At 62.3% G+C, this 55,040-nt stretch carries 56 protein-coding genes (1 of these 56 running past the window's edge); 33 read left to right on the top strand and 23 right to left on the bottom strand.

Annotated elements, in window-relative coordinates; all coding sequences use genetic code 11:
• The 4 genes in view from AC07O2_RS17190 to AC07O2_RS17175 are tightly spaced (at most 3 nt apart) and all read left to right on the top strand, a layout consistent with a single transcriptional unit that may run on beyond the window.
• Nucleotides 1–640, top strand: partial view of a glutamine synthetase family protein gene (locus AC07O2_RS17190; protein ID WP_495076966.1) — the 3' portion only. The gene continues 743 nt to the left of window position 1, outside the view; only the last 640 of its 1,383 coding nucleotides appear in the window; the start codon falls outside the window, past its left edge; it ends in the stop codon at nt 638–640.
• 3 nt (nt 641–643) lie between these two features.
• On the top strand, nt 644–1,777 hold the full coding sequence (locus tag AC07O2_RS17185; protein WP_495076965.1) for an iron-containing alcohol dehydrogenase: 1,134 nt from the start codon (nt 644–646) through the stop codon (nt 1,775–1,777).
• Nucleotides 1,777–2,589: a gamma-glutamyl-gamma-aminobutyrate hydrolase family protein gene (locus AC07O2_RS17180; protein ID WP_495076964.1), complete on the top strand. Its 813-nt coding sequence runs from the start codon at nt 1,777–1,779 to the stop codon at nt 2,587–2,589. Before AC07O2_RS17185 ends, AC07O2_RS17180 begins: the two co-directional genes overlap by 1 nt.
• Nucleotides 2,586–3,953: an aldehyde dehydrogenase family protein gene (locus AC07O2_RS17175; RefSeq protein ID WP_495076963.1), complete on the top strand. Its 1,368-nt coding sequence runs from the start codon at nt 2,586–2,588 to the stop codon at nt 3,951–3,953. Before AC07O2_RS17180 ends, AC07O2_RS17175 begins: the two co-directional genes overlap by 4 nt.
• Here AC07O2_RS17175 and AC07O2_RS17170 read toward each other — a convergent pair.
• The 3 genes from AC07O2_RS17170 to AC07O2_RS17160 are packed head-to-tail and all read right to left on the bottom strand — an operon-like array spanning nt 3,939 to nt 7,824.
• Entirely contained in the window at nt 3,939–6,299 is a 2,361-nt protein-coding gene (locus tag AC07O2_RS17170; RefSeq protein WP_495076962.1) for a bifunctional diguanylate cyclase/phosphodiesterase, read from the bottom strand. The genes AC07O2_RS17175 and AC07O2_RS17170 overlap by 15 nt on opposite strands.
• Before the next feature lie 35 nt (nt 6,300–6,334).
• The gene (locus tag AC07O2_RS17165; protein ID WP_495076961.1) at nt 6,335–7,570 is read right to left on the bottom strand and encodes a tetratricopeptide repeat protein; all 1,236 of its coding nucleotides are present in this window, start codon (nt 7,568–7,570) and stop codon (nt 6,335–6,337) included.
• Entirely contained in the window at nt 7,570–7,824 is a 255-nt protein-coding gene (locus AC07O2_RS17160; RefSeq protein WP_495076960.1) for a hypothetical protein, read from the bottom strand. Before AC07O2_RS17160 ends, AC07O2_RS17165 begins: the two co-directional genes overlap by 1 nt.
• A 68-nt stretch (nt 7,825–7,892) precedes the next feature.
• Here AC07O2_RS17160 and AC07O2_RS17155 point away from each other — a divergent pair, with 68 nt between their 5' ends.
• Both AC07O2_RS17155 and eutC read left to right on the top strand, forming a co-directional pair.
• Nucleotides 7,893–9,284, top strand: coding sequence for an ethanolamine ammonia-lyase subunit EutB (locus AC07O2_RS17155; protein WP_495076959.1), 1,392 nt, complete (start codon nt 7,893–7,895; stop codon nt 9,282–9,284).
• Entirely contained in the window at nt 9,281–10,078 is a 798-nt protein-coding gene (gene eutC / locus AC07O2_RS17150) for an ethanolamine ammonia-lyase subunit EutC (protein WP_495076958.1), read from the top strand. Before AC07O2_RS17155 ends, eutC begins: the two co-directional genes overlap by 4 nt.
• Nucleotides 10,079–10,085: 7 nt before the next feature.
• Here eutC and AC07O2_RS17145 read toward each other — a convergent pair whose 3' ends face one another.
• Complete coding sequence (locus AC07O2_RS17145; protein ID WP_495076957.1) at nt 10,086–10,670, bottom strand: hypothetical protein; 585 nt, start codon at nt 10,668–10,670, stop codon at nt 10,086–10,088.
• A 103-nt stretch (nt 10,671–10,773) separates the two neighbouring features.
• The gene (locus AC07O2_RS17140; protein ID WP_495076956.1) at nt 10,774–11,397 is read right to left on the bottom strand and encodes an FMN-binding negative transcriptional regulator; all 624 of its coding nucleotides are present in this window, start codon (nt 11,395–11,397) and stop codon (nt 10,774–10,776) included.
• An 81-nt stretch (nt 11,398–11,478) separates the two neighbouring features.
• Between AC07O2_RS17140 and pdxR the strand changes: the two genes are divergently transcribed.
• Nucleotides 11,479–12,972: a MocR-like pyridoxine biosynthesis transcription factor PdxR gene (pdxR, locus tag AC07O2_RS17135; protein WP_495076955.1), complete on the top strand. Its 1,494-nt coding sequence runs from the start codon at nt 11,479–11,481 to the stop codon at nt 12,970–12,972.
• Between the two features lie 87 nt (nt 12,973–13,059).
• Here pdxR and AC07O2_RS17130 read toward each other — a convergent pair whose 3' ends face one another.
• On the bottom strand, nt 13,060–13,506 hold the full coding sequence (locus AC07O2_RS17130; protein ID WP_495076954.1) for an SRPBCC family protein: 447 nt from the start codon (nt 13,504–13,506) through the stop codon (nt 13,060–13,062).
• 97 nt (nt 13,507–13,603) lie between these two features.
• Nucleotides 13,604–14,296, bottom strand: coding sequence for an acid phosphatase (locus tag AC07O2_RS17125; protein ID WP_495076953.1), 693 nt, complete (start codon nt 14,294–14,296; stop codon nt 13,604–13,606).
• A 155-nt stretch (nt 14,297–14,451) separates the two neighbouring features.
• Here AC07O2_RS17125 and AC07O2_RS17120 point away from each other — a divergent pair, with 155 nt between their 5' ends.
• A complete protein-coding gene (locus tag AC07O2_RS17120) occupies nt 14,452–14,805 on the top strand; it encodes a RidA family protein (RefSeq protein ID WP_495076952.1) in 354 nt (117 codons plus the stop codon).
• Nucleotides 14,806–14,882: 77 nt separating this feature from the next.
• On the top strand, nt 14,883–15,524 hold the full coding sequence (locus tag AC07O2_RS17115) for an HD domain-containing protein (protein WP_495076951.1): 642 nt from the start codon (nt 14,883–14,885) through the stop codon (nt 15,522–15,524).
• On the opposite strand, the gene AC07O2_RS17110 is transcribed toward AC07O2_RS17115, so the two are convergent.
• On the bottom strand, nt 15,521–15,976 hold the full coding sequence (locus tag AC07O2_RS17110; RefSeq protein ID WP_495076950.1) for a MarR family winged helix-turn-helix transcriptional regulator: 456 nt from the start codon (nt 15,974–15,976) through the stop codon (nt 15,521–15,523). The two genes, AC07O2_RS17115 and AC07O2_RS17110, sit on opposite strands and share 4 nt — an antisense overlap.
• 160 nt (nt 15,977–16,136) lie before the next feature.
• Between AC07O2_RS17110 and AC07O2_RS17105 the strand changes: the two genes are divergently transcribed.
• Entirely contained in the window at nt 16,137–17,405 is a 1,269-nt protein-coding gene (locus tag AC07O2_RS17105; protein ID WP_495076949.1) for an MFS transporter, read from the top strand.
• A gap of 90 nt (nt 17,406–17,495) precedes the next feature.
• Here AC07O2_RS17105 and AC07O2_RS17100 read toward each other — a convergent pair whose 3' ends face one another.
• Both AC07O2_RS17100 and AC07O2_RS17095 read right to left on the bottom strand, forming a co-directional pair.
• The gene (locus AC07O2_RS17100) at nt 17,496–18,050 is read right to left on the bottom strand and encodes a hypothetical protein (RefSeq protein ID WP_495076948.1); all 555 of its coding nucleotides are present in this window, start codon (nt 18,048–18,050) and stop codon (nt 17,496–17,498) included.
• Between the two features lie 121 nt (nt 18,051–18,171).
• Entirely contained in the window at nt 18,172–18,912 is a 741-nt protein-coding gene (locus AC07O2_RS17095) for a GntR family transcriptional regulator (RefSeq protein ID WP_495076947.1), read from the bottom strand.
• Nucleotides 18,913–19,070: 158 nt separating this feature from the next.
• On the opposite strand from AC07O2_RS17095, the gene AC07O2_RS17090 reads away from it, so the two are divergent.
• A complete protein-coding gene (locus AC07O2_RS17090; protein ID WP_495076946.1) occupies nt 19,071–20,312 on the top strand; it encodes an MFS transporter in 1,242 nt (413 codons plus the stop codon).
• Nucleotides 20,309–21,205, top strand: a complete 897-nt coding sequence (locus AC07O2_RS17085) for an amidohydrolase family protein (RefSeq protein ID WP_495076945.1) — start codon at nt 20,309–20,311, stop codon at nt 21,203–21,205. The genes AC07O2_RS17090 and AC07O2_RS17085 overlap by 4 nt, the downstream gene beginning before the upstream one ends.
• Before the next feature lie 95 nt (nt 21,206–21,300).
• On the opposite strand, the gene AC07O2_RS17080 is transcribed toward AC07O2_RS17085, so the two are convergent.
• Nucleotides 21,301–24,243, bottom strand: coding sequence for a DNA topoisomerase III (locus AC07O2_RS17080; RefSeq protein WP_495076944.1), 2,943 nt, complete (start codon nt 24,241–24,243; stop codon nt 21,301–21,303).
• Between the two features lie 146 nt (nt 24,244–24,389).
• Here AC07O2_RS17080 and AC07O2_RS17075 point away from each other — a divergent pair, with 146 nt between their 5' ends.
• From AC07O2_RS17075 to AC07O2_RS17055, 5 genes are read left to right on the top strand one after another with little or no spacing between them, the layout of a single operon-like run.
• Nucleotides 24,390–24,893, top strand: a complete 504-nt coding sequence (locus tag AC07O2_RS17075; protein ID WP_495076943.1) for an SET domain-containing protein — start codon at nt 24,390–24,392, stop codon at nt 24,891–24,893.
• Entirely contained in the window at nt 24,893–25,669 is a 777-nt protein-coding gene (locus AC07O2_RS17070) for a biotin--[acetyl-CoA-carboxylase] ligase (protein ID WP_495076942.1), read from the top strand. Before AC07O2_RS17075 ends, AC07O2_RS17070 begins: the two co-directional genes overlap by 1 nt.
• Nucleotides 25,670–25,671: 2 nt before the next feature.
• A complete protein-coding gene (locus AC07O2_RS17065; RefSeq protein ID WP_495076941.1) occupies nt 25,672–26,379 on the top strand; it encodes an SPOR domain-containing protein in 708 nt (235 codons plus the stop codon).
• Nucleotides 26,380–26,387: 8 nt separating this feature from the next.
• Nucleotides 26,388–27,704 carry a voltage-gated chloride channel family protein gene (locus AC07O2_RS17060; protein ID WP_495076940.1) on the top strand — a complete coding sequence of 439 codons (1,317 nt, stop codon included), beginning with the start codon at nt 26,388–26,390 and terminating at the stop codon, nt 27,702–27,704.
• A 10-nt stretch (nt 27,705–27,714) separates the two neighbouring features.
• Entirely contained in the window at nt 27,715–28,467 is a 753-nt protein-coding gene (locus AC07O2_RS17055) for a dienelactone hydrolase family protein (RefSeq protein ID WP_495076939.1), read from the top strand.
• Between the two features lie 3 nt (nt 28,468–28,470).
• Here AC07O2_RS17055 and AC07O2_RS17050 read toward each other — a convergent pair whose 3' ends face one another.
• Nucleotides 28,471–29,667 (bottom strand): methyltransferase, encoded by a 1,197-nt coding sequence (locus AC07O2_RS17050; RefSeq protein WP_495076938.1) that lies wholly within the window; start codon nt 29,665–29,667, stop codon nt 28,471–28,473.
• A 278-nt stretch (nt 29,668–29,945) separates the two neighbouring features.
• On the opposite strand from AC07O2_RS17050, the gene AC07O2_RS17045 reads away from it, so the two are divergent.
• The 5 genes from AC07O2_RS17045 to AC07O2_RS17025 all read left to right on the top strand — a co-directional run bounded on the left by AC07O2_RS17045 (nt 29,946) and on the right by AC07O2_RS17025 (nt 33,089).
• Nucleotides 29,946–30,392 carry a MarR family winged helix-turn-helix transcriptional regulator gene (locus AC07O2_RS17045; protein WP_495076937.1) on the top strand — a complete coding sequence of 149 codons (447 nt, stop codon included), beginning with the start codon at nt 29,946–29,948 and terminating at the stop codon, nt 30,390–30,392.
• Nucleotides 30,385–31,308, top strand: coding sequence for an alpha/beta hydrolase family protein (locus AC07O2_RS17040; RefSeq protein ID WP_495076936.1), 924 nt, complete (start codon nt 30,385–30,387; stop codon nt 31,306–31,308). The genes AC07O2_RS17045 and AC07O2_RS17040 overlap by 8 nt, the downstream gene beginning before the upstream one ends.
• A gap of 52 nt (nt 31,309–31,360) precedes the next feature.
• Nucleotides 31,361–31,870: a GNAT family N-acetyltransferase gene (locus tag AC07O2_RS17035; protein ID WP_495076935.1), complete on the top strand. Its 510-nt coding sequence runs from the start codon at nt 31,361–31,363 to the stop codon at nt 31,868–31,870.
• Nucleotides 31,871–32,186: 316 nt separating this feature from the next.
• Nucleotides 32,187–32,582, top strand: a complete 396-nt coding sequence (locus AC07O2_RS17030) for a DUF6869 domain-containing protein (RefSeq protein WP_495076934.1) — start codon at nt 32,187–32,189, stop codon at nt 32,580–32,582.
• A gap of 129 nt (nt 32,583–32,711) precedes the next feature.
• Nucleotides 32,712–33,089: a hypothetical protein gene (locus AC07O2_RS17025; RefSeq protein ID WP_495076933.1), complete on the top strand. Its 378-nt coding sequence runs from the start codon at nt 32,712–32,714 to the stop codon at nt 33,087–33,089.
• Nucleotides 33,090–33,368: 279 nt separating this feature from the next.
• Here the strand turns inward: AC07O2_RS17025 and AC07O2_RS17020 are convergent, their stop codons facing one another.
• The 7 genes from AC07O2_RS17020 to AC07O2_RS16990 all read right to left on the bottom strand — a co-directional run bounded on the left by AC07O2_RS17020 (nt 33,369) and on the right by AC07O2_RS16990 (nt 40,005).
• Entirely contained in the window at nt 33,369–33,992 is a 624-nt protein-coding gene (locus tag AC07O2_RS17020; protein ID WP_495076932.1) for an SLATT domain-containing protein, read from the bottom strand.
• A 154-nt stretch (nt 33,993–34,146) separates the two neighbouring features.
• The gene (locus AC07O2_RS17015; RefSeq protein WP_495076931.1) at nt 34,147–35,085 is read right to left on the bottom strand and encodes a hypothetical protein; all 939 of its coding nucleotides are present in this window, start codon (nt 35,083–35,085) and stop codon (nt 34,147–34,149) included.
• A gap of 513 nt (nt 35,086–35,598) precedes the next feature.
• On the bottom strand, nt 35,599–36,282 hold the full coding sequence (locus AC07O2_RS17010) for a DUF4405 domain-containing protein (RefSeq protein WP_495076930.1): 684 nt from the start codon (nt 36,280–36,282) through the stop codon (nt 35,599–35,601).
• 25 nt (nt 36,283–36,307) lie between these two features.
• Nucleotides 36,308–36,802, bottom strand: coding sequence for a cytochrome P460 family protein (locus tag AC07O2_RS17005; protein WP_495076929.1), 495 nt, complete (start codon nt 36,800–36,802; stop codon nt 36,308–36,310).
• The gene (locus AC07O2_RS17000; protein WP_495076928.1) at nt 36,799–37,854 is read right to left on the bottom strand and encodes an alpha/beta hydrolase; all 1,056 of its coding nucleotides are present in this window, start codon (nt 37,852–37,854) and stop codon (nt 36,799–36,801) included. The genes AC07O2_RS17005 and AC07O2_RS17000 overlap by 4 nt, the downstream gene beginning before the upstream one ends.
• 38 nt (nt 37,855–37,892) lie before the next feature.
• Nucleotides 37,893–39,092, bottom strand: coding sequence for an aldo/keto reductase (locus AC07O2_RS16995; RefSeq protein ID WP_495076927.1), 1,200 nt, complete (start codon nt 39,090–39,092; stop codon nt 37,893–37,895).
• A 61-nt stretch (nt 39,093–39,153) separates the two neighbouring features.
• Nucleotides 39,154–40,005, bottom strand: a complete 852-nt coding sequence (locus AC07O2_RS16990; protein ID WP_495076926.1) for an aldo/keto reductase — start codon at nt 40,003–40,005, stop codon at nt 39,154–39,156.
• A gap of 123 nt (nt 40,006–40,128) precedes the next feature.
• On the opposite strand from AC07O2_RS16990, the gene AC07O2_RS16985 reads away from it, so the two are divergent.
• The 6 genes from AC07O2_RS16985 to AC07O2_RS16960 all read left to right on the top strand — a co-directional run bounded on the left by AC07O2_RS16985 (nt 40,129) and on the right by AC07O2_RS16960 (nt 46,398).
• Nucleotides 40,129–41,115 carry a LysR family transcriptional regulator gene (locus AC07O2_RS16985; protein ID WP_495076925.1) on the top strand — a complete coding sequence of 329 codons (987 nt, stop codon included), beginning with the start codon at nt 40,129–40,131 and terminating at the stop codon, nt 41,113–41,115.
• A gap of 88 nt (nt 41,116–41,203) precedes the next feature.
• Nucleotides 41,204–42,367, top strand: coding sequence for an ABC transporter substrate-binding protein (locus tag AC07O2_RS16980; protein ID WP_495076924.1), 1,164 nt, complete (start codon nt 41,204–41,206; stop codon nt 42,365–42,367).
• Between the two features lie 18 nt (nt 42,368–42,385).
• Nucleotides 42,386–43,054 carry an isochorismatase family protein gene (locus tag AC07O2_RS16975; RefSeq protein WP_495076923.1) on the top strand — a complete coding sequence of 223 codons (669 nt, stop codon included), beginning with the start codon at nt 42,386–42,388 and terminating at the stop codon, nt 43,052–43,054.
• Nucleotides 43,055–43,375: 321 nt separating this feature from the next.
• Nucleotides 43,376–45,415, top strand: a complete 2,040-nt coding sequence (locus AC07O2_RS16970; protein ID WP_495076922.1) for a DUF1266 domain-containing protein — start codon at nt 43,376–43,378, stop codon at nt 45,413–45,415.
• Between the two features lie 214 nt (nt 45,416–45,629).
• Nucleotides 45,630–46,055, top strand: coding sequence for a GNAT family N-acetyltransferase (locus tag AC07O2_RS16965; RefSeq protein WP_495076921.1), 426 nt, complete (start codon nt 45,630–45,632; stop codon nt 46,053–46,055).
• A 58-nt stretch (nt 46,056–46,113) separates the two neighbouring features.
• Nucleotides 46,114–46,398 carry a DUF3297 family protein gene (locus AC07O2_RS16960; protein ID WP_495076920.1) on the top strand — a complete coding sequence of 95 codons (285 nt, stop codon included), beginning with the start codon at nt 46,114–46,116 and terminating at the stop codon, nt 46,396–46,398.
• A 41-nt stretch (nt 46,399–46,439) separates the two neighbouring features.
• Here AC07O2_RS16960 and AC07O2_RS16955 read toward each other — a convergent pair whose 3' ends face one another.
• Entirely contained in the window at nt 46,440–47,039 is a 600-nt protein-coding gene (locus AC07O2_RS16955) for a short chain dehydrogenase (protein WP_495076919.1), read from the bottom strand.
• A 109-nt stretch (nt 47,040–47,148) separates the two neighbouring features.
• On the opposite strand from AC07O2_RS16955, the gene AC07O2_RS16950 reads away from it, so the two are divergent.
• On the top strand, nt 47,149–48,039 hold the full coding sequence (locus AC07O2_RS16950) for a LysR family transcriptional regulator (RefSeq protein WP_495076918.1): 891 nt from the start codon (nt 47,149–47,151) through the stop codon (nt 48,037–48,039).
• A 64-nt stretch (nt 48,040–48,103) separates the two neighbouring features.
• On the opposite strand, the gene AC07O2_RS16945 is transcribed toward AC07O2_RS16950, so the two are convergent.
• On the bottom strand, nt 48,104–49,291 hold the full coding sequence (locus AC07O2_RS16945; RefSeq protein WP_495076917.1) for a pyridoxal phosphate-dependent aminotransferase: 1,188 nt from the start codon (nt 49,289–49,291) through the stop codon (nt 48,104–48,106).
• Nucleotides 49,292–49,435: 144 nt separating this feature from the next.
• Here AC07O2_RS16945 and AC07O2_RS16940 point away from each other — a divergent pair, with 144 nt between their 5' ends.
• The 3 genes from AC07O2_RS16940 to AC07O2_RS16930 all read left to right on the top strand — a co-directional run bounded on the left by AC07O2_RS16940 (nt 49,436) and on the right by AC07O2_RS16930 (nt 51,709).
• Entirely contained in the window at nt 49,436–49,918 is a 483-nt protein-coding gene (locus tag AC07O2_RS16940; RefSeq protein WP_495076916.1) for an Lrp/AsnC family transcriptional regulator, read from the top strand.
• Between the two features lie 162 nt (nt 49,919–50,080).
• On the top strand, nt 50,081–50,686 hold the full coding sequence (locus AC07O2_RS16935; protein ID WP_495076915.1) for a DUF4337 domain-containing protein: 606 nt from the start codon (nt 50,081–50,083) through the stop codon (nt 50,684–50,686).
• A gap of 54 nt (nt 50,687–50,740) precedes the next feature.
• Entirely contained in the window at nt 50,741–51,709 is a 969-nt protein-coding gene (locus AC07O2_RS16930) for a bifunctional helix-turn-helix transcriptional regulator/GNAT family N-acetyltransferase (RefSeq protein ID WP_495076914.1), read from the top strand.
• 23 nt (nt 51,710–51,732) lie between these two features.
• Here AC07O2_RS16930 and AC07O2_RS16925 read toward each other — a convergent pair whose 3' ends face one another.
• Nucleotides 51,733–52,422 (bottom strand): VIT1/CCC1 transporter family protein, encoded by a 690-nt coding sequence (locus AC07O2_RS16925; protein WP_495076913.1) that lies wholly within the window; start codon nt 52,420–52,422, stop codon nt 51,733–51,735.
• A 374-nt stretch (nt 52,423–52,796) separates the two neighbouring features.
• Here AC07O2_RS16925 and AC07O2_RS16920 point away from each other — a divergent pair, with 374 nt between their 5' ends.
• The gene (locus tag AC07O2_RS16920) at nt 52,797–53,360 is read left to right on the top strand and encodes a cytochrome b (RefSeq protein ID WP_495076912.1); all 564 of its coding nucleotides are present in this window, start codon (nt 52,797–52,799) and stop codon (nt 53,358–53,360) included.
• Nucleotides 53,361–53,380: 20 nt separating this feature from the next.
• Here the strand turns inward: AC07O2_RS16920 and AC07O2_RS16915 are convergent, their stop codons facing one another.
• Complete coding sequence (locus AC07O2_RS16915; RefSeq protein ID WP_495076911.1) at nt 53,381–54,811, bottom strand: sensor histidine kinase; 1,431 nt, start codon at nt 54,809–54,811, stop codon at nt 53,381–53,383.
• Nucleotides 54,812–55,040: the final 229 nt, after the last annotated feature.

Genomic DNA, 55,040 nt, shown 5'->3' with positions numbered 1-55,040 from the left:
CATCATGCCCAGCTTCATGGCCAAGCCGCATGCGAACCTGCCGGGTTGCAGCGGCCATATCCACCAAAGCTTAAGCGATGGTAAGAACAATCTGTTTTATGACGCCAAGCAGTCGCGCAAGATGAGCAAGCTGTTTGAAAGCTATCTTGCGGGCCAGGTTGCCTGCATGATGGATTTCGGCCCCATGATCTGGCCCACCATCAACAGCTACAAGCGCCTGGTGGATGGCTTCTGGGCGCCGACCAAACCCACTTGGGGCATGGACAACCGCACTGCCAGCTTCCGCGTGATCGCTGGCAGCCCCAAGGCAACCCGCCTGGAAACCCGTTGCCCTGGCGCTGACGTGAACCCCTACCTGGCCATGGCCGCCGTCATTGCCGCTGGGCTGGACGGTGTGGAAAAAGGTTTGAAGCTCACAGCTCCACCTATCACCGGCACCAATGGCGGTGCCGAGCACATTGCCCGCGCACCGCGCACCCTGATTGAAACCACCCGCGTGTTCCAGCAGTCGGCCATCGCGCGCGACTGGCTGGGCGACACCTTCGTGGACCACTTCGCCGCCACCCGTGAATGGGAATGGCGCCAATGGCTGGACGCCGTCACCGACTGGGAACTGAAACGCTATTTCGAGATCATTTGAACCATGACCATCACCAATTTCGCCTTTCCCACGCCCATCAAATTCGGTGCTGGCGCGCGCAAGCTGGTGGCCCAGCATTTGCTGGACCAGGGCCTGCAGCGTCCGCTGATCGTGACCGACCGGGCCCTGGCCGCCCTGCCGGTGATGGCCGAGTTCGTCAGCCATCTGAATGGCCTGGTGGTGGGGCTGTATAGCGGTGTGCATGGCAACCCGACCTGCAGCCAGGTGATGGACGGAGCTATCGCTTTCAAGGACCACAACGCCGATTGCGTGATCGGCTTTGGCGGCGGCGCGGCACTGGATGTGGCCAAGGTAGTGGGTATTGCGGCCACGCACCCGGGTGACATTCTGGAATACGTATGGGACCACCCGCAGGTGCGCCCCATCAACCAACCGCTGCCGTATTTCGTGGCCCTGCCTACCACCTCCGGCACAGGCTCCGAGGTGGGCCGCTCCAGCGTGGTGAGCGAGAACGACACCCACCTCAAGCGCGTGATCTTCAGCCCCAAGATTCTGGCCCAGGTGGTATTTGCCGACCCTGAGTTGACCCTGGGCTTGCCGGCCCACGTGACGGCGGCTACAGGCATGGACGCGCTCACGCACAACATCGAAAGCTATCTGTCACCGGCCTACCACCCGCTGTGCGATGGCATAGCGCTGGAGGGCACGCGCATTGCCGCAGCCGCCCTGCGCACGGCCGTGCACGAGCCCAGCAATCTGCAGGCCCGGTCCGACATGATGATGGCCTCGATGATGGGCGCCATCGCCTTCCAGAAAGACCTGGGTGCGGTGCACTCCTGCGCGCATGCGCTGGGCGCCGTGTGCGACCTGCACCATGGCCTGGCGAACGCGCTGATGATCGACACCGTGCTGGTCTGGAACCAGGCGGTGGTGCCGCACAAGTTCGACGAGCTGGCCCATGTTTGCCAGGTGCCGGGCGGCGGCAAGGCTTTTGTTGCCTGGTTGCGCGAACTCAAGCACGACATTGGTATCACAGGCCGCTTGGCCGACCACGGCGTGCGTTACGAGCACCTGCCGCGCCTGGTGGAAATCGCCACGGCCGACATCTGCCACCAGACCAATCCGCGTCCTTGCACGGCGGAGGATTTCGAAATGCTTTTCAAGGCGGCGATGTAATGTCCAACCCCACCCGACCCGAGCGTTTGAAGATCGGCATCAGCGCCTGCTTTTTGCACCCCGACCCGACCCGCGCGGCCTTCGCCAAGAAGACGCTGCAGTACGTCGAGCAGTCCATGGCGCACTGGATCATGTCCGGCGGTGCGTTGCCGGTAATGGTGCCCTCGCCTGTAGGCGACACCGCGCGAGGCGAGGTGCATTTTGACGACTACGCGCAGTGGCTGGACGGCCTGGTGCTGCACGGTGGCGCTGACGTGTGGCCCGGCAGCTATGGCGAAACCCCGTTGCAGGAGCGTTGGAGCGGTGACCGCATCCGCGACGAATACGAGCAGGCCTTGGTGAAGGCCTTTGTGGCCGCAGGCAAGCCCGTGTTCGGCGTGTGCCGCGGCCTGCAGCTGATCAACGTGGCTTTTGGCGGCACCCTGTACCAGGACATCGCCACCCAGCGCCCAGAGGCCGTGCTGCACCGCGACGCCGATGCCTACGACCACCATTTCCACCCGTTGCAGATCGTGCCCGAAACCCGGCTCAGCGCACTATTACCGGACGGCAGCAGCTACAAGATCAATAGCATTCACCACCAGGGCATCAAAGACCTAGCGCCCGGCTTTGTGGTCGAAGCGCGCAGCCCCGAAGACGGCGTGATCGAAGCCATTCGCAGCACCGGCCCGGCCTATGTGGCGGCCGTGCAGTGGCACCCTGAATTCCACCAGCCGGCTCTGGGCACGCTGGACGACACCCCTTTGCTTGCCGACTTTCTGGCCGCAGCACACGCCGCCAAGGCCGCCCACACCCAATCACATAAGCCATGACTACCCTCGCCATCCACAACCCCGCCAGCGGTGCCAAGATTGCCGAAGTGCCGGCCGACGATGCGGCCTCGGTCGCCGCCAAAGCCCTGGCCGCGCGCGCGGCCCAGCCCGTGTGGGCGGCCGCGCCGTTGGAGATGCGCAAGGCCTGCGTGCTGCGCTTCCGCGCCGCCGTGGTGGCCGAGCTTGAAGCCCTGGCCGCCACCATGACCAGCGAGACCGGCAAGCCCATCGCCATGTCGCGCAACGAGCTCAACGGCTTGCTGGGCCGCATCGACTTCTTCCTGGCCGAGGTGGACACCAGTACCGCCACCGAGACGGTGCTGAACGAGGGCGGCATGACCGAGCAGATCCAGCACATCCCGCTGGGTGTGGTGGCGAATATCTCCGCCTGGAACTACCCTTGGTTCGTGGGCTGCAACGTCATCCTGCCGGCCCTGCTGACCGGCAATGCCGTGCTCTACAAGCCATCTGAATACGCCACGCTGACCGGCCTGAACATCGTGCGGCTGTTGCATGCGGCCGGCGTGCCCACGGATGTGCTGGTAGCGCTGGTCGGCGGCGGTGATGTGGGAGCGGCTCTGCAGGCGCAGCGCATCGACGGCCTGTTCTTCACCGGCTCGTACGCCACCGGCGCCAAGATCGCCCAGGCCCTGGGCCCGCGCATGGTCAAGCTGCAGCTGGAGTTGGGCGGTAAGGACCCGACCTATGTCTGCGACAATGCGCAGGTGCAAAACGCCGCCGCCTCGCTGGCCGATGGCGCCATGTACAACACCGGCCAAAGCTGCTGCTCGGTGGAGCGCATCTATGTGCACGCCCATGTTTTTGATGCCTTTGTGGCGGCCTTTGTGGACGCAGTGCACGGCTTCAAGGTGGGTGAGCCCATGGCCGACGACACCTATATCGGTGCCATCACCCGCAAGGCCCAGTTGGACGTGCTGGACGCGCAGGTGGCCGATGCGGTAGCCAAGGGCGCCACATTGCTCACAGGCGGCAAGCGCCTGCCGGGCAATAGCTATGCGCCCACGGTGCTGGTGGGCGTGGACCACAGCATGGACGTGATGCGCGAGGAAAGCTTCGGCCCGATCATCGGTATCCAGAAGGTGGCCAGCGACGCCGAGGCTGTGGCATTGATGAACGATACCCGCTATGGCCTAACTGCCGGCGTTTTCACCCCCGACGAGGCCCGCGCCCGCGCCGTGCTGGCCCAGGTGAACGCCGGCAGCGTCTACTGGAACTGCTGCGACCGCGTCAGCCCGCGCCTGCCCTGGAGCGGCCATGGCGATTCGGGCGTGGGCCTGACCCTGTCCACCTACGGCATACAAACCTTCACCCGGCCCAAGGCCTGGCATCTACGCCAGGTTTGAGCACCCCGCGGGGCTTTGGCCGTTGTTCAGCTGTGTCAGTGGTATTGCGGTGGGCATGCTGAACATGGCGCCTTGCGAATAGTCGATGCCCAGCGCCAATATCTGCGCCTGTATGGAGGCGGTATGCACAAATTCGGCAACGGTTTTGAAACCCAGTTCGCGAGCGAACTGCACGATGCCACGGATGATGACCAATGCGCTGGGGTTGTTGTCGAGATTACGGATCAGACTACCGTCGAGTTTGATGATGTCGGCATTCAGGCGCAGCAAGTGGTCGAAATTGGAATATCCGCTGCCGAAGTCGTCGATGGCGATGCTGCAGCCCATGGCTTTCACTTCATCGATGAAGGCCCGAACTTCGAGGTAATTCTGAATACCTTCTGACTCCAGTATTTCAAAGATGACCTGTCGGCCGATACCGGTTTCACTGAGACGGCGTTTGATGAAGCCGGTGGTTTCCGGGTCAACCAGGTCTTCGTATGACAGGTTGAGGGAAAAACTATAGGGCGTGTCCTGGAACACGGCGAAGCTCTTGCTCACCATGATGCGGGTGATTTCGCCATATAGGCGCAGCTTCTTGGCAATCCCCAGAAATTGCCCTGGCCCTACCGGAGATCCGTGCTCATCCAGCAGGCGTACCAGACATTCAAATTTTTCGATCTTTCCATTGCTGTTGCTAACAATCGGCTGAAAGTACGGAACGATGCGATCTTCATGCAAGGCCGTCTTTAAGCGTTGTGCCCACAGCAGGTTCTGCTCATATTCTTCACGTACCTTGAGGGCTGGGTCGTAGACTGCGTAATGGCGGTGCTGAAGGCGAGCCAGTTTCAAAGCAATATTGGCAGACGACAGCAATGTCTCTCCAGATGGGGCTGCTTGTGTGGACTCATTCTCGGTAGTCACGGCGCCTAAGGTCACGTTGACCCCGATTTCTTGTTCCTCCCAATGGAAAAGCGCAGTGTGTATGTAGGTAGACAGCGCATGCAGGTAGGTGTTCAGGGCGGCGCGGTCCAGTGCTGTATGGATCCGGATAGCGAACTCGTCACCGGGTAGTTTGTACAAGGCGGTACGCCCACTATTCAGACCGGTATCAAGAAACTTCTGCAACTTATCGCGCATCGAAATGAGGATGTGGTCACCGCATTGGTGGCCATAGAAATCGTTGATTTCTTTGAATGCATCGATATTGACCTGGATGAGGCTTTCTTGCTGTGGCGCCGCGGTTTCGCGTAGCAGTTTGGCCCGATTGGGCAAGCCCGTGAGTGAATCGGTGGACAGTGTTTCCAGCAACCTCAGAATATGGGCTACTACATACAGAATGACCCCTGAAAGTACCAGTAATACCAAGCCGGTAGTCAAGGCGATTTGGTAGTTGGTCTGGCGCATGGGCTCCAGTACGGCGTCAATTTCATCCTGCGGCACACCGATGCCGAAGACCATGCCCGCGCGGGTGCGCGACAAGAACATGGAATAGCTACGTCCTTGCACACCTAGCTGGTGGGTTTGTATCGGCAGTTGCATCTGCCCACCGCGGAAAGAGGTGCTCCCCGGTGGTGGTGTTGCGGGAAGCTCCAATGTCGACAATGCGTCCATCAGTGCTTGGTTGGTCGATGACTCGGACGACTGCGACAGACTGGACAGCTGGCGATTGTTGTTGTCCATCACGAACGCGAAGCTGCCCGGGGTGACATCGGCACCGCTGACCAGACGGATGATTTCTTCCGCGCGCCACGAGGTGGTGGCCAAGCCGATGAAACGGCCGTGTTCGTCGTGCATGGGTGTGGCCACCGTGACCAGGCCGTCGCTTTGCACGGCGTCGTAGTAGATGGGAGTCCAGTGGAAGATTTCCTTACCGGGTGATTTGTCGTTATCGTTCGTTGGCAGTGCGGCCACATACCAAGCTTGCTGGGAATAGGTATAGGCACTATCTGCATACGCTGGGATCAGTTGCACGGAGTTGTTTTTCCAGCCTGCATAGGCGGCGGCAGGCCAGATGTTCGGCGCAAACCAGATTCCTCCGCCCGACGCTTCGGGAAAATCACGGATCTTTTTCAGCAATGCGCTTTCTAGTTCGGTCCGACGCGTACGGCCGTTCTGCTGCTTCATGCTGTAGAGCAATTCGCCCAGGCGCGCTAGTGCGGCTGCGTTCTTCTCCATGATCTGGTGGCGGGCGTCGATACGGTCCAGGTTGCCATGGAAGGTTTCATCAATCTGGCGCGCGCGCAGTTTTGACATGGCCTCTTGGGAATAGCTCAGATTGAGCGAGGACATCACGCCCATGCCAGCCAGGAACAGCGTTACCAGCAGCAAGAGGATGAGCATGATGAGTTTTTTAATGGAGCTCATGCCTCCCTCAACCGTTGAACGCATTGGGGAGCCCATCAGTGCATGGTTTCCTGGGTACGCCGAGCTCGTTGCCGTGCATTTGCCAACTGCTCCGTTGACAGTTGGCGTGCAATTTCGTCGCGTGGTGCTGCCGCTGCACTTTGGCCGCCGGCGACCGCCAAGCTCAGCCAGACATAGGCTTGTATGGCATCAGCATCTACGCCCAGGCCCTGGGCATAGAGAGTGCCCAGGCGGTACTGGGCTTCAGGAACCCTTTGTTCCGCGGCGGCGAGCAGCCATTTGCGGCCTTTTGCCGGATCAGCGGTGGCTATGCCTTCACCCTGGGTATACATCTTGCCCATGTACAGCTGGGCATTGCCATGCCCTTGTTCCGCCGCTTGGGTGAAGTAGCGCAAAGCCAGTGCCAGATCGCGCTTTATGCCGTTGCCTTGGTAGTACATCTGGCCCTCCATGAACTGGGCTTCAGCCAGGCCTTGTGCGCTGGCCAGTTCGAACTGTTGCAGGGCTTTGGTTGGATTCTGCGGTAAGCCCTGCCCGCGAAGATACAGCTGCCCTAAATGCAGTTGCGCTTCGGGCAGACCCTGTGCTGCCGAACGCTGGGTCCATTGCACGGCTTCCGGCAATAGCTGCAGTACGCGGGCACTGAAGCCGAGGTTGTATTGCGCCCGAGCATCGCCAATTTCTGCTGGTTTTCGGCACGCGGCGTGGGCTTCGCGGTAGTTCTTGATGGCGAACGGCAGGTAGCAGTTGTCCAGGACGGCCTTGTCTTGCGTGGTTGTGGCGGAGCGCGCGGACGTTGATGGGGCTGTCGACATCGCAGATCCTGGAGCTGCACCTGCTCGACTCACCTGTTCGGCAAAAGCCTGGACGACTGCAGGGCAAGAGTAGCGGTAGCCGGTATCCAGTTTTTCCAAATTGGCAGCGGTTTTTTCGCGGCCAGCATAGCTGTCTGCGATGGCTGCACAACGCTTGTCGCGTTCAGCCCGTACCCTGTCCAGGGTGGGAGAACGACCCGGCCCATGGCGTTCCAGGTAGCGGCTTAGCGGATCAATCGCTGGTTGTTCTAGCAGCTCGTTGATTTCACGCGTGGCTGGTGTCGTTGAAGCTTCCTTGGCAGCAGGAGCTACGGGGACATGGCTTGCACAGCCAGTGAACAACAAGAGCGACAAGCATGTAGTTAACCAATGCCGTATTGAAGCAAGGCTTATATGCTGTGATCTCGTAGAGGGGGAAGAGAGCAAAGGCACCGTATGAGTGTTTTCGGACACCATCAAAATGCGGTCCTTCTTAAGATATCCAGATGCTTGGTCCGCATAAGCGGTAAAAACGTGTGGGAGTTAGTGAAGCGAGCGAACAAATTGTCACTGAAATGGTTACATGTTTTACATATGCCTTGCAGCGCAAAAAAGCCTTCGGTGTGTGTTATTGCCAGAACTCTGTTCTTTTTGTTGAATCCTGATGGCGCTGCCGGTGCGACTTTGGGATGCGGCATGGCATTAATTTTGCTGGGCAGTAATGTTTGCATGCGACTCCACTACAGCGGCTGTCTTCATTTGTAGACCTACCGCTGCCAAAGTTATCCAAAGGTTGCCTATGCCCCAGTTTGTCCATACGGTAGGCGCCCATAGCTACCGCTTCCGCGATCTCCGCGAGCTGCTCGCCAAAGCCACGCCGCTGCGCTCCGGCGACCTGCTGGCCGGCGTGGCCGCCGGCAATGCACAGGAGCGTGTGGCCGCGCAAATGGCGCTGGCCGATCTGCCGCTGGCCACCTTTCTGCAGCAACCTGTCGTGCCCTATGAGAGCGATGAAGTCACGCGTCTGATCATCGACAGCCACGACGCTGCGGCCTTTGCGCCCATCCAGCATCTGACGGTGGGCGACTTCCGCAACTGGCTGCTCAGCGATGCGGTGGACGGCGCCACGCTGGCCGCGGTGTCGCCCGGCATCACGCCCGAAATGGCGGCGGCCGTCAGCAAGATCATGCGCAACCAGGATTTGATTCTGGTGGCCAAAAAATGCCGGGTCATCACCGCCTTCCGCAACACCATCGGCCTGGAGCAGCGCCTGTCCACGCGCCTGCAGCCCAACCACCCGACCGACGACACCAGCGGCATCGCCGCCAGCGTGCTCGACGGCCTGCTGTACGGCAGCGGCGACGCGGTGATCGGCATCAACCCCGCGACCGACAACGTGCCCCAGGTGATCAATATCGTCACCATGTTGGACGCCATCATCCAGCGCTACGAAATCCCCACGCAAAGCTGCGTGCTGACCCATGTGACCAACACCATCCAGGCCATAGAGCGCGGTGCGCCGGTGGACCTGGTGTTCCAATCCATCGCCGGCACGCAGGCGGCCAACCGCAGCTTTGGCATCGACCTGGCCATCCTGGCCGAGGCGCGCAGTGCGGCCTTGTCGCTGAACCGCGGCACGGTGGGCGACAACGTCATGTATTTCGAAACCGGCCAGGGCAGCGCGCTGTCGGCCAACGCCCACCATGGCATGGACCAGCAGACCTGCGAGGCCCGTGCCTACGCCGTGGCCCGCGCCTTCCAGCCGCTGCTGGTGAACACCGTGGTTGGCTTCATCGGGCCCGAATACCTGTTCGACGGCAAGCAGATCATCCGCGCCGGCCTGGAAGACCATTTCTGCGCCAAGCTCTTGGGCTTGCCCATGGGCTGCGACGTTTGCTACACCAACCACGCCGAGGCCGACCAGAACGACATGGACGTGCTGCTGACCCTGCTGGCCGCCGCCGGCTGCAGCTTCGTGATGGGCATTCCCGGCTCGGACGACATCATGCTGAACTACCAGACCACCTCGTTCCACGACGCGCTGTACGCGCGCCGCCTGCTGGGCCTGCGCCCGGCGCCCGAGTTCGAAGACTGGTTGCGCCGCATGCAGATTTTTGAAGGCGAAGGGGTAGCGCAGCTGGCGTCTGCATTGCCAGAACCGTTTGCCCAAGCACTGTTGGTGATGGCATGAGCGTAGTCCCGAATCCTTGGCATACCCTGCGCAGCCTGACCGCTGCGCGCATCGCCCTGGGCCGCACCGGCATCAGCCTGCCCACCGCGCCGCAGCTCGAATTCCAATTGGCCCATGCCCGCGCCCGTGACGCCGTGCACCTGCCGCTGGACACCGCCCAGCTGGCGCAGGACCTGGGCGAGGTGCTGCCCGGCCACCCCGATGCCATCCAGCTGGCCAGCGCGGCGCCCGACCGTGGCACCTATCTGCAGCGCCCCGACCTGGGCCGCCGGCTGGACGCCACCTCGCACGACTTGCTGGAGTCCTTTTACCAACCCGCCCGCCCCTACGACCTGGCGCTGGTAGTGGTGGACGGCTTGTCCGCCCTGGCCATCGCGCAAAACGCCGCACCCTTTATCCACGCCCTGCTGCAGCGTCTGGAGCCAGAAGACTGGTCGCTGGCGCCCACCACCATCGTCACCCAGGGCCGCGTGGCGATTGGCGACGAGGTCGGCCAGCTGCTGGGCGCGAAGACCGTGGTGGTGCTGGTCGGTGAACGCCCCGGCCTGAGCTCGCCCGACAGCATGGGCTTGTACCTCACCTGGGCACCCCATGTCGGCCTGACCGACGCCGCGCGCAACTGCATCTCCAACGTGCGGCCCGAAGGCCTGTCGTACTCCGACGCCGCCTACAAGCTGCACATGCTGCTGCGCGAGTCCCGCCGCCGCCAGCTGTCGGGGGTGGATTTGAAGGATGAGACGGTGGATGTGCTGGCATCGGACAGCGGCGCGATGCGCAACTTTCTGCTGCCCTGAGCCGGGACTAGAGCCTGCTGGCCGACTCCCATAGCTGGGTTGGTTGCAGCTGCGCGTACCAGGTGCTGAACTGTGAGCGGTAGGCCTGCCACGGTTCTGCCAGCACCGGGCGCGGGTCTTGGCTCAATGCATAGGCCATGCCTTCAACAAACCATGTGGGCTTGAACAGCAGTTGCACCACGCCGAGTTGCTGGCCTTGCAACTGGTGAATCAATTCATGCCGCACGTAGTACGGCTTCCAGGCACGTGGGCCGATGACGGTGCCGATAGTGCCGAGCGTGACGGCAGAACGATCCCCCAGGCCAAACGATTCCGCGCAGCCTTGGGTCGCGCAAAAAATGACGCGTGGCTCGCCTTGCAAGGCTTGCAGGTGGCTGGTCACAAAGGCATTGGCTTCCTGGTAGAGGGCGGTAGCCTGGGTCAGCTGCGCCATGTCATCTACACACACATACGCGGTGGGACAGGACACGCCCGCTAGCGTGGGCGCGATCACGCGCACCGGCCGTACCAAGGCCCAGCTGGCAACCGGTACCACGACCCCGAGTAGCAATGCCCAGCGCAAAAGTGAGGGCTTCTTTGGTGCAAAGGGCATGGTGAATCGCAATGGCTGCGGAGGGTGAAACTGGCTCAATCTTAGAGTGCCATGAAGGGATGGACCGCTTGGCCCATCCGCCGCGTACGGACGACGCTGGAGCTCATTCCGCCGGACGCATCAGCCCGGCCAGCTCTGTATGGCCGCGTGCCTGCAGCGTGTCGGCAGCACCAATGCGGTCGCGCAATTCGCGGTTTTGGCTGAGCTTGACTTTGCCCACCAGGGAGGTGATGGCGATCTCGATGCCTACGATGTTGCGCAGCATGCTGTCGATGTACTCGGGCGCCGAGTCGCCCATCTTCCATGGTGTGGGCTCAGTCGCTTCGTGGCGCCGCGTCAGACGTGCCACGATGCCGCGTACAAAGCGTTCATCGTCACGCACGGTCAGCACGCCGTGGGCGTGCACCACCTCGTAGTTCCAGGTCGGCACCTGGCGGTGGGTTTCGTGTTTGCTGGGGTACCAGGTGGGCGAGATATAGGCCTGCGCGCCACGAAAAATCACCATCACCAGGCTGCCCGTGGGGCAGCGCTGCCACACCGGGTTGGCGCGGGCCACGTGGGCCGACAGCAGGCCATGCGGCCCCACCCCGGGGTCGAACTCGAAGGGCAGGTGGTCGGCATCCAGCCCGCCGTCTGCCTGGGTGACCAGGGTACCCAGGGGGTGCTCGCGGATGATGCGCTGCAGTTGTTCAGGCCGGTTTTCAGCGAAGTGCGCAGGGATGTACATGGTGTGGGTTGGAAGCGCTAGAGATGGCTGAATATCGCGTAAAACTGGCACAATCAGAAGAGCCAGTTTTGTTAATTTTTCATGGGCCAGTCTAAATCTTCGTCCGATCGCCGCGCTGGTGTGCCCGGTGCCGGGCGCCGTATTTACGACCTGTTGCGTGCGCAGATGGCCGACGCGACTTTGCCGGCGGGTGCGCCCGCACCGTCCACCCGGGCCCTGGCGGCCGACCTGGGCGTGTCGCGCACCACCGTCACCGCCGCCTACGAGCAACTGGCGGCCGAGGGCTTTCTCATCACCTCCAAGGGCCGGGCCGCTCGGGTTGCCGGCTCGTCGGCTGCGCCCGCAACGCCACGTACAGCCGTGGGTCGGCGCGGCAAGCCGGTGCCTGCGCTGTCCGCATTCGGCCGCCGTGTGGCGGGCATGCAGATGCCGGGGCTGCCGGCGGCGGAGCCGGCCCGCATCGATTTTCTGTACGGGGCGGTGGCCTCGCGCGACTTTCCTACGCTGGCCTGGCGGCGGGCCTACCAGACTGAATTGCTGCGCCAGCAGCACAGCCTGTACTACGTGCCGCCCCAGGGCGATGCGGCCTTGCGCCGCGCACTGCAGGGCTATTTGCGGCGTGCGCGTGGCCTGGCTTGTGATGCTGAACAGATACTGGTGGTGCACGGTTCGCAGCAAGGCATCGACCTGTGCGCGCGGCTGTTGCTGGACGTGGGCGATGCCTTCGTGTTTGAAGATCCGGGTTACCTGATGGCGCGCCGCTGCTTCGAGGCCACGGGCGCCGCGTTGCTGGCGGTGCCGGTGGACACCCAGGGCCTGGAAACCGCCCGTCTGCCTAGCGACGAGCGTGTGCGCCTGGCCTATGTCACGCCATCGCACCAGTTCCCATTGGGCGGCGTGCTGCCCATAGGCCGGCGGTTGGAGCTGCTGCAGTGGGCGCAGCGCCAGCACGCCTGGATCGTCGAAGACGACTACGACGGCGAGTTCCGCTACGGCCAGCACCCGGTGGACGCGCTGCAGTCCATCCAGGCGGATGGGCGGGTGATCTACATGGGCACCTTCTCCAAGGCCTTGTCGCCGCAGCTGCGCCTGGGTTATCTGGTGCTGCCCGCCGAGCTGGTGCCGGTGTTTCGCCAGGCCAAGCGTCTGGCCGACCGGCATGCGCCTGCGCTGGAGCAACGGGTGCTGGCCTCGCTGATCGACAGCGGTGTTTACGAGCGCCACGTGCGGCGCAGCCGCCGTGAGAACGAACGTCGCCGTACGGCCCTGCTGGATGCGGTGGCGCGCTACCTGCCTGGCGATGCGCGTCTTGCCGGCACGGCAGCTGGACTGCATGCCGTGCTGTGGCTGCCCTCGCTGCGGCCGCAGGACGAGCCGGCCTTGGCCGCGGCGGCCCGTGCGAGCGGCGTTGGCGTCTACCCGGTGTCGCCGCTGTTCGCCAGCCCACCGTCGGGTGCCCAGCCCCGGCCGGCCGGCCTGGTCCTGGGCTACGCAAGCCTGGCGATCGAACAGATTGGGCAGGGCGTGCAGATTCTGGCGGCGGCGGTTGCGGCCTGTTCCACCCGGTCTGGTTAGAGGTCAAATAGGCCGCTAGCGCACAAATAACCTGCGCAGGCAGCTATTAATTTAGGAGCGTGACAAGGTTTCGGCGCTGGCAGCGCCTTAACCCGGAATTTCCGGCTCCACCAGGTTTGCCAGCTGTGCCAGCGACTCCTGCCAACCCAGGTAGCACATCTCCACGGGGATGACCTCGGGAATGCCAGACTGCTCGATGTGCACTTCCGTGCCGCACAAGACGGGCTTGAGGCTGACCGTCACAAAAATCTCACCCGGCAAATTGGGATCGTCAAAGGTGTCGGTGTACTGGATCAGTTCGTTGGGGATCAGCTTCTTGTATTCGCCGCCAAACGAATGGCCCAGCCCGGTGGAAAAGTTCTCGAACGACATCTTGAAGCTGCCGCCGACTTTGGCTTCCATATGCTGCACCTTGCAGACGAAACCATAGGGCGGCAACCATTTGGCGATGGCCGCGGCATCCAGAAATGCGCGGTAGATTTTCTCCGGCCGGGTTTTCAGCACGCGGTGCAGGCGGACAGTTCCAGTAGCCATGCTCGGATCTCCTTGGACAGAAACAGGGAGGGCCATTGTCTGCCGCTCGCGCGGCTAAGGCCAGTGCCTGGTGGGATCTCTATTCGCCAGTCGGGGTTTACTGCAGGCCCAGCGCCTTGCGCAGCTCTGCCTTGGCGGCTTCGAAATCGGTGTTGAATGTGGGGCTGGCCAGCAGGGTTGCGGCCATGGCACTGCCGGCACGGCGGCCTGCATCCAGATCGTTGGGATAGTGCATGCCGCCGATGACGCGGCTTTCGGCGTAGTCGTTGGCGCGCGCAAAGATGGCCGCCCGTTGTTCCGGCAGCATGCTGCTCAACACGATGGCCATCATGGTGGAGCGCGAGGTGTGGCCCGACGGGTAGGACCCGCTTTTGGACGGCTTCACCAGGGGCTTGATGTCCGGGTTGTTCAGGAACGGACGTGTGCGGCCAAAGAAGGCCTTGACCGGGTCCACCACGGCGTCTTCGGTGTCGCCCATGCGCGCGAACATGGCGGTGAACAGGGGCAGATTGGCCGGCTTGAAGTTGGCTCCCAGTACCGTGGAGAACATGGCGTACACCGTTTCTTCGGCGTCGCTGTTGGCCAGTGCAATGCGCTCGGGCGTGGCGGCTTTTTGCGCCGCCAGCACCAGCATCTGTTGGGCGCGGTCTTCGGCGCTACCGTTGGCTACGGGTGCGGGCATGAACGGGATGATGTCCAGCTGCTTATGGGTAAGGTAGGGGCTTTCCGCGGCAAATGCGTTGAAGCTTAAAGCGATGGCACAGCCCAGCAGGGCACGGCGGATGAACATAGGTGGTTCCCAAATAAACCCCGCATTGGATAGAGGAAATATTTCAAATGCGTGACGATTTGGAGACCGTTTTTTAGCTTTGCAGGACAAAAGCGTGTGGCGCCAAGACAGTACGATCAAGCGTTTTCGTCCACCTACTCTTCAGAAAGACTCCCATGCCTCTGCAACGCATCAACCCTGGCAACCGACTCTGCGACGCCACCATCCACAACGGCGTGGCTTACTTGGCCGGTCAGATTCCAGAAGACGCCAGCCTGCCCATAGCAGCCCAGACCCAGAGCGTGCTGGACCAGATCGACACCGTGCTGGCCCAGGCCGGCAGCGACAAGGCGCACATCCTCAGCGCCACCATTTATCTGTCCAGCATGGGTGACTTCGCCGCCATGAACGCGGTGTGGGACGCCTGGATTGGCACCACCGGCATCGGCCCCGCCCGCGCCACGGTCGAGGCCCGTCTGGCCCGCCCGGAGATCAAGGTCGAGATCATGGCGATTGCCGCCGTCAAATAACGATGAAATAGCCCGCTGGCGCAGATAAGACCTGCGCTAGCAGCTATGAAATTTGTAGTAAACCCAGGGGCAAAGCTGTGAGCGATTCATCACCATTGCCAAACGCTGCAGATATTTTTGACCGCTCCTGGCAACGCGCCTGGCGGGGTCTGGGCGTAGCCGTACCGGCGGCTGGGCTGCAGGCTCGCTTGTTGGCTTGCTATGCCGAACCGCAGCGCCACTACCACAGCCTGCAGCATCTGCGCGAGTGCCTTGAGGCGCTGGAAACCAGCCTGCATCTGGCACAGCAGCCGGCCGAGGTCGAGTTGGCTCTGTGGTTCCATGATGCGGTGTACGCGCTGCAGCGATCGGACAACGAGCAGAAAAGCGCAGACTGGGCGCGCGATGCGTTGCTGGCTGCAGCCCTGCCGCCGGTTTTATGCCAGCGCGTGCATGACCTGGTCATGGCGACGCGGCATAGCGCTGCACCCGAGGCTACGGACGAGCAACTTCTGGTGGATATAGACCTTGGTATTCTGGCCGCACCCGCTACCCGGTTTGCAGAATACGAGCGCCAGATTCGTGCTGAATACGCTTTCGTGCCGGGCTGGATATTCCGGCGCAAGCGCCAGGCCGTGCTGCAGTCCTTTCTGGACCGGCCGCATATTTACAGCACGCCCCATTTCTTCGCATTGCATGAAGCCGCTGCTCGGATTAATCTGGAGGCGGCGGTAGCCTAGGCGCTGCTTCTTTCGATCGCCATCTGGTCGATATTGGTGTTGATCCGCTCCACAAAGCTGGCGAGCTGGGCGATCTCGTCCGGCGTGAAGCCGATCAGCGCTTGCGCCTTCAGCACTTCCATCACCGCCCTGACCTTGGGCATGCGCTTGGCCGCCGTGGTGCTTAGCGAGATCAGCCGGCTGCGTTTGTCCGCGGGGTCGGGGACGCGCTCCACCAGGCCGTCGCGCTCCATGCGGTTCAGCAGCTGGGCCATGCTGGGCTGCTCCACCTGCGCAATGCGGGCCAGCTCGGCCTGCGACAGCGCCTTGCCACCCTTGAGCCCCATCAACACCGGCATTTGGCCCGTGGCGAAACCCAGGTCGCGCAGCTCCACATCGGCGATGCGGGCAAAGCTGCGGTGCGCACGGCCTATGAGCTTTAGCGGGTTGGGAGGTAAATGGTCATCGCTCATATATCGTATTGACAATACATAGGAGGCTATATTAATATATAGGCACCTATATTAAATTTCAAATTCAACCATCGCCTATGCAACAGCATCTTTACCTGCCATTATCTGTGCCAGCCCTGCCTTCGCGGCACACTGCGCAGTACTTTGAGTGGCCCATCGCATGACATCCACCACCCCGCACAAGGCCGTGCCGGCCAAGTTCACCCGCTACCAGACCTTTGTGGCGGGCCTGCTGGCAGCGCTGCAATTTGCCGTGATTCTGGACTTCATGATCATGTCGCCACTGGGTGCGCTGATCATGCCCGCACTGCAGATCAGCACGCGCCAGTTCGGCATGGTCGTGTCGGCCTACGCCTTCAGCGCCGGCCTGTCGGGCCTGCTGACGGCGGGCTTCGCGGACCGCTTCGACCGCAAGAAACTGCTGCTGTTTTTCTATACCGGCTTTGTGCTGGCCACGCTGTGGTGCGGGCTGGCGCCGAACTATGAAATGCTGCTGCTGGCGCGTGTGGTGACGGGCATCTTTGGCGGCGTCATCGGCTCGGTGGTGATGGCCATCGCGGCCGACCTGTTTGCCCCGCAGCAGCGCGGCCGCGTCATGGGCGTGATCCAGACGGCCTTTGCCGCCAGCCAGGTGCTGGGCTTGCCCGTGGGCCTGTACCTGGCTAACCGCTGGAATTGGCACGCCCCGTTTTTGGCAATGGTGGTGATCGGGGGCATTGGCGGACTGGTCATCGTCCTGGGTATGAAGCCGGTGGCCGACCACCTGCGCATCCCGCAGGAGAAAAGCGCCTTCATGCACCTGTGGCATACCGTGGTCGAGCCGCGCTATCTGATGGCTTTTGCCACCACCGCGCTACTGACCACCGGCGGCTACATGCTGATGCCGTTCAGCAGCGCGTTTATCGTGAACAACGTGGGTATCGCCATGGAGCGTTTGCCTACGATCTACCTGATCACCGGCGCGTTCACCATCTTTGTTGGCCCGCTGGTCGGTCGGGCGGCGGATACCTGGGGCAAGCTGCCGGTGTTTTTCGTGGGCAGCGCTTTGACCATTGCCATGGTGCTGGTCTACACCCACCTGGCCGCTGTGCCCTTCTGGCTGCTGGTGCTGGTCAACGTGGTGCTGTTTGTCGGCATCTTCTCGCGCCTGATTCCGTTCCAGGCCATGTCCAGCATGGTGCCGGAGGCGACCCAGCGTGGCGCCTACAACGCCATCAGTGCCGCCATCCAGCAGCTGGCTGGCGGGCTGGCATCACTGGTGGCCGGGCACATCGTGTCGTTTGGCGCGGATGGCAAGCTGCAGAACTACGGCGTGATCGGTTATGTGGTGGTCGGCTCCACGTTGACGGCGGCTTTCCTGGCATGGCGGGTGCACCAGGGCCTGCAGTTGCGCGGCACGGCAGCCCCAAGCTTGGCCCAGGCCAGCTAGCGGCTTTTTTCATAGCTGTTCCAGCGCGACGGCCAGCCGCTGGAGATGCGGGTGCGCGTGTTGGTGGACTTTCTGTGTGGCTGAACCTGCTTATTTACCCCGCGGCAGGCCTTGGAACAGCGAAGCAAATTTGTTGACCACGTAGGGCGCGAACAGCGTCATGCCCGAGACCAGAAAGTTCACCACCCGCTCCAGGCTGTCCGGCACCTGGCCGGTACGGCCCAGCGAGAACAGGGCCAGCGCGCCAAAGCCGATGAACAGAAACAGGATCGCCACCATGCCCATCAGTGCGATCACGCGGCTGCTGCTGGCGCGCATCTGGGCCGCCAGCAGGGGCTTGCCGTCCGGGCCTAACTGCAGGCTGCGGGTGGTGTTGCCAGCGGCATCCGTCACCTCGGTATAGACCGGCAAATCCACCTCTTCAGACAAGGCGTCTGCCAGCGACCAGCCGACCGATTGCTTCAAGGCCGCGCGTATCACGCAGATCGCCACCACCGCGCCGAACAGCGCCAGCAGCGGTATGAAATACAGCAGCCAGGTGGCCGGCGGCACCCAGGGTGGAGGTGCGGTCTGGGCCTGGGCTAGAGGAACCAGAACAAGTGCGGCAATAGCGCACAGGCGAGGGCTGCGGAATATGCAGGGCATAGAACCTCCGAGTAGCGGCACCCGGGGCGCCGACCGCCGCCACTATGCGCCTGCTAGCGGCCTGGCGGAAGCGGCTTTGTACCAGGGCTGTCCGCCATCTGGAGGATGGGGCGCGCGCTTGTCAGCGGATGTCGATCTGGTACTCGAAACCGTCAGCCGCACCCCAGGTGCTGCGCCACTCGATGGGCCGCCCGGCAAAGTCGAAAGCCACGCGGTGCACGCGTATCAGCGGGCTGGCCACCGCGACCTTGAGCAGCGCCGCCAGTGCCGCGCTGGCCGATTCCACGCGTAGCGTTTCGGTGGCCGAGGCCACGACCTGCCGGCACTCTTTTTCATACAGCGGATACAGCAGGTCTTCGAACGCGTCGAGCTGCAGGGTCTCGATCGCCTGGAAGCCATCGCGTGGCAGCCAGATGTCTTCGGCCAGCACAGGTTCGTTGTCGATCAGGCGTAGGCGCGACAAATGGATGGCGCTCTGCGCCGGGTCCAGGCGAAGGGCGCTGCGCACCTCGGTATCGGGCTGGGCCAGTTCCCGGCTCAGCACGCGGGCACGGGGCTTTACCGCTTCGCCGCTGCGGCTTTTGAAGCGGAAGAAGCGGAACAGCGAGGAGTCGAAGCGAGGCCGGCGTATGAAGGTGCCCTTGCCCTGGCTGCGCGTCAGCGCGCCTTCGGCCACCAGCAGGTCGATGGCCTTGCGCAGCGTGCCGGTGGATACCGCGTAGCTGTCGGTCAGCTCGGCCTCGGTCGGGATCGCCTGCTCCGGCAGCCATTCCGACGCGGCAATGCGGCGCGCCAGGTCGTCACGGATTTGCTGGTAGCGGGGCAGGCGGTCGTCCATAGGGGGCTTGCAACTGGCGTGCACTCATGTAGATGTTCAAAGGAATTTCGACTGTACCAGTCTGCGGCTGCGCACCGGCATGCGGGGCTGCCTAGGGTTTCTACTGCTTTCGAATACTGGCCTGGCTTCTAGAATTCATACAGTCATCTATATGTTTATATAACAAGGCCTGAAGGAGATTTATGTTTACTTGGTACAAACAAGGAACGCCCACCGAGCGTAAAACCTTCTGGGCCTGCTTTGCCGGCTGGGGGCTGGACGCACTGGATGTGCAGATGTTCACCCTGGCCATTCCGGCCATCATTGCGGCCTTTGGCATCGACAAAGGTCAGGCTGGGCTGATCAGCAGCGTCACACTGGTGTCTTCGGCGCTGGGCGGCTGGGTGGCCGGTGCGCTGTCGGACCGCTTTGGCCGTATCCGCACGTTGAAATGGACCATCGTCTGGTTCGCGGGCTTCACCTTTTTGTGCGCCTTTGCCCAGACCTTTCCGCAGCTGCTGGTGCTCAAGGCGTTCCAGGGTTTTGGCTTTGGCGGCGAATGGGCGGCCGGTGCGGTGCTGATGGCCGAGACCATCCGTGCGGAAAACCGTGGCAAGGCCATGGGCGCCGTGCAAAGTGCCTGGGCCGTGGGCTGGGGCGCGGCCGTGCTGCTGTTCACCGTTGCCTTCTCGTGGTTGCCACCGGACATGGCCTGGCGCGTGATGTTTGCCGTGGGCCTGTTGCCAGCCCTGCTGGTGGTCTACATCCGCCGCAGCCTGAAGGAGCCGGTGCGCGCCGCTGCAGCGGCCGGTGCCGAGGTAGGTGGCATCTGGTTCAACCTGGCCAAGATCTTCCGGCCGGACGTGCTCAAGACCACGCTGCTGGGCGCCATTCTGGGCACCGGCGCGCACGGTGGCTACTACGCCATCATGACCTGGCTGCCCACCTATCTGTCCAAGGAGCGGCATCTGTCTGTGCTCAGCACCGGTGGCAACCTGGCGGTGGTGATCATTGCCTTTTGGTGCGGCTGCATGGCCAGCGCGCAGCTGATAGACCGCATCGGCCGGCGCCGCAATGTCGCACTGTTTGCCGCCTGCTGCATCGTTACGGTGCTGGCCTATGTGTACCTGCCTCTGAGTGACGCGGCCATGCTGGTGCTGGGTTTTCCGTTGGGCTTTTTCGCGGCGGGCATCCCGGCCAGCCTGGGCTCGCTGTTCAATGAGCTGTACCCAGCCGACATGCGCGGTGCAGGCGTAGGCTTTTGCTACAACTTTGGCCGCATCGCGTCCGCCATCTTCCCCTTCCTGGTAGGCTATATGAGCCAGTCCATGCCCCTGGGCGAAGCCATCGGTATCGACGCCGCCATTGCCTACGGGTTGGCCATGGTGACGGTGTTGTGCCTGCCTGAAACCCGCGGCCGTGCGCTGACAATGCAAGCTGCATGAACTCGCGTAGAGACTTCAACACCACGGTGTTGGGTCTGACGGCCGTTACACCTCTGGCCGCCTGCTCCCACCTTATGTCCCACTCCCCAGTGCAAGCCATAGACTGCCACGCCCATGTGTTCCACCGCGGTTTGCCCATGCCGGACAGGCGGCGGGCCCCCAGCGGCTATGACGCGCCCCTGAGTGCGTATCTGCAGCAGCTGGACAGCCACGGCATGAGCCATGGCGTGCTGGTGCAGCCCAGTTTTCTGGGCACCGACAACCGCTATCTGGTGGACTGCCTGAGGCAGCAGCCACAGCGTTTGCGCGGCATTGCCGTGGTCGATCCCACGGTGGACGCGGCCGAGCTGGACCGCCTGGCCCAGGCCGGTATCGTCGGCATACGCTTGAATCTGGTGGGTCTGCCCAACCCTGACCTGCGCGGCGCGCCCTGGGCCGGGCTGCTCAGCCAGGTGCGTCGGCTGGGCTGGCAGGTGGAGGCGCACCAAAGCGCGGGCGCGCTGCAGGGCGTGGTCGATCCGCTGCTGGATGCGGGTGTGCCGGTGGTCGTGGACCATTTCGGCCGGCCTGACGCCAAGCTGGGTGTGGACGATCCAGGCTTCCAGTACCTGCTGGAGCGTGGGCGCAGCCGCCAGGTGTGGGTGAAATTGTCGGGCGCCTACCGCAATGGCAGCCTGGGCGCCGGCGAGGCGACGGCCTTGCGTGCCACGCCTTTGCTGCGCTCGGCCTTCGGGCTCGACCGCCTGCTATGGGGCAGCGACTGGCCGCATACCCTGTTCGAATCGACAACTACCTACAGCGCCGAGCGCGAAGCGCTGAACCACTGGCTGCCGCTGGCGGCGGACCGGCAGCAGGTGCTGGCCGCCACGCCGGCCGCCCTGTTCGGTTTTTGACTTACACAGAAAAACAGCTGCTAGCGCAGGCATTACCTGCGGTAGCAGCTATTAATTCAATAGCGGATTGAAAACGGGCGCTGGCCCGTGTCCAACTAGCTCAGGTGCTTGCCGATCAGCCCGGTCAACTCAAACATGCTGACCTGCGGCTTGCCGAACACCGGCTCCAGCAGCGCATCGGCATTGATGTTACGCTTGTTGGTCGCGTCCTGCAGGTTGTTGGCCTTGATGTAGTCCCACATCTTCTTGACCATTTGCGGACGCGAAGCGGCTTCGCTACCCACTACCGCAGCCAGTGCCGGGCTGGGCGTCAGGCCGCCGGTGGTGGGGGTCTTGCGCGGGGTTTTGGCGGCTGCGGTTTTCTTGGCTGCGGCCTTTTTAGCGGGCGCTGCCTTCTTGGCCGGCGCGGCTTTTTTCGCCGCAGCCGATTTGGCGGCTGCACCAGCTGCACCTGGTCTAGGCGGGAACTTGCTGGGTGCGAACTCGAAGTTCACCTTGCCGGCCTCCGCATCCCAGGCCAGGAAGGCCTTGAAGTTGCGGCGCGTGCGCATGGAGACGAACTTATCCAGCAGATCGGTCTTGCCGGTGGTCAGCAGCTTGTGCATCTGCTCGGGCTCCACCGTTTGCTGCAGGATGATCTTGCCGCTCTTGAAGTCGCAGCTGGGCGTGGGGTGGGCCTGGGTGGGCACGCTCTTTTCGCACACATAGTTGGCACCGTGCTCGTGCACCGGGCTGCCGCATTTGGGGCAGTTGCCCAGGTTGGCTGCGGCGCTGAAGTCCACCAGCTCACCGGTTTCCTCGCCGGCCTTGTCGTCGCCGAAGTCGAACTCCAATTTGTAGTTCTTGGTTTCTTCATCAAACTTGATGAGCATTTCGGCGGTGAACGGCCAGCCGGCTTTGGAACGGAAGCCGTCCAGCGGGCCAATGCGGCGGTCGCGCATGAATTGTTCGACCTCGGCCGGTTCGAAAGTGCGGCCTGCGGGCGATTTGCCGAACGAGAAACCGCAACCTTCGCCGTGGCCATCTGCACCGGTACAGGTGTAGCGGCGGTAGTTTTCCTTGACCACGCCGCCGCAGTTCGGACAGGGCGCGGACAAGGTGGCGTAGTCGCCGGGGATGGTGTCGCGGTCGTATTCCTTGGCCTTTTTCACCAGGCGCTCGGTCATGGCGGCGATCTCGGCCATGAAGGTGGCGCGACTGATCAGGCCCCGCTCCATTTGCGACAGCTTGTATTCCCACTCGCCGGTAAGCTCGGCGTGGCAGAGCTCTTCCACGTCCAGGCCGCGCAACAGCGTCATCAGCTGGAAGGCCTTGGCCGTGGGGATCAGCTCGCGGCCTTCGCGCAGCATGTACTTTTCGGCGATCAGGCCTTCGATGATGCTGGAGCGCGTGGCTGGCGTGCCCAGGCCCTTCTCCTGCATGGCTTCGCGCAGTTCGTCGTCGTCAATCGTCTTGCCGGCGCCTTCCATGGCGCCGAGCAGCGTGGCTTCGGAGTAGCGGGCCGGTGGCCGGGTCTTCAGCGCCTTGGGGTCGGCCGAGGCGGTCTGCACCACTTCGCCCGGCTGTACCAGCACCAGGTTTTTGCCGTCTTTTTCATCGTCGTCGCTGACGGCTTCCTTGCCGTAGATGGCCAGCCAGCCTGGCTTGACCAGCACCTTGCCGTCGCTGCGGAAGGCGTATTTCTTGCCCTCAGTCGCCACCGTGCTGACGCGGGTGGTGACTTGGTATTCGGCGCTGGGGAAGAACACCGACAAAAAGCGGCGCACCACGAAGTCGTACAGCCGCTGTTCTGCCTCGCTCAGGCCGCTCGGTGCTTGCAGCGTGGGGATGATCGCAAAGTGATCGCTGACCTTGCTGTTGTCGAACACGCGTTTGGTGGGCTTCACGTAGTTGCCGTCTACCGCCTGTTTGGCAAACGGCGCCAGGTGCTTCATGCCGCTATTGGCCAGCATGCCCATGGTTTCTTTGACCACGGGCAGGTAGTCTTCGGGCAGGGCGCGCGAATCGGTACGCGGGTAGGTTAGCGCCTTGTGGCGTTCGTACAGGCTTTGGGCCAGGGCCAGCGTAGTCTTGGCGCTGAAGCCGAAGCGGCTATTGGCCTCGCGCTGCAGCGAGGTCAGGTCGAACAGCGCGGGACTGGCCTGCGTGGTGGGTTTGCTTTCTTCCGTCACCGTGGCGGGCTTGCCACGGGCGGCGTTGGCAATGGCTTGCGCCTCGGCGGCGTTCCAGACGCGGTCGGCGCGCTGCTCGGCGTCGGGCTGGCCGTCCGGGCCGGGGGGCGGTTTTTTCCAGTCGGGGTTGAACCATTTGCCGGGGTAGTTGCCGGCCTCGGCATCGAAAGTGCCGTGGATTTCCCAGTAATCGCGGCTGACGAACTTGCGGATTTTTTCCTCGCGTTCCACCACCACCGACAGCGTGGGCGTCTGCACCCGGCCCACCGTGGTCAGGAAGAAGCCGCCGTCGCGTGAGTTGAAGGCTGTCATGGCGCGGGTGCCGTTGATGCCCACCAGCCAGTCGGCCTCGGAGCGCGAACGTGCCGCATCGGCCAGGCCCTGCATCTGCGCTTCGCTGCGCAGCGCGCTAAAGCCGTCGCGGATGGCCTGCGGCGTCATGGACTGCAGCCAGAGGCGACGCACCGGCTTGGCCAGGGGCTTGCTGCCGCCGGCGTACTGCTCGATCAGGCGGAAGATCAGCTCACCCTCGCGGCCCGCGTCACAGGCGTTGATGATGTCGGTCACATCTTTGCGCTTGGCCTGCTTGACCACGGCGTTGAGGCGAGTTTTTGTTTTATCGACGGGTTTTAAGTCGAAATACGGTGGAATTACCGGCAGATGCGCAAAGCTCCATTTGCCGCGCTTGACGTCGAATTCCTCCGGCGCCTGGATCTCCACCAAGTGGCCGACCGCGCTGGTCACCACGTATTTTTCGCTCTCGAAATATTCGTCGAACTTCTCGAATTTGCCAGCGGTCGGTGTGAGCGCACGCACGATGTCTTGCGCCACCGAGGGTTTTTCGGCAATCACCAGGGTTTTTGTCATAACTTCACTTTGCCAATTTTTGAATTTGTGCGGACTTTGTCTGAGCGGCGTCAACCGGGGTGGGGCCACTTCTACAATCCGGCTTTGTCCCATTTCGCGCACAAATTCGCGGATGGGCTCCTTATTTAAGTTAACAGAGTTTTGCCGTGACTTCCAAAACCCGACCGAAAGCCGCTAGAAATCCAGGCCGTCGCATCCAGGTTCGCCGTTCCGGCGTGCATGGCAAGGGCGTTTTTGCGCTGCAGGACATCGCCGCCGGCGATGTAGTGGCCGAGTACGTCGGCGAAATCATCACCTGGCAGGAAGCCCAGGACCGCCACCCGCACGACCCCAGCCAGCCCAACCACACCTTCTACTTCCATGTGGACGCAGACCGGGTGATCGACGCCAACTACGGCGGCAATTCCTCACGCTGGATCAACCACGCCTGCGAGCCGAACTGCGAAACCGACGAGCAGGACGGCCGCATCTTCATCATCGCCCTGCGCGACATCGCCGCTGGCGAAGAGCTGAACTACGACTACGGCCTGATGCTGGAAGAGCGCTACACCCCCAAGCTCAAGGCCGAATACCCCTGCTGGTGCGGTGCCCCCAGCTGCCGCGGCACGCTGCTGGCGCCTAAACGCCGCCTGAGCAGGCTGCACAAGTGATGCGCTGGCCCGCCGAGGCGATCTGGGAGGCGGTGTCGCCGCAGTGGCCGGACTTCACGGTCGAGGTGCTGCCGCAGATAGCCTCCACCAACAGCGAGCTGATGCGCCGCGTGCGCGCTGGCCGCTGCGAGCCCACCTTGCTGGTGGCCGAGCAGCAAACCGCCGGCCGGGGCCGCCTGGGCCGTGACTGGCACAGCCAGGTGGGCGATTCGCTGACTTTCTCTGTCTCCCTGCCTCTGGCGCCGGCGGATTGGGCTGGCCTGTCGCTGGCCGTGGGCGTGAGCGTGGCCGAGAGTCTGCACCCGGACATCCAGCTCAAGTGGCCCAACGACCTTTGGTTGCAGGGGCGCAAGCTGGCTGGCGTGCTGATCGAAACCGCCGGTGCAGGTGAGCAGCGCTCGGTGGTGGTGGGCGTGGGCATCAATATCGCGCCGCGTGCATCCGAGGGCTTGTCCACCCCGCCCGCCTGGCTGCAGGAGCTGCTGCCCGACGTGGATGCGGGGGCAGCCCTGCTGCGCGTGGCGCCGCCGCTGCTGCAGGCCTTGGCGGCCTTTCAATTGGCCGGTTTGGCGCCCTTCCTGCCCGGCTTTGCCCGGCGTGACCTGCTGTGCGGTAACGCGGTGACCCTGAGCAACGGCACCGTGGGCATGGCGCGCGGTGTAGATGCGCAGGGCGGCCTGCTGCTGCAAACCCCTGCGGGTATGCAGACCGTGACCAGTTCCGAGGTCAGCGTGCGCCCCGCTGCGCCGGCCACACCAGGATCGACCGGAGCATGACCATGGGAAGCAAGACCATGCTGCGCGCGTTGCTGCTGTCCCTGGTGCTGGCCAACGCCCTGTTTTTTGCCTGGTCGCATGGCTTGCTGGCCGCCTATGGCCTGGCGCCGGAGCAGCAGTCCGAGCCGCAACGCCTGCAGCAGCAGATCCACCCCGAGATGCTGGTGGTGCTGACGCCCGAGGCCGTGGCGGCAGCCGCAGCTGCGGCCTCTGCTGCCAGCGCGCCGGCTTCGGCTCCGGCCATAGCGGCGAACGAGCCCACCGAATGCCTGGTGGCCGGCCTGTTTGACGCAGCACGTGGCAAGCAGTTGAGCGATGCCTTGGCAGCCCTGCCAGCGGGTTCCTGGACACTGGATGAAGCCACCGATCCAGGCCGCTGGATCGTCTATATGGGCCGCTACCAGACGGCCGAGTTCACCGACCGCAAAAAGGCCGAGCTGCGCGGCCTGCACGTCAAATACGAGGCCGCACCCGCATCACTGGAACCCGGCATTCTGTTGGGCCGTTTCGACAGCGAGGCGGCGGCCAATAAATCCCTGGGCGACCTGGCCCAGCGTGGCGTGCGCACCGCCAAGGTGGTGGTCGAGCGGCCCGAGCAGCACGGCCTGCAGCTGCGCCTGCCGGCGGTGGACGCGGCGCTGAAGACCCAGCTGGACGGCCTGAAGACCGCGTTGGCGGGCAAGCCGCTGCGGGCCTGCCCGGCCAACTAGGTCTATCGATGCCCTCGCTACAACGCCCCGAGGCCGTGGACGTGCTGATCTACCTGGCTAAGTGGATCGGCCTGGCCACGCTGGTGGCGGTGCTGGCGGGCAGTGCGTCTGCCTTCTTTCTGTTTGCTCTGGAATGGGCCACGCAAACCCGCATCGCCCACCGCTGGCTGTTGCTGCTGCTGCCGTTCGCCGGCTTTGGCGTCGGCTGGCTGTACCTGCGCTTTGGCCAGCGTGTGGAGGCGGGTAACAACCTGCTGATTGACGAGATCCACGACCCGAAGGCCACTATCCCGTTGCGCATGGCGCCGCTGGTGCTGTTCGGCACCGTGGTGTCGCACCTGTTCGGCGCCTCCGTAGGGCGCGAGGGCACGGCGGTGCAAATGGGTGGCGCCCTGGCCGACCAGCTCACCCGTCTGTTCCGTCTACACGCCGAAGACCGCCGCATGGTGCTGATGGCCGGCATCAGTGCTGGCTTTGCCTCGGTGTTCGGCACGCCGCTGGCCGGCGCGATTTTCGGGCTGGAGGTGCTGGCCCTGGGCCGCATGCGTTTCAACGCCCTACTGCCCTGTCTGGTGGCCGCCATCGTGGCCGACCAGGTGGGCCTGTTGTGGGGTGTGCACCATACCCATTACGTCGTGCCACTGGTGCCGCCCGTGGCCGCCTGGCCGCTGCTGGCTATGGTGCTGGCGGGCTGCCTGTTCGGCCTGACCGGCAAGCTGTTTGCCGATGCCACCCATGCCCTGGGTGCTTTCATGAAAAAGCACATCGCCTACAGCCCCTTGCGCCCCTTCCTGGGCGGCGTGGTGGTGGCCACGGCGGCCTGGTTCTGGCTGGGCGCAGACCGCTACATCGGCCTGGGCATCCCCACCATCGTGGAGGCCTTCCAGCACCCGCTGGCCATTACGGACTACTTGGGCAAGTTCGCCTTCACTGTGGCCTCGCTGGGCACGGGCTTCAAGGGCGGCGAGGTGACCCCGCTGTTCTACCTGGGCGCCACCCTGGGCAACGCGCTGGCGCCGCTGCTGCAGCTGCCCTTCCCTCTGCTGGCCGGCGTGGGCTTTGTGGCGGTGTTTGCCGGTGCGGCGAATACACCGCTGGCTTCCACCCTGATGGCCATGGAATTGTTTGGTGCCGAAATCGGCGTTTACGCAGCACTGGCCTGCGTAGCCAGCTATCTTTTTTCAGGGCATAGCGGTATTTACAAAGCGCAGCGCGTGGGCCATGCCAAGCTACGTGCCGCACCTGAAAACATACGCCTGGGCGACCTGGCGGCCCACCAGCAAGACCTGGCGCGCAAGGCTGCTGCCAACGACCCCCAACCCTAGGAAACCCGCCGTGCAAATCCAAGCCCACGAAGTCGATCTGAGCACCCCCACCGGCCCCATGCGCTGCTATGTGTACCGGCCCAAGGACGGCGGCGCTGCCAAGCCCCGGCAGTACCCGGCCATCATCCTGTATTCCGAGATTTTTCAGCAGACCGGTCCGATACGCCGCAGCGCGCAGACCATGGCCGGCCACGGCTACATCGTCATCGTGCCCGAGGTGTTCCATGAGCTGAACCCCATCGGCACCGTGCTGGGCTACGACGACGCAGGCCGCGACAAGGGCAATGCCGACAAGGTGGCCAAGACCCTGGAGGCGCATGACGGCGACACCCAGTCCATCATCGACTACGCCGCCAGCCTGCCCTATTACGCGGGCAGCATCGGCGCCATGGGCTTCTGCCTGGGCGGCGGCCTGGCCTACCGCGCGGCGCTGAACCCGGCGATTGCCGCCACATCGTGCTTCTATGCCACCGACATCCATTCGGGCATGGTGCCGTCCCAGCCGGGTAACGACAGCCTGGGCTGCACTGGCGAAATCAAGGGCGAGCTGCAAATGGTCTGGGGCAAGCAAGACCCGCACATCCCCGCCGCAGGCCGCGCCCTGGTCTACCAGAAGCTCAGCGACAGCGGTGTCAACTTCACCTGGCACGAGTTCAACGGCGTACACGCCTTCATGCGCGATGAAGGCGAGCGTTTTGATGCGGAACTGCAGCTGCTGGGCTACCAGCTGGCACTGAGCCTGTTCCGCCGCGTGCTGTACTAAACCCTAGAGCGGCAATACCGCCAGCCGCCACAGCGTCGTCAGCTCGGCTGCACGCGCAGCATGCAGGGGCGCATTGGCGTCGGTAGCCTTGGGGTGCTGCGGCTTGGCGTCCAGCCGGCCCAGCACCTGCAGGCCGTGTTGGGTAAATGCGTCTTGCAGCTCGGTGGGTGTGCGCAGGCCCAGGTGTTCGGCCAGGTCGGAAATGATCAGCCAGCCCTCGCCGCCTGGCGCCAGGTGCTTCTTCAAGCCGGCCAGAAACGCCAGCAGCATGCGGCTGCCTTCGTCGTACACCGCGTGTTCTATGGGCGAGCCGGGCCGGGCCGGCAGCCAGGGCGGGTTGCAGACGATCAGCTGGGCCTGGCCCTCCGGGAACATATCGGTTTGCAGCACCTGCACCGTGGGCGCCACGCCCAGCTGTAGCAGGTTGGCGCGCGCGCAGGCCAGGGCGCGTGGGTCCTGGTCGGTCGCCACCACCTGGGCCACGCCGCGCCGTGCCAGTACGGCCGCCAGTACGCCCGAGCCGGTACCGATGTCGAACGCCACCGCCGTATCGGCAGGCAGCGGCGCCTTGGCCACCAGGTCGATGTATTCGCCCCGCACCGGAGAAAACACGCCGTAGTGTGGGTGGATGCGGTTCAGCGGCGCCGCGCCCAGCGCCGGTATTTCGATGCCCACGCGGCGCCATTCGTGCGCGCTGGTCAGGCCTTGCAGCTCGCGCAGCGTGATGACCGATGGGCCCGCTGCAGCGTCCGCCGGGCCCCAGGCGGCCAGGCAGGCGGCGTGCACTTTGGGGGCGCGGCGCAGCGGCACGCTGTAGTCCGCAGCCATGGGTACCAGCAGCATGTTCAGCACCCGCGCGCGCTGCGCCTGGGCCTGGCGGTGCAGGTGGAAGGCATCGGCCAGCGTACCCGCATCCTTGGGGGCTTTGCGCTGCTTGCGGGCCGGGGTTTTGTCGATGCGCCGCGTCAGCGCCTGCAGCAGCTGGCGTGCGTTATGGAAGTCGCCACGCCACAGCAGGGCCGTGCCTTCACAGGCCAGGTGGTAGGCGGTGTCGGCGTTCATCGTGTCGTCGGCCAGCACCACCTTTTTGGGCGGTGGCGCGCCGCGTTCGGAGTGCCAATGGGCAGACTGCGGCTGGTCGTTCTCGGTCCAGTGCAGGGTGGGGCTGGAAGACAGCGTGGCGGGTGTGGGGGTGGGCATGCTTGCTTTCACGCTGTGGGGGACCGAGTCTTTTACCAGACGGCAGGCCCCCTGCACGTTGCAGGCAGAATTTAGTTTGCTATGGTTTCAGTAGCTGCTTGCGCAGTATTTACCTACGCTACAGGCCAATTTTTCATATGGGTTGCCTTGTTGCCGATGGCCTCATTTCTTGCTGTTTGCAGGCAAGGTGGCCACGGTCCGGCAGTGTGGAGGTAGCTGCATCACAAAGGTTTGCAGTACCATGTAATTATTTCGCATGCGAAGTAATTGGAATCTTTATGGCGTCTAAACCGCGTCTTATTTTTCTGCTGAACAGCGCGCAGCGCCGCCTGCAACAGTGGATGGCCGCCGAACAGGAGCGTACTGCCCAGGCGGGCGAGCGCGTGCCCTCGCCCGCCCAAGGTGGCGTGCTGTTCCTCCTGGCGCGCAGCGATGGTGCCACCATGGGCCAGCTGGCGCAGGGGCTGGACCTGGCGCCCTCGGCGGTGTCTGGCCTGGTGCAACGCATGGAGCAGCTGGACTGGCTGGTGCGTCGGCCCTGCGAGCGCGATGCGCGCACGCAGCGCGTGTGGCTGCGCCCCGAGGGCAGCGCACAAATGCCCGTACTGCGCAAGGCGCTGGGCCGCGTGAACGACCGCCTGACCGACTCTTTCACCGACGTCGAGCTGCAAACCGTGGCACGTTGGCTGGAGCATGTGCAAACCCTGGGAGTCCAAGATGTCTGACCGGCCTACTGCCACCCGATCCCTCACCCCTGTGCTGGCGCCCGAGCCGGTCATGCTGGACTGTGCCGACGGCCAGCGGCTCCAAGCCCACTTTTTTGCAGCCCGGGGCCTCCACCAGCTGCAGCCGGTGTTGGTCTGCTCTGCTACTGGCGTGCGCCAGCAGTTTTATTGGCGCTTCGCCGATTGGCTGGCCGGGCAGGGCCATGCGGTGCTGGTGTTTGACTACCGGGGCGTCGGCCTGTCGCTGGACGGAGAGTTGTCGGCCAGCACGGCCCAGCTGGTCGATTGGGGTCAGCTTGACCAGGTGGCGGCCTTGCAATGGCTGTTGGACCGCTGCGGCGCTGCGCAGGCCGTGCTGGTAGGCCATAGTGCGGGTGGGCAGATGCTGGGTTTATTGCCCAACCATGGCCGTGTGGCCCGGCTGGTGGGCGTGGCTGCATCCACCGGCTGGTTCCGCGGCATGCGGCCCGCGTTCGCGCTCAAGGCCCGCCTGGGGCTGCGCCTGCTGGTGCCGCTGGGCACCCTACTCAAGGGCTATGCACCGACTGCCTGGCTGGGGCTGGGTGAAAACCTGCCTGCCGGTGTGGCCCGGCAATGGGGCCAGTGGTGCGCTGCCGGGGGCTACGCCACCAATGCCGTGCGGCGGGGCTCGGCGCAGGACTTCCACGCGCAGGTACGCACGCCCATCACCCTGTTTTACGCCGAGGATGATGACATCGCCACGCACTTCACCGTGCAGGACCTGTTGCAGACATTGCCCGCAGCGCCCGGCCGTGCCGTCCAGTTGCGGCCTCAGGACCACGGGCTGCGGCACATTGGCCACCTCGACTGGTTCCGCCAATCGCATCAGGCTCTCTGGGTCTTGCTGCTGGGAGCTGTACGTGGCGATGAACCCTGCACCGCAACATCCACCTAAGCAGGCCATACACACCGTTAACATGGGTTTCCCCGTTCCAGGAATCCTGCCCATGCAGCCCACCATCCGCCACGCCGAGCCAGACGACTACGACGCCATTGCCCTGATCTATGCCCAGCCCCTGGCGGCCGCCGGCACCATGCAGATCCCGCTGCAGTCGCGCGAGGTGTGGAAGAAACGCTTGGCCGGCATGGGCCCGTTGGACCGCGTGCTGGTGGCGGTGGTCAATGGCGAGGTGGTGGGCAGCCTGGGCATCCTCCCCGTGCCCCAACCGCGCCGCGCCCACGTGGCCGGCATCGGCATGGCGGTGCGCGACGAGCTGCAGGGCCAAGGCATAGGCACAGCCCTGCTGCAAGCCGCCATCGACCTGGCCGACAACTGGCTGAATCTGCTGCGCCTGGAGCTGACGGTGTACGCCGACAACACCGCCGCCCAGCGCCTGTACCAACGCCACGGCTTTGTGCTGGAAGGCACGCACCGCGCCTATGCCTTGCGCCATGGCCAGTACGTTGATGCGCATGCCATGGCGCGGCTGCATCCGGCGCCGCCTGTGGTGCGGTAGGCTTTTAGCGGGGCTGGTTTTTGTGTGGCTTTTATCGTCGCCAGAAGCAGCCATTGACACTAACAAACCTAATATGCGGGGCAGCGTTTTTCTAAATAGCTTGGGGGAAAACTTGAAAGCTATTTATCTTTTATCGATTGCTTGTCTCCTTGTCGCGATTGGACTATTTTTTCCGGGGCTTCCAAATTCGCCGGCCTTGTTTTTTGCCTGTCGGTCGTAGTCGAAATAGTCGGCTCGGCAATTACAGGAAAGAAGAAAAATGACGGCACGCGTTAAAGACGTAGTTCGGCCATAACCCGTCATTTAAAGTGTCACCGTGTTTAACGTCCTTCCCCTTCCTAAGTTGCTCGATGATTGGTTCGCATGGGCTAACTGGATAGCGACGGTCGGTCAGGCCCATGACGAAGCCGAGAGCCCTAATGGGCATCAGGAGTTTCTTTGGGCGGTTGAAGATAGTCCTGAGATGGCATGGGAAGCAATATTGACTGCGTTGCATGACCCAAGAGGTGCTTCACACACCGGAGTCCTCGCCGCTGGGCCACTTGAAGAACTTCTTTCGATATACGGCCCCGCATTTATTGACCGCGTGGAAGTTCGGGCAAAGGATGACCCACCTTTTTCTGCATTGCTGTCAGGTGTCTGGCAATACAACATAAGTGACGAGATTTGGGTGCGGGTGCAAGCTGCAGCGACCTCCGAAAATGCTTCTTGAGGGTCTTATTTCGGGTGGGCACAAGGTCGGAAAAATGCTCCGCTGGAGCGGACCCAAATCCGGCAGAATGCGGCCACAAGCAGCCTTTCGTGGACAACGCGAGTTGCTAATTTCAATATCCTCATCTCGATGAAACAGACCTACGCAACATTGCTTGGCTTTGCGCTTGCGCCACTGGTACCTGCTGGTGTGTTTTCGGCGACGAGTCCCGGATTAACAGGTAGCAGTGGGGCGACGGCCATCGGTTTGGTCCCCATCTTCTATGTCTTCGCGCTGCTCTTTACGGGCGTTTTGGCTGTTCCGCTTTATCTGTGCCTCAAACGTTGGGGGGGCGTGACGTGGCGGTCTGTGCTGATTGGTGGGACGGTCATAGGCGCAGCCGCGATGACGGTGATGCAAGCGACGGCTGAAGCCGCTGTATTTGGCGCAGGTATTGGTGCGAGTGAAGCGCTTGTGTTTTGGGCAATTCGGCGCTTGGGGCGAGTGTCGGCTTTTGGGAAGCCTTAAGTTCCGCTTGAGCCCGACTTAGTCGGCAGGGCTTCAGGCAGAATCCGGCCAATACCAGTCAGTGACTGCTTGAGAAAGCGGACGCTCAACGAGGCTGTAAAAAAACTATCTCATGCACAGCGGCAGAGCAATTCCGGGGGTACTCGAACCCCTCCCGTACCGGTGATCGTGGCATATACGCCGTTCTGATGCATCGACTTTTAGCGCAATTCATAGGGCATCTATTTGGATAGGTTTTTTTACAACCTCAACGTTTGAGTTAGGCCGCATCCGCAGCGCCTAGCCGTTGTACCCGCCTCGAGTACCGTAGTCGACGCCGTCAGACCCGCCGACCCCAGGTTGGCTAAACCAACCTCCAGGGTTTGCACCGGGCGCGACTACAGGGATTGGCGGCCCTGCATTAGCTGAGAGCGGCAATACATTGTTTTCTGTTGGAGCCGCTCCGACGGTTTTTTCTATGTGCTTCCAGATCCTGGTAGGCAGAGTCGGGCTATCTTCGCGAAGCCGTGCCCATTGCGCCTCAATTTTGCCCAGCGCCTCTCGTAGTTTTTCGTCGGTGGGCTGAGGCATACTGGACAATATCTCTAATTGATGTTTTATATTGGCGTATCGTCCTCCTGCAATACGATGCTTATCGGACAATTCCGAATGCTTTAAAAACGTTTGCAGGCTTACGAGCACCGCTGACACGACACTAAGCAATCCTACAAAAATTTGAATTGTGACGCTGGGCGCTTTGGTTAGAGATGCAAATACACTCGTGCCGACTATCGTACTTAGTGCGATTGCTGGCACCCCAAGCGCTAGATGCATAAAGCTGCCGCGCCTAGAGCACTCATAGTGAGCAAGCTGCATTCGATGCGCGCGGAATCGCCAACCGTCGATGAGTTGTTGTGCATGCATGATGAACTCCTTAATTCTGCGGCCTAACGTTCGAACTAAGCTGGCGCCAACGGTGTGGCGCGATGGGCGGGTTGCGCAAAATGGGCCGCAGGCCCTGCCCCGGACGACTAGCGTGATACGCCGTTGGTGCTCAGCTTGAGCGAGGGGTTCGGCCTCAACTGGCACCGACCAACTGCTTTGATGGGCAACTACGTTTCCATTCGACGCGCTCTTTAGACAGTTCAGAAATTAGCGCATTGACCAGCGCTTTGCCACCAGGAAATGGAAGGTACAGTCCGACCACTCGGGGGGAAGTGATTGTCTCCGATGAATACAGCAGAGCTTTTATTGATCCCACCGCCACTATCGCATTCTGCGCAGTAGTTCGATTCAGTTCGCTTTGTATTGGTAGAGCCGCGGCTACCGATTTGCCGTTCACGCCAAGGGTCTGGACGATGAGGGAACCGCGGAGACGATTTGCTTCTGCCTCAGCTCCAATGACACCTATTCCGGAAATGTTGACATTGCCTTCGACTGCGACTACGGACGAGGATACGCGGAGTCCAACCCCAACGTACACGGGAATGTTGAAGACAAAGCCGTCAACACCCTTCGTAGAAGTAAGGCGCTTCACCTCATATCTTTCACTTCCAGGAACCAATCCTGCAAACTCAGCCGTGAAAAGGCTAACTTCTTGATAAACGTTTTCAGTGGACTTTCGCATCAGCTTTGTGATTGCCACTGGAACATTAATTGTGTCGGCATTGATGTAATCAACAGTTACGCGATACGAACCATCCTTCACTGCAGCCTTTGAAGCCCCATAGGTTACTGCCCCCGACTTGTCAAATTGCTCTACGAGCATTCGAACGGCATTGTCTGGGAGGGACTCCAGGAGTGCGACGCTTGAGTCCGCCTTGAGTTCTTTGCATGCACCGGTCAGAACCATGTCAACAGGGAATGGGTCTACCGGGATGTAGGTATAGCCTGACTCAACCTCTCCGATTGATGCAGCGACTTGGCCGTCCCTCTGCCTGAAGGCGCCTCCGTCAAAGAGGGTTCCACAACCGGAAGTGAGAAGCGCAAGTGCTGCAACGGGGAGTATCTTTTTCATTTGTGGGCTCGTTTGTTGATGGCGACACTGCTTGCTGTGATCGGTTGGCTAATCGTCATCGGCAAGACTAATGAGGACTGCGGTGTTTAGGCCTACGAATGTCGACCGCAGAACCTGCGGGATAAGCGGGGAGATGCGGGATATTCTGGACACGCCTTCCTCCTGAGAGTGGCTTGCAGCTTACGTTTTTAACGGTACTACTGTACAAACATACAAGAATAAAAATTCCGTGAAACCCGACAGGCTTGCTCTTGGGAAACTATAGCTTGCAACGAGGTGAAATGGGGGCGCTCACAGGGCAAAATTATGACTGTGGAAACGCTGGGTGGCGCATCGCAGACCCCTTTGGAGAGCGATGCCCACCGTCGGCTTGGGGCCCGAATGCGACGTTCACGCCTCTCCAAAGCAGACATTGAAGATGGAAGTGTGGACGCTGCACACACCAAATGAAACCAAGAGTTGATGCCACCGCCTCAAGGCTGGGCACCTCATTGATTGCCATGTCGATACGCATCACACAGCTGCCGTACACCTATAGCGTTGCTGCCATTGCACCAAGTAATAGGTAAGAAATATGCATAGGCCAGCGATGGCCGCGCAATGACCAAAGAAGCCTGCGACCGATTCATCGAAGTTCCACCAGTCCAGCGTCATCTGAAATAGCAGTCGGGAGCGCAGGTTCAAAGCCGTCACGCTGCATGTGCCCTGAACTGCAATGCAGATGGCGATCAAGCGCAGGCAAGCCGTGCGGAGCATGTTGGGCCGTTTGATGCCCAGGAGCTTGCTGGTGACCGCCATCAGCATGGGCCAGCGTAGCCCCAGGTGGATTGCCACGATGATCAGCAACCAATAGGCGATGCCGGCATGGATTTGCCGCGCCGTGAAATCGTCTGCCAGGCGTAGATCAGCAAACAGTGTTTCCGAAATCACCAGGCTCGTGGCCAGCAGCGCCAGCATGCCAGCCATGAGTACGAAGGTGAGGGTAAGGTTGAATTTCTCGCGTCGCTCTTGCGCTCGCTTTGGCAGCGTGGCAAACCACCGCCGATGCAATATGTTGTGGACGGCGATCAGCAGAAACATGCTGATGCCTGCTAGTTCATGTGCCGTATTGCCTTGCCAGAAGTATGCAAAAGCGAACAGCAGCAGCCCGGCGGCAATCAAGTCCAACACCAGTCTGAACAGGAAAGCAGGCTTCAATGCGCGGCTCCATTTGTAATATCGGCTATTCCACAGGCTTGCCGCGAAAGTCCGACAGGCGGTTGGCCGTGTACAGGTAATCCTGGCCCTTCTGTGATGTGTGGCAGGACATGCAGCGTGCGGTGTTTTCCTGCAGGTTGACCTTCTGGTCAGGCCAGTACCACTGGAACTGCCAATCGCCGGTGCGGCGGCGCTCCTCGAAGTCCGCGCCCCAGGCTGGGCCCTTCTCCATGACGAAGTAGCGATAGATCTTCTCGTCCCGGTAGTCTGCCAGTACGAAGTGCGTGCCATTCTGTACGGGTTGCCCCTTCTGGATCGCCGCAATGGCCTCGCGCGTGGTGGAGATGTGCTCGGTCACGTTGCCGCGCCGGACCGTGGTGTAGTGCACCAGCCCCTCGAGCTTGGGGAATGTGACCCGATTGGCTTCCGCTCGCGCCTGCAGGGCAAGCGTGAATAGCGCACAGCCTATCAACGTGACCAGCGCGCTGATGCGGGCGATTTTTTGCCTGGATAGGTTCATGGTTGTTCTCTGGTTTCTTTCTGCCAGAACTGAATGGCTTCGCCAATCCAGCCCTGGGCGCTGGTGCCTTGGCCTGTGCCGAATCCATGGCCCAGGTTCGGGTATTTGCGGTATTCGACGGGCGTGCCGTTGCGTCGTAGTGCAGCCACCCGCGCTTCCATCGCAGCGGGCGGGGCAATGCCATCCAGATCGCCCACAACCGCGAAAGTGGGTGGCTCGGATGCGGTGACCTCTGAATGGCCGGTGTAAGCCATGACCACCACGGAAGGCTTTGGTGCCGGCTGTCCGCCAAACGCTGCAATGCCGTGTGAGCCGATGGCTGCAGCCATACGTGCCCCCGCGGAGCTGCCCCATAAGGAATAGCCTGCCGTACTGACCTGCAGCGCGCTGGCGTTGTGGAAGATGTATGCCACTGCTGCGGCCAAGTCCTCTGTGGCCACGTGCCCACCTTGGCCCGCTCGGTATTTCAGGACGAAGGCATTGAGCCCCTGTTTGCTGATTTCCTCCGCGTATGGAAATCCTTCGTGCACGGAGCCCACATAAGCAAATCCGCCGCCGGGCGCAATGACTGCGAAGGGGGCGCCGGGCTTACCCCGAAAGAAGAACAGGCCGGTGTGCTCCAAAGCCGGGTCGATGTGTTTCTCGACTGCGCTATGAAAGTCATAGAAGACGGTGTGGCCAGTGTTGGCGTCGTCCACCATGCGGTTCAGTGCGCCGACCACGACGGCAGGGCTGACATGGCTGTGATAGGGCAAGAGTTTCCCTATGTCAGACAGCGGCATGGACTCGTCATAGGTCCGCCCATCCCACGGCAATATGCGCTGGCTGAAGCCCCTGAATGCAGGGTGATTCAGCAGGACGCCGAGCCTATCGTCCGAGCGCAGGTGGGGGTGTCGCAGCGTCGCACCACCTTGCTGCCTGGCATAGACGGCCGCCGTGTCTGCGGAAGCTGCACTCACTTCACTGGCGTCACTGCAAGGCATGGCCATGAGCACGGGCAGCACGCCGCCGGCCAGCTTCCGGGCCTGGTGCAACCAATGCGTGTGCTTCATGGAGTGCTCAGCCATTGCGGTATCCGGTAGCCAGCGTTTCAGCGCTTGGGAGGTGCCTCTACCCCTGAAATCTGCATGACTCTTGCGGGCAGGCGCTCACCCTGGATGTGGATGGCGGCCACCTCTGCATTGAGTTGTTGTAGTTCCGCTGACGTAAAGGAGATCGCCGCTGCGCCCAGGTTTTCGTCCATGTGCGCCAATTTGGTGGTGCCTGGAATGGGCACGATCCATGGTTTTTGCGCCAGCAACCAGGCCAGGGCCAATTGGGCTGGCGTGGCATTTTTGCGTTGCGCCCAGGTTTGCACGACTCTGACCAAGGCCATATTGGCCGGCAAGGTGTCGGGGGCGAATCGCGGCACCACCGTACGGAAGTCCATCACCGGAGCGGATGCAAAGCGCGTGTCGGCCGTGACCGACCCGGTCAAGAAACCCATGCCCAAGGGGCTCCAGCATACGAAGCCAATCCCCAGTTCCTCGCATATCGGAAGCACCTGGGCTTCCGGTCCACGCCACACCATGGAGTATTCATTCTGGATCACGGTGAGGGGCTGCACAGCGTGCGCGCGGCGGATGGTTTGCACGCCGGGTTCGGACAAACCGAAGTGCAGCACTTTGCCTTCGGCGATCAAGTCTTTCACCGCGCCGGCTACATCTTCAATCGGGACCGCTGGGTCCACGCGGTGCTGGATCAGGATGTCGATGCGGTCGGTCCTGAGGCGCCGCAGCTGGGCTTCCACCACGCGCTTGATGTGTTCGGGGCGGCTGTTGAGGCCGCCACTGCGTTGGCCGGTTGACGGATCAATATCAAAACCAAACTTGGTCTCCAGGACGATCTTGTCACGTATCCCCTGCAGCGCCTCGCCCACGATGTCTTCGGAGAGGAATGGCCCGTATGCCTCGGCCGTGTCGATCAGCGTGACCCCCTGGTCCACGGCCCGCCGAACCAGACGGATCGCTTGAGGCCGGTCAAATGTGCTGCTGTAAGAGTCGGCGACCGCGCCAGGCGTGGCCCCCGGCCGCCATTGGCAACCCAGCCCAACCGGAAATACTTCCACTGCTCCCAGTTTGCGCCGAAGCGTAGTGGTGGTTTGAGCGACCGTAGGTGTGTTGGCCGTACTGGCACAGGCAGAGAGCAGCCATGGCGCTATGCCCAGGCTGGCGGCCGTGGCCAGCCATTGGCGGCGCGCCATGCCATGGGGTTCTGTGGCGCAGGGGGTGTTCTTGTGGCGTGTGGGCATGGTGAAACTCCTATCTTGAAGACGCACGTGGAGGCATGGGGGCGATGGAAATGGTGTGCAATCAGATGTCGAGCCGCCGCCCAGCCATCCAGCGCACCATGGCCGGATCGCGGTGCGAAAAGAAGCTGCTGGTATTGGTGTCCAGTGCCGCGATGCGCGCCATGTCCACCTCGTCCAGCTGAAAGTCGAACACGGCAAGGTTTTCCGCCATGCGCTCTTTGCGCACGGACTTGGCCAGCGCCGATATGCCGCGCTGTACCAGCCAGCGCAAGATCACTTGTCCCACGGATTTGCCGCAACGGGCGCCGATGGCCGTCAGCACTTCGTTGTGGAACAGGTTGTTGCGGCCTTCGGCGAACGGGGCCCAGGCCTGCGCCTGTACGCCTTCTTCCTGCATGAATGCCGCGCTGTCCAGCTGCTGCTGAAAGGGGTTGACCTCCACCTGGTTGACGGCAGGGGCAATCTCATTGAAGGCCTTGATGTCCATCAGCCGGTCTGTATGGAAGTTGCTCACGCCAATGGCGCGCAGCTTGCCTTCTCGATACGCGTCTTGCATGGCACGCCAGGAGCCATGTACATCCCCGAAGGGCTGGTGGATCAGGTACAGGTCCAGGTAGTCCAGCTGCAGGCGGGTCAGCGACTTGTCGATGGCCTGCCGGGTGCGTTCGTAGCCCGTGTCTTGCACCCACAGCTTGGTCGTGATGAACAGGTCCTGGCGGGCAATGCCACTTTGGCGGATACCTTGACCAACTGCTGCTTCGTTGGTGTACGAGGCGGCTGTGTCGATGAGCCGATAACCCGTCTGGATGGCGTCCACCACACAGCGTGCGCATTCCTGTGCATCCGGTATCTGGAAGACGCCAAATCCCAGAATCGGCATCTTCACGCCGTTGTTCAAAGTTACTGTTTCCATGGTGGTCCTGTGCGGTTCGAATGGAGCAGACTTTAAGCAGGCAACTCGCATCTGAATAGATGCAAATCAATTGTTTGATTGGCATTCAAAAAGGGATAATTGGTAGCAAAAGGATCACGCTCCATGGCCATCAATGAACTGCGTTCCGTGTCCACATTCATCAAGGCGGCCGAGCTGGGCAGCCTGCGCAAAGCCGCACAGGCGCTGGACGTCAGCCCGCAGGCAGCAAGCAAGGCCTTGGCCCAACTGGAGAAGCATCTGCAGGCGCGGCTGTTTCATCGCACCACGCGGGTCATGTCCCTGACCGATGCCGGGCAGCGGCTTCTGGAAGATGTTCAGCCTGCGCTGCTGGGGGTGCAGCGCGCCCTGAAAAGGGCCCAGGCCACCAAGGACGAAATCGCGGGGCCACTGCGCATTACTGGCCCCCGCACGACCTTCCAGCCCATTCTCTGGCCCGTCATAGAAGAGTTCTGTGAACGTTATCCCGGTATCCAGCCCGATGTGCTGCTGGAAGATCGTGTGGGCAATTGGGTGGAGGATAGGGTCGATGTGGGCTTTCACCTGGGCGCGTCACCCCATGAGGGCGTGATTGCCCGCAAGTTGTTTCCGCTGCAGTTGCTGGTGTGTGGCGCGCCTGCGTATTTCGAGCGCCACGGGGTACCAGACTCTTTGGCCGCTTTGTCAGCGCACCGCTGCAGCGTGTTTCGGCACCCCGGCACCGGAAGACTCGCACCCTGGCATTTGAAGCTGGACGGGCAATTGCTCGAACAACCCGTGGTGCCCGCCATCATCAGCAACGATGAAACCCTGGAGCTGCACGCGGTCTTGTCCGGCAAAGTGCTGGGGCAGTTGGCAGGTGTCACCGCAGCTCCCTACATACGCAGCGGCAAGTTGGTACCGATTCTTTTGAACCATATGTCGGACTTTGCGAGCTACTTCGTGTACTTTGGCAGCCGGCAGTCACAACCAGCGCGCGCCCGGGCATTCGTTGACCTTGTGGTGGAGCGTCTCACGGACTGTCCGCAATTTGTGCTTTCAAACAAGGAGCTTGTGCGTGCCAAAAGCCAGTTGCCCAACCTGTTGCGCGCCTTGAAGAGCCAGAGCGGCTAGTACTGTTGCCTTTGCTTCGCAAGCACAATTCCCTCCGCCGGCCGGATTTGCGCGGCCCGCACGACCCCACACGTTATTGGAGACACGCATGCCATTTCACCGGGCATTTCCATTCGCTTTTTCGCTCATCGCTGCCAGTGCATTGCTGGCGGCCAGCGCCAGCTACGCGCAGGACAGCATCCAGATCGCCAACATCCTTGAGCTGTCCGGCTCAGGCGCCACTGCGGGCACCAACTTCAAGAACGGTGTGGAGCTGGCGGTGAAAGAGATCAATGCCGCCGGCGGCATTCTGGGCAAGAAGGTGCAGACCACCAATGCCGACACCCAGAGCAACCCCGGCGTGGCAAAGGGCCTGACGCAGAAGGCGGTGGACAACGATGTGTTCGCCATCTTCGGGCCGGTGTTCTCGGGCTCCATCATGGTCAGCATGGCAGAGAGCCGCCGTGCCGGCATTCCCAACTTCACCGGCGGCGAGGCGGCCAGCATCACCGCCCAGGGCAACCCCTACATCTTCCGCACCACGGCCACCCAGGCCACCGCCATGCCCCAAGTGGCGCACTACATCAGCGAGCAAGCCCAACTCAAAACCCTGGCCATCATCTACGTGAACAACGACTTCGGCAAAGGCGGGCTGGACATGCTGAAGAAGGCGCTGGAGAAATCCCCCACCAAAATCGTGGCCGAGATCTCCACCGAAGGCGGCCAGCTCGATTTCTCGGCCGCCGTGCTGCGCGCCAAGCAGAGCAATGCCGACGCGGTGTTTGTCTACACCTACGATGAAGAATCGGCCCGTGCCCTGCGCGAGCTGCGCAAGCAGGGCTGGAGCAAACCCATTGTGGGTGAAGGCACCCTCACCGCCCAGAAAGTGCTTGAGCTGGCGGGCGATGCCGCCAATGGTGCCATCGCCCACGTCAACCTGACGGTGGATGCGCCGCTGCCGGCCGTCCAGGCTTTTCGTGTCAAGTTCGAGCGCGAATACAAATACGTGTCGGACCACAACGGCATGAAAGGTTATTCCGGCATGTACGTGCTGAAAACCGCGATCGAGAGGGTCGGCAAGCTGGACCGCCAGGCCGTGGCCGCTGCCCTGCACGGCATGAAGATCACGGTGGCCCAGCAGCCCGGTGTGCTGATGGACCTGGCGTTTGACGACAAGGGCGACCTGGACCGCGACAGCTTCATGGTCGAGGTGAAGAACGGTAAGCAGGTCGTCATTGCCACCGTGCCGGCCCTGGGCGCAGCCAAAAAATAAACCGCAGGACCCAGCCCCATGATCGATACCCAAAGAACCCTGGCCCGCAACCCGATTGCACCCTATGCGCTGCCCGGCGAGGAATGCCAGGCCTACAACAAGATCCACTGGAAGCTGGACCCGGAACGCACCGTGCTGCTGGTGCACGACATGCAGAACTACTGGGTCGATCTGTTCGTCGACTCCGCGCCGCTGCTGCGCAATGTGGTCGCGCTGCTGGCCGGCTTTCGCCAGGCGCGGCTGCCGGTGGTGTTCTGCCGCGGCGAGCGCGCGCCCTCGCGCTTCGAGCGCGGCCTGGGCCTGGCGGTCTGGGGCGACGGCCTGAACGCCGCCCATGTGCGGCCGCAAGATTGCGAAATTGCCAGCAGCTTGGCGCCGCGCGAGGACGAATATGTGGTCCACAAGCCGCGCCACAGCGCCTTCTTCCAGACCGAGCTGGAGCCGCTGCTGCGCAAGATGAACCGCGACCAGGTGGTCGTCTGCGGCGTGTTCGCCCACCACGGCGTGATGGTGTCTTGCATAGACGGCTATATGCGCAACTTCCAGATGACCATGGTGGCCGATGCCCTGGGCGACTACAGCGAGGCCGAGCACCGCATGGCCCTGCAATACGTGGCGCAGATGTGCGGCTCCACCAGTACGCTGGCCCGGGTAGGGGCTGCGTTGTTTCCTGCGGGCGGGGCGTAGTTTTGTTTTGCTACTTAATTCATAGTAGTTGGCGCAGGTGATATCTGCGCTGCAGCCCTGATTCTGTTTGATACAAAAGCTAAGACAAGGCTGCATTCGAAGCCGCCAAAAGTCCTGTAGCTCTCAAGAACAAGAAAATGGACTGCATATTCTTGCGAGTATGCTTTCGGCCCGGCCTTCCGTTGGACATAGATTGCTCCAAAGGTGCCACTGAAATGTTGCGGTGGTAGCTGGATCACCCTGGCAAGGGCGAATCATCTGTCGGCCGTCGTTGAAGCGTAGGCGCGCCGGGGACGTAATACGAACGAATTAGAGAGCACTTTGATTGACGCAACTTGTAGAGCGGGACGTGTTCGCTGTGTATTTTTAGCGTACCTGTTCGCGATCATGACCTTGCCTGCTGTTGCGAACGTCCCGAACTGGGAGCAACTGCCGCAAAGCATGGCCGTGACTGGTCCGAGTGACCGCAGTTGGGCGTTGTCGCTCGCTGATCCGTTCGTGATCGACATTGGTGGGTCCGGCTACGCTTTTGGGGAGTATCAGCAGGACATTCGGGTTCGAGCGATCTATCTGGAAAAGCTGCGTGCGGCATGGGGTGTGCGTAGCCGGGCGGATCTGTTGCTCAGGTTGCAAGATTTGCGTGATTACGGCATGCATTCGGCCTACGAAAAGTTGCAGATGCGCATGCGTGAACCGGTCGATTGGCGGGCGTGGTTGAGGGCGCGTTATGAAGCATTTCTGGCCCCACGCAATGAGCACAGGGCAGAGGTTGTCGAACGCGATGGGACACTTTTAGGTTCAGCCGGTGTACTTGCCTATGACATTAGTCGATATGTGAACCTTGTGCGGTGGGGATATCAAGTTGGCTATCTGACGCAGAGTGAAGCATGGCTATTAATCATGCCAACAGCGCGGTTAGCGCAATCGAGTTTTGATTCATGGGATGCCTATGGCACCAGCTTCCTGGTTGGTCGTGACTTCTGGAGTGGCGCGACGGCTGGTGATCCGCAGTCGGGCTTCATCAAAGCGATTCATGACCTGAAAACACTGCCGGATGGTGCCTGGCGGATTCACCCATGGGGACAACGGTTGGATCGCACCCCAATCCGCGCTGCGGATTTGGAAGTGGGTGACTCAATCGGTGCGCAGCCCGATCCGAACGTGATACGGCCCGGGCCGAACCTTGTGGACGTTAAGGGAGCGGGCATCGAGCAATGGGCGGTAGACGTTCAGGCGGGCCCGGCTGCGACGGCGGCAGCGCTATTGATCGATGGCAACGTTGTTGAGCTAGAGCAACTGCTGAGAAAAGCGGCAAGCGGCAGTGCGCGTGATGTGGCTGGGCGCTGGAAGCGGTCGCAGGTATATGCCGGAATCGCAAGTGTGTTTCCGGACGATGTCAATCATCCGCTGTGGTCTGCTTTGGATCGCACGACCGCCGGCTGGGTGAAGCAACGGCCTGCTTCTCATATGGCTGCCATGGCGCGTGCGCAATATTGGATCTCTCACGCTTGGGCCGTGCGAGGTAATGGCTACCCCTCCGCACCGTCGATCGAAATGCTGCAGGCATTTCAGAGGGATCTTAGCCTTGCTGAAAAAGTGGTCGATGTGCATGGGCGAGCTTTCCCGAAGGTCGTTGCCGAGGAGCCACATTGGGCTGTGCTGCGTATCAAGCTCGCTAATTTGCAAGGGCGTGAAAAGACGGAGATCTATCAGCAGGCGATGACCGCGTTGAAGCGCCATCCCGATTACGACCCGATCGCATCGGAGACGGCCCTAGCCCTGAATCCGGTCTGGGGCGGAACACAGGCCGTCTCGCAGGCTTTTATCGAAGAGGCCATGGTTTTGAGCCGCCCCTTCTCTGGCGAACAGCGGCGCGCACAGATTGCACTCCACCTCGCACGCAATGCTGGTTTGCAACAAGCCCTGCTTTTGGCGCAGGCGGGCTTTACGTGGGAGCAGGTTAAGCCGTCTATCGATGAAGTCATAGCGCGCTTTCCAGACGCTTTCAACATCAATGCTGCGCGCGTGTTGGCCTGCATTTCGGATGACCCAATGCGCGCTCGTCCCTATTTCCTGCGCTTGCAGGGTCATATTCAACCCGTCACTTGGTACGACGATCCGTGGTACGTCGGTCAATGCGCTGTAAAGGCTGGAACGCCTTTGGTCGGACATGCACCTTGGCCAGAAGATGTGTCTGAGCCCGTACCAACTGTGCCAATCAAGTCACTCCGGCAGTCCTTAATGATCATCACTGGTGGCATTGTTCTGGCGTTGCTGGCATATCTGCGCTTCAGAAGATTGCGTGCACCTGTCGAGCCTGAGCAGGACGAGCCGGGTGATGACGAACCACGCCAGCTTTGATTGACGTATTGGGTCAGGGGATCGGTGTGCATGCAACACGCGCTTACTCTTGGGATTTCACGTTTCATTGCAGCTTGTACCGGTTTGATAGTAAATATTCCGCAAATACTACAGATCCTGTGCATGCCATCGCTGTCCAATTACTACTGAATTCATAGCTACCCCCGCAGGTACTATCTGCGCCACAGCCTTGTTTCATCCGGAGCCGCAGAACATGCACGTCAACGTCCAACGCGGTGCCTACCGCATAGTTACCGACCCCGCCAGCCTGGACATGGTGGCCGTCCATGCCTACCTTACGCGCAGCTACTGGTCGCCGGGTATTGCGTTCGAGCGGGTGCAGCGCGCGGCGGCGAATTCGCTGTGTTTTGGGTTGTTCCACGGCGCCGAGCAGGTGGGCTTTGCGCGGGTGGTGACCGACAAGACGACTTTTGCCTATTTGGCCGATGTGTATGTGCTGGAGGCGCACCGGGGCCAGGGTCTGTCGAAATGGCTGGTGCAAACCATCTTGGCCCACCCGGAGCTGCAGGGTCTGCGCCGATTTTTGCTGGCCACGGCCGATGCGCATGGCTTGTATGCACAGTTCGGCTTTGAGCCCTTGGCCAAGCCGGAGCGGATGATGCAGATCCTCGCGCAGTAGGCGGGGTCAGCAAATCCGGGACAATGCGGGCCATTTGATTTTTTCCACAGCCCATGCCATGACCGATACCAACGATAACAACGCCACCGCTGATACCAACGCCGCTAGCTCCGCTCCCGCCCTGCCCGACCACCTGTCTGCCGACCCACGCAGCCCCTTTCACGTGGCTGCCGTGTTCGAGCATGACATCGGCATCCGCCTGAACGACAAGGAGCGTTCGGACGTGGAGGAATACTGCATCAGCGAAGGCTGGGTGAAGGTACCTTCCGGCAAGACGCGCGACCGCCATGGACGCCCCCTGCTGATGAAGATCAAGGGCAAGGTCGAAGCCTATTACCGCTGATTCCACGGTCATCAGCGGGCCTCGCACGTGCACTCCGGGTATCACAGCACCCGGTAGACCTGGCCGGTTTGCCCGCCTTCCACGCTGCGCTGGTAGGCCATGGCCACGCGTGCCGCGGGCACCGATTCGAAGCCCGCGAAATAGGAGCCGTAGGTGGGCAAGGATTCGGTGAGCACGGTGGCGCTGACGGCGTTGATGCGCAGGCCGCGTGGCAGCTCAATGGCGGCAGCGGCCACAAAGCCTTCGATGCCTGCATTGACCGCCGTGGCGTTGGCGCCATAGCGGATCGGCTCGGTGGACAGGATGCCGCTGGTCAGCGTGACCGAGCCACCGTCGTTCAGGTAGCGTTGGGCCAGCAAGGCCAGCTGCACCTGGCCCAGTAGCTTGTCTTGCAGGCCGATGTTGAACTGTTCTGCCGTCATCTGGCTCAACGGGCCGAAGTGCACATTACCGGCGGCGCTGACGATGGCGTCCACCTTGCCCACGCGCTCCATCAGGGCCTCCAGGCTGGCGGGCTGGGCCAGATCGGCCTGGTAGTCGCCGCTGTTGCGGCCGACGCTGACGATGGTGTGGCGGGCGGCCAGATTGGCTTTTACGGCTTGGCCTACGGTGCCGTTGGCGCCGATCAAGAGGATTTTCATGGGGTGTTCCTGGGTTTAGAAGTTAAGAAGCCTGGATTGTTTTGCAAATGCAGGGCTACATAAAGTAGTTAATACTTCGCTATCTACTAAGCATTGGTTTGGAATAGCGATGGATAAATTCCGCAACATGGAAGTTATGGTGGCTGTGGTCGAAGGCGGCAGCTTTGCCGCTGCAGCCAGGCAGCTGGACATTTCGGCGGTGATGGTGGGCAAGCACATCCAGTCGTTGGAAACGCACCTGGGCGCCCGATTGCTGCAGCGCAGCACCCGGCAGCACAGCCTGACCGATGTGGGCCGCAGCTTTTACGAGGACAGCAAACGCGTACTGGAACAGGTGCGCTGGGCCGAGTCGGCGGTAGAGCGCAGCCGGGCCGCGCCGCAAGGCCTGCTGCGGGTCAGCGCGCCCACCACCTTGGGCAACCAGGTGGTTGCTCCGCTGGTGGCCGGGTTTTTACTGGACAACCCGCAAGTGCGGGTGGACCTGCAGCTCAGCGACGGGCTGGTCGATCTGGCCGGCGATGGCATCGACGTGGCGGTGCGCATCGGCCCGGTGGCCGACGAAGGCCTGGTGGCGCGGCCACTGCAGCCCTACCGCATGGTGATTGCCGCGGCACCCGCCTACCTGGAGCGGCACGGCCGACCGCAGCGTGCCGTCGACTTGGTGCAGCACACCTGCCTGCGCCACGCGGTATGGCATAGCCGTGCCGATTGTTTGCTGCGCGACGACGGCAAAACCGTGGACTGGCCCGACCAGTCGCGCTTTGTTTGCAACCAGGGTGACAGCTTGCGTATCGCTGCGCTGCAGGGCCTGGGCCTGGTATTGCAGCCCGAGGTGTTGCTGGCCGACGACCTGGCCAGCGGCCGCCTGGTGGCCGTGCTGCCCGATTGCGTGCCCGCAGCCCGGCCGGCGCATCTGGTGTACCTGCCGGACCGGCGCCAGCTGCCCAAGCTCAGCCGCTTCATCAGCCACATGCTGCAGGCGTTGGGGGCTGAGGCCTAAATGGGGCTGTAGCGCAGGTAGATACTGCGCAAGTAGCTATTGAATCAATAGCGTGTGGAAGGTCTCAGCGCCGACCGTGCAGGAAGTGCTGGAAGCGCTGCACACCGTCTGCCAGGCGCTGCGTATTGCTGGCAAAGCACCAGCGCAGGCAGGACTCACCTTCCGGCCCGAAGGCGCGGCCCGGTGCCAGGCCCAGCCCGGTGGCCTGCACCAGGTCCTTGCAGAAGGCCAAGCTGTCTGCTGCGGCGTCCATGTGAAAGAACAGATACATGGCGCCCTGGGGTTTGGACACTGTCAGCCCGTCCATGGTGGACAGCGCGCTGTGCAGGTAGTCGCGGGCGGTGGCTAGGCGTTGCACAAACTGCTCCACCAGCGGCTCGCCGTCGCTTATGGCGGTGACGGCCGCCCGCTGCACAAAGCCGGGGGCGCAGCAGGTGTTGAACTCGATGAGCTTGGCCAGGTCGGCGCTCAGGCGTTCCGGCACCACCATCCAGCCCAGGCGCCAGCCGGTCATTTGCCAGGACTTGGAGAAGCTGTGTACGGAGATCAGCCTGTCGTCTGGCGTGCAGCGGGCCAGCCAGCTGTGTGCCTGGGGTGGTGTGTCGGCGCTGCGGTCGAACACCAGGCGTTCATACACGTCGTCGGCAATCAGCCAGATGCCATGCTGTCGGCAGTGCGCCAGCAGCGCGTCCTGCTGGTCGGGCGGCATAACCCAGCCGGTGGGGTTGTTGGGTGAGTTGACCAGCACGGCGCGCGTGCCCGGCGTCAGTGCCGTGAGCAGCGCGTCCAGGTCCAGCGTCCACCCCTGCTGCGCGTCCAGGTGCAGCGCCACCGTGTCCACCTGCGCGCCCAGCACGCGGGGGATTTCCACCAGGTTGGGCCACAGCGGGGTGACGGCCACCACGCGGTCGCCAGCTTCAATGACCAGCTGTGCGGCCAGCATCAGCGAGGAAATGCCACCGGAGGTGATGGCGATGCGTTCGGCCCCAATCGGCGCGTGGCGCCGGGTCAGGTAGTCCGCGATGGCCTGGCGCAGCGCGGGAATGCCCAGGTTGGGTGTGTAGAAGGTATCGCCGCCATCCAGCGCGGCCTTGGCCGCATCGCGGATGAAGGGGGCGGTGACCTGGTCGGGTTCGCCAAACCAGAAGGGCAACAGGTCCGCGCGGTGCGCGGCTGCGTCGGCCACGGCGCGGATGCGCGAAGCGTGGATGTGCTGGACGTTGTGGCGGGCCAGGGGTTGGTGTTGGAGCATGGTGAGGTGGTGGTGGAGCAAGGGTGAAAGGCCGCCAAATTGTGCTTGCGCCGCGTTGAAATGTGCTTGCTTTTAGGGGCCTGTCAGCCCTAAGATTTTGGTGGAAACCACCAATAACCACATTGAAATAGAAAGACTCCACCTATGAGTGGTATTGATGAAGTTGATTTGGCTATTTTGAAAGCCCTGCAAGAAGACGGGCGTTTATCCAATGCCAAGCTTTCAGAGCAGATGCACCTGAGTGAGACGCCGTGTTGGCGCCGCGTGCGGCAGCTGGAGAGCAGTGGCTATATCGAGGACTACCAGGCCAATCTGAACCTGGACAAGCTGGGCTGGAAGATCCACGCTTTTGTGCTGGTCCGTTTCGAGAGCCATACCGCCAATGCGTTCGGGCTGTTTGAAGAGGTCATACAAAACAGTCCGCATGTTTTGCTGTGCCACCGCATCACCGGCGAGGCCGACTATTTGCTGCAGGTTATCGCTGTGGACCTGGATGACTACCGCAACTTTGTAGACAGCGTCCTGCGCAAACTGACAGGAATTGCGACGGTGCAGACCAATATTTCCCTGCAGAAAATAAAGTCCACGCACCGTATTCCCATGCCCTTGAATGCACAGGTGGGTTGATGCTGCTGCAAGCGAAATCACGGACTGGCGCGGGCTATGCCGCTGGCGTTTGCCGTGGGGCTGGAGCTTTAAGCCTGCGCTAAGAAACCGAAGGGCTTAGCTGTTACAAGCCTGTATCGCCTGGCCACCCTTCGGTGGCGGGCACGCTACAGGAGCATCGCCATGGAACTGGACCCCCTAGACATCGTTGACCACGCCAAACCCGCCAGAAGGCCTACCAAGCGCCGCTGGCTGAACCCGGCGGTGGCCATCACCGTGGCACTGCTGGCCACCTTTTTGGGCATCTGCAAGGTCAAGGACGACAACATCGTGCAGGGCATGCAGCAGGCCCAGGCCGACAAGCTGGACCACTGGCAGTTTTACCAGGCGCGCAATGTGCGCGAAGAGATTGCCAATGCCACGCTGGCCCAGCTGCGCCTGCAGGTCATGGCCGTGACCGCGCCTGCCCAGCAGGCCGCCTACCAGCAGCAGATCAGCGCCTATGCGGCGCTGGCGCAGAAAGAAAACCAGAAGAAGGACGAGCTCAAAACCCAGGCCGAGCAAGACCAGAAGAGCTACGACGCGCTGAATTTCCGTGACGACCAGTTCGACCTGTGTGACGCGCTGATTGCCATCGCCATCTCCATGCTGGCCGTGGCCTCGCTCACGCAGCTCAGTAGCCTGTATTTGCTCAGCCTGGTGCCGGCGGGGTTCGGTGTGTTGATGGGCGTGTCGGGCCTGGTGGGGCTGGGTATCCACCCGGACGCGTTGATCAAGCTGCTAAGTTGAGTGGTTTCAATGTGGTTGTATGATGCAACCATATTGAAATAGCGAACTCGAGCCATGCCCGCCACATCCAGCACCCCCGCTTCTCTCGTTGACCACATCCGCAGCGCATCGCGCCAGATGGTGCGCGAGCTCGGCTTTATGCAGTCCACCCTGGCGGCTACCGACTACCCACCGTCGGCCGTGCACGCCATTCTGGAGATTGGTGCCCAGCGCACGCTGACGGCGGTGCAGCTGGGCGAGGTGCTGGGCCTGGAGAAGTCCAGCGTCAGCCGCATGGTGCGCAAGTTGGTGGATGCGGGCGAGCTGCAGGAGTCCGCCAGCGGTGACGATGGCCGGGTGAAATACCTGGCGCTGACGGCGCAGGGCAAACGCAGCCTCAAGTCCATCCATGCCTACGGTCGCAAGCAGGTCTTGGGCGCGCTGGCGCAACTCACCGAAGCCCAGCAGCAGGCGGTGGCTGAGGGCCTGGCAGCCTATGCCCAGGCCTTGCAGGCGCGGCGCACGGGCATACTGGTGGCAGCGGGTTCGGCTTTGCAGATCGTGCAGGGCTACCAGCCCGGCGCGATAGGCCGCATCACGGAAATGCATGCCCGCTACTACAGCCGCAGCGTGGGCTTCGGCGCCTATTTCGAAGCCCGGGTGGCCAGTGGCCTGGCCGAGTTCAGTGCCCGCCTGGAGCAGCCGCGCAACGGCCTGTGGTTGGCCTTGCAGGCGGGGCGCATCGTGGGTTCGGTAGCGGTGGATGGTGAAGACCTGGGGTCGAACAAGGCGCATTTGCGCTGGTTCATCGTCGACGACGGTTTACGCGGCCTGGGCGCGGGCCGGCAACTGCTGGCCGAAGCCATGGCCTTCTGTGACCGCCAGGCTTTTGCCGAAACCCATTTATGGACCTTCCAGGGGCTGGACGCTGCGCGCAAGCTGTACGAGACCTTTGGCTTTGCATTGGCCGAGCAATGGTCCGGGCAGCAATGGGGCACGCCGGTAGTGGAGCAGCGCTTCGTGCGCACCCTGCCAGCTACTTAAAGCACTGCTGGTTTTGGTAGGCGCTACACCGCCGCACCAAACAGGCTGCCCACCCCGGCCGTCACCGCCATGGCCAGCGCACCCCAAAAAGTGACACGCCATGCACCCAGCCAGGGATGGGCCCCGCCCACGCGGGCCGCCACCGCTCCGAGCACGGCCAGGAAGAGCAGCGACATGCCTGCGATCCACAACGCCAGCCCCTGTGCAGGCGCCAGTGCTGCGACGGCCAGAGGCAGTACCGCGCCGACGGCAAAGCTGCCCGCCGATGCCCAGGCCGCTAGCAGAGGCCGCGCCGTGGCTATTTCCGAAATGCCAAGTTCGTCGCGCGCATGGGCACCGATGGCATCGTGCACCATGAGTTGCTCTGCAACTTCGCGGGCCAGCTCGGGTGTCAACCCTCGGCTGGTGTAGATGGCCGTCAGCTCGCGCCGCTCGGCCACAGGGTCGGCTTCCAGTTCAGCGCGTTCCCGCGCCAGGTCGGCCCGCTCGGTATCCGCCTGGGAGTGCACCGACACATACTCTCCTGCTGCCATGGACATGGCTCCGGCGACCAGGCCAGCCACACCGGTCATCAGAATGTTGCCAATGCTGGATTGCGCCGCGGCGATGCCGACGATCAGGCTGGCGGTGGAGACGATGCCGTCGTTGGCACCCAGCACGGATGCCCGCAGCCAGCCAATGTGCTGGGTTCTGTGTCGCTCAATATGCCGCATGAAATTCCTTGGGTGGAAAGAGGAGCATTACAAACAAAAAATAGGCCGCCGGGTGCGCAGCATGGTTAGGACCAGGTTTCTTGCCGGGCTTTGCGCTGGGCTTGCGATGGCAATGGATTACAAGCGGTGAATATGAATGCAGCCTGAATCCAAACGGCCAGGGCGACTTTCTTCAGCTTATCTTCATGTGAGGGGTATCCAATGCCTGCTTGGCTCCGTACAACTGACAAGAGATGCCCGGGATGGACTTCACCGCCGCCTTGACCGGACCTTCGGTGAAGCCATGGAACTCCATCCATAGTTCACACACATTTGATCCAAACCCATACTATGACCTACCCCTGGACGCATAGTCTCACTTTGAGGAAAACAACATGATCCAACAAGCCACACCTCGCTACGACCGTCTCAGCCAGGCTTTCCATTGGCTCACGGCCATCGTCGTGACCATCGCGTTCATCCTCGGCCCCGGCGGCTTCGGGCGCATGATGCGCCAGGGTGTCGATCCTGCAACGCGAATCGATATCGTTTGGCACGAGTCCCTGGGCATTTTGGTCCTGGTGCTTACTTTGTTGCGTTTGCTATGGGTTGCCTTTCGCCCGGCTGCACCACAGTTCGAGATGAGCGGGGCCATGCACCTGGCCAGCAAACTCGGGCACATCGCTTTGTGGGTGCTGTTGCTGGCACTGCCAGTTACGGCCCTTCTGGCCCTGGGCAGCGAGAACCACCCTTTGACGCTGCTCGGCGGCATCCGCGTCGATCACATGCCCTGGATTGCCGACTCCGCCATCGCCGGACTGGCGGACTGGGGCGATGTGCACCAGTTCCTGGGCGACGCCATCATGTGGCTGGCCGGTCTGCATGCCGCTGCGGCCATCTTCCACCACGTGTTTCTGAAAGACGGGGTTTTGCTGGCGATGTTGCCCGGACGCAAGTGATGCGCAGTACGGGCCCGTTTTCAGGTTTGAAACCGTACCGTCACCCGCAGCCCTAGCGGCACGGCATCTGGATGCACATCTTCCAGCAGCACCTCGGCGTTGTGCTGCCGCGCAATCTCCTGCACGATGGACAGGCCTAGGCCCGAGCCATCGGCCTCGTTGCCTAGCGCGCGGTAGAAGGGCTGGAACACCAGCGCGCGCTCTGCGGCGGGGATGCCGGGGCCGTTGTCCTCCACCTGCAGCTCGGCACCCTGGCCGGCGTTGGCTAGAGCGCGCACGGTAATGATGCCGGTGTGCACTTCGTTGGACGGGGTGTAGTGGATGGCGTTTTCCACCAGGTTGCGCACCAGCTCTTTCAGCAGCGTGGGGTTACCCTGGATCTGCAGGCCGGGGCTACCGGCTTCGGCGCCGTCGTAGCCCAGGTCGATGCGCTTGTCCAGCGCGCGGGGCACGCAATCCCGCACCACCTCCATGGTCAGCCGGGCCAGGTCGCAGTCCTGCAGCGTCAGGCTGACGCCACCGTTCTCGGCCCGGGCCAGGGCCAGCAGCTGGTTCACGGTATGGGTGGCGCGGATGCTGGAGCGGCCGATCTGCTGTAGCGATCGCTTCAGCTCGGCCGTGCTGGTGCCTTCGCGCTGCGCCAGGTCGGCCTGCATGCGCAGCCCGGCCAGCGGAGTTTTCAGCTGGTGGGCGGCGTCGGCCAGAAAGCGCTTTTGCGTGGCGATGGAGTCCTTCAGCCGGGTCAGCAGGTCGTTCACCGACGAGACCAGTGGCGCCACTTCCAGTGGCACGGCCTTTTCGTCCAGCGGGCTCAGGTCGTCCGAGGTGCGGGCGCGGATGCGGTCCTCCAGGCGCTTCAGCGGGCGGATGCCGCGCGCCAGCGCCAGCCACACCAGCAGCACGGCCAGCGGCAAGATGACGAACTGCGGCAGCATCACGCCCTTGATAATTTCGGCCGCCAGCACCGAGCGCTTTTCCCGCGTTTCGGCCACTTGCACCAGGGCCAGCTGGCTACCGGCAATGTCCAGCTTGATCCACAGATAGGCCACGCGCACGTCCAGGCCGCGCATCTCGTCGTCGCGCAGATGCACCGGGCCTTCGGCGGGCTTTTCATCGGCCGGCGGCAGCGGCAGGTCGGTATCGCCGCTGAGCAGTTCGCCACGCACGCCACGTACCTGGTAATAGACCTGGTCGGAGTCGTCGGCGCGCATGATTTCACGCGCCGGCAGCGGTAGGTTGAACTGCGCGTGGTCGGGCTGGGCCACCACCAGCAGCTGCGACAGCGCCTGCACGTTGTATTCCAGCGCCCGGTCAAACGGTTTGCCGGCAATGCCCTGGGCCACCAGCCAGGTCAGCGCCAGGCTGACCGGCCACAGCAACAGCAAGGGCGTGAGCATCCAGTCCAGGATTTCGCCGAAAAGCGAGCGTTGTTCGCGCTGGAAGATTTTCACGGCGATGGCGTTAGCGGGTGGGGCACCTGCGCATCTTAGCGACGCTGCCCTATGCCAAGCTTACGTGTTCACCCTGTGCTCAGCTTGTGGTTTAACCCGCGTATGAAACGGCCCGCATGCGGCCCGTTGCACACAAATTTCCTTCATTTGCAGGACAAGCGGTTACAGCTGCTTTCGTAAATTGCCTAGGCGCACGGGATAGGGGCGCATTTCGCGGCAAACTGCGGCC

It is taken from the genome of Rhodoferax sp. GW821-FHT10B06 (assembly GCF_059415605.1).
The sequence above is the reverse complement of the archived record's forward strand: the minus strand, read 5'-3'. Positions and strand labels throughout refer to the sequence as shown.

What these genes read in the sequence shown, in the direction of transcription:
- AC07O2_RS17185 (WP_495076965.1), top strand. Translation starts at nt 644, where the DNA reads ATGACCATCACCAATTTCGCCTTTCCCACGCCCATCAAATTCGGTGCT.
- AC07O2_RS17180 (WP_495076964.1), top strand. Translation starts at nt 1,777, where the DNA reads ATGTCCAACCCCACCCGACCCGAGCGTTTGAAGATCGGCATCAGCGCC.
- AC07O2_RS17175 (WP_495076963.1), top strand. Translation starts at nt 2,586, where the DNA reads ATGACTACCCTCGCCATCCACAACCCCGCCAGCGGTGCCAAGATTGCC.
- AC07O2_RS17170 (WP_495076962.1), bottom strand. Translation starts at nt 6,299, where the DNA reads ATGAGCTCCATTAAAAAACTCATCATGCTCATCCTCTTGCTGCTGGTA.
- AC07O2_RS17165 (WP_495076961.1), bottom strand. Translation starts at nt 7,570, where the DNA reads ATGGTGTCCGAAAACACTCATACGGTGCCTTTGCTCTCTTCCCCCTCT.
- AC07O2_RS17160 (WP_495076960.1), bottom strand. Translation starts at nt 7,824, where the DNA reads ATGCAAACATTACTGCCCAGCAAAATTAATGCCATGCCGCATCCCAAA.
- AC07O2_RS17155 (WP_495076959.1), top strand. Translation starts at nt 7,893, where the DNA reads ATGCCCCAGTTTGTCCATACGGTAGGCGCCCATAGCTACCGCTTCCGC.
- eutC (WP_495076958.1), top strand. Translation starts at nt 9,281, where the DNA reads ATGAGCGTAGTCCCGAATCCTTGGCATACCCTGCGCAGCCTGACCGCT.
- AC07O2_RS17145 (WP_495076957.1), bottom strand. Translation starts at nt 10,670, where the DNA reads ATGCCCTTTGCACCAAAGAAGCCCTCACTTTTGCGCTGGGCATTGCTA.
- AC07O2_RS17140 (WP_495076956.1), bottom strand. Translation starts at nt 11,397, where the DNA reads ATGTACATCCCTGCGCACTTCGCTGAAAACCGGCCTGAACAACTGCAG.
- pdxR (WP_495076955.1), top strand. Translation starts at nt 11,479, where the DNA reads ATGGGCCAGTCTAAATCTTCGTCCGATCGCCGCGCTGGTGTGCCCGGT.
- AC07O2_RS17130 (WP_495076954.1), bottom strand. Translation starts at nt 13,506, where the DNA reads ATGGCTACTGGAACTGTCCGCCTGCACCGCGTGCTGAAAACCCGGCCG.
- AC07O2_RS17125 (WP_495076953.1), bottom strand. Translation starts at nt 14,296, where the DNA reads ATGTTCATCCGCCGTGCCCTGCTGGGCTGTGCCATCGCTTTAAGCTTC.
- AC07O2_RS17120 (WP_495076952.1), top strand. Translation starts at nt 14,452, where the DNA reads ATGCCTCTGCAACGCATCAACCCTGGCAACCGACTCTGCGACGCCACC.
- AC07O2_RS17110 (WP_495076950.1), bottom strand. Translation starts at nt 15,976, where the DNA reads ATGAGCGATGACCATTTACCTCCCAACCCGCTAAAGCTCATAGGCCGT.
- AC07O2_RS17105 (WP_495076949.1), top strand. Translation starts at nt 16,137, where the DNA reads ATGACATCCACCACCCCGCACAAGGCCGTGCCGGCCAAGTTCACCCGC.
- AC07O2_RS17100 (WP_495076948.1), bottom strand. Translation starts at nt 18,050, where the DNA reads ATGCCCTGCATATTCCGCAGCCCTCGCCTGTGCGCTATTGCCGCACTT.
- AC07O2_RS17090 (WP_495076946.1), top strand. Translation starts at nt 19,071, where the DNA reads ATGTTTACTTGGTACAAACAAGGAACGCCCACCGAGCGTAAAACCTTC.
- AC07O2_RS17085 (WP_495076945.1), top strand. Translation starts at nt 20,309, where the DNA reads ATGAACTCGCGTAGAGACTTCAACACCACGGTGTTGGGTCTGACGGCC.
- AC07O2_RS17080 (WP_495076944.1), bottom strand. Translation starts at nt 24,243, where the DNA reads ATGACAAAAACCCTGGTGATTGCCGAAAAACCCTCGGTGGCGCAAGAC.
- AC07O2_RS17070 (WP_495076942.1), top strand. Translation starts at nt 24,893, where the DNA reads ATGCGCTGGCCCGCCGAGGCGATCTGGGAGGCGGTGTCGCCGCAGTGG.
- AC07O2_RS17065 (WP_495076941.1), top strand. Translation starts at nt 25,672, where the DNA reads ATGGGAAGCAAGACCATGCTGCGCGCGTTGCTGCTGTCCCTGGTGCTG.
- AC07O2_RS17060 (WP_495076940.1), top strand. Translation starts at nt 26,388, where the DNA reads ATGCCCTCGCTACAACGCCCCGAGGCCGTGGACGTGCTGATCTACCTG.
- AC07O2_RS17050 (WP_495076938.1), bottom strand. Translation starts at nt 29,667, where the DNA reads ATGCCCACCCCCACACCCGCCACGCTGTCTTCCAGCCCCACCCTGCAC.
- AC07O2_RS17045 (WP_495076937.1), top strand. Translation starts at nt 29,946, where the DNA reads ATGGCGTCTAAACCGCGTCTTATTTTTCTGCTGAACAGCGCGCAGCGC.
- AC07O2_RS17040 (WP_495076936.1), top strand. Translation starts at nt 30,385, where the DNA reads ATGTCTGACCGGCCTACTGCCACCCGATCCCTCACCCCTGTGCTGGCG.
- AC07O2_RS17035 (WP_495076935.1), top strand. Translation starts at nt 31,361, where the DNA reads ATGCAGCCCACCATCCGCCACGCCGAGCCAGACGACTACGACGCCATT.
- AC07O2_RS17025 (WP_495076933.1), top strand. Translation starts at nt 32,712, where the DNA reads ATGAAACAGACCTACGCAACATTGCTTGGCTTTGCGCTTGCGCCACTG.
- AC07O2_RS17020 (WP_495076932.1), bottom strand. Translation starts at nt 33,992, where the DNA reads ATGCATGCACAACAACTCATCGACGGTTGGCGATTCCGCGCGCATCGA.
- AC07O2_RS17015 (WP_495076931.1), bottom strand. Translation starts at nt 35,085, where the DNA reads ATGAAAAAGATACTCCCCGTTGCAGCACTTGCGCTTCTCACTTCCGGT.
- AC07O2_RS17005 (WP_495076929.1), bottom strand. Translation starts at nt 36,802, where the DNA reads ATGAACCTATCCAGGCAAAAAATCGCCCGCATCAGCGCGCTGGTCACG.
- AC07O2_RS17000 (WP_495076928.1), bottom strand. Translation starts at nt 37,854, where the DNA reads ATGAAGCACACGCATTGGTTGCACCAGGCCCGGAAGCTGGCCGGCGGC.
- AC07O2_RS16995 (WP_495076927.1), bottom strand. Translation starts at nt 39,092, where the DNA reads ATGCCCACACGCCACAAGAACACCCCCTGCGCCACAGAACCCCATGGC.
- AC07O2_RS16990 (WP_495076926.1), bottom strand. Translation starts at nt 40,005, where the DNA reads ATGGAAACAGTAACTTTGAACAACGGCGTGAAGATGCCGATTCTGGGA.
- AC07O2_RS16985 (WP_495076925.1), top strand. Translation starts at nt 40,129, where the DNA reads ATGGCCATCAATGAACTGCGTTCCGTGTCCACATTCATCAAGGCGGCC.
- AC07O2_RS16980 (WP_495076924.1), top strand. Translation starts at nt 41,204, where the DNA reads ATGCCATTTCACCGGGCATTTCCATTCGCTTTTTCGCTCATCGCTGCC.
- AC07O2_RS16975 (WP_495076923.1), top strand. Translation starts at nt 42,386, where the DNA reads ATGATCGATACCCAAAGAACCCTGGCCCGCAACCCGATTGCACCCTAT.
- AC07O2_RS16965 (WP_495076921.1), top strand. Translation starts at nt 45,630, where the DNA reads ATGCACGTCAACGTCCAACGCGGTGCCTACCGCATAGTTACCGACCCC.
- AC07O2_RS16960 (WP_495076920.1), top strand. Translation starts at nt 46,114, where the DNA reads ATGACCGATACCAACGATAACAACGCCACCGCTGATACCAACGCCGCT.
- AC07O2_RS16955 (WP_495076919.1), bottom strand. Translation starts at nt 47,039, where the DNA reads ATGAAAATCCTCTTGATCGGCGCCAACGGCACCGTAGGCCAAGCCGTA.
- AC07O2_RS16950 (WP_495076918.1), top strand. Translation starts at nt 47,149, where the DNA reads ATGGATAAATTCCGCAACATGGAAGTTATGGTGGCTGTGGTCGAAGGC.
- AC07O2_RS16945 (WP_495076917.1), bottom strand. Translation starts at nt 49,291, where the DNA reads ATGCTCCAACACCAACCCCTGGCCCGCCACAACGTCCAGCACATCCAC.
- AC07O2_RS16940 (WP_495076916.1), top strand. Translation starts at nt 49,436, where the DNA reads ATGAGTGGTATTGATGAAGTTGATTTGGCTATTTTGAAAGCCCTGCAA.
- AC07O2_RS16935 (WP_495076915.1), top strand. Translation starts at nt 50,081, where the DNA reads ATGGAACTGGACCCCCTAGACATCGTTGACCACGCCAAACCCGCCAGA.
- AC07O2_RS16930 (WP_495076914.1), top strand. Translation starts at nt 50,741, where the DNA reads ATGCCCGCCACATCCAGCACCCCCGCTTCTCTCGTTGACCACATCCGC.
- AC07O2_RS16925 (WP_495076913.1), bottom strand. Translation starts at nt 52,422, where the DNA reads ATGCGGCATATTGAGCGACACAGAACCCAGCACATTGGCTGGCTGCGG.
- AC07O2_RS16920 (WP_495076912.1), top strand. Translation starts at nt 52,797, where the DNA reads ATGATCCAACAAGCCACACCTCGCTACGACCGTCTCAGCCAGGCTTTC.